We start from the raw sequence: 56859 nt of genomic DNA on the forward strand, positions 1-56859 counted from the left end.
TATCAGAAACCTACGACGACCCTAAACCATGTAAAAGACATGGCGGCTTTAGGAGGGAACCGCCATGAGCTATAAACTGTATCGACAAATTCTTACATTCTTTGACTTATCAAAAAAAGCCCGACCACCGCCGGGGACATTTCTACCCTTGAATATGAACTGTCAAATCATCTGAATACTTTTTACTATACTTATGCGCCTGTCCGGGCTTTTCGGACAGGCGCATTTTGCTTTTTCAAAAATTTTTTGAAAAAGTTTGCTCCCCAGTTGGCAAAATCTTTCGCGCGTCCGTCGAGGGTTTGCGAAAGGGGAGAAATAAACCTGCCCCCACCGGGTACGAAAGGGGGTGAGAATATGGAACCTAATCGCATTGAATGGCAGAAACGCTGCACATTCAACGGCTTTTGCAAAGCGGTATTGAGGAATGAAGCTATCGACGCTATCCGAGAAAGAAAGTATCGGAAAAAGCATGAAGTCACTTTTTCAGACCTGTCGCCACAGGAAGAAAATCAGCTTTACACTTGCGACAAGTATTTTGTAAATGATGAAGCTGAAAAATCTTTCTTTGTCGCTGGGAAAGAAATTACGGCGAAACAGCTTGCCGACGCGCTTCACTCTTTGCCGGAAGAAAAGCGTCAAGCTGTACTGTTGTATTACTTCTTTGATATGAAAGACGCAGAAATCGCGGAGCTGATGAAGATACCGCGCAGCACAGTACAATTTCGACGGACAAGCTCTTTTGAGCTGTTAAAAAGATTTTTGGAGGAAAGCCGATGAATGAACCGATTAGCAACAATCCCGACGAACGCGGCTTATTGCCTTACCCGGTTATTTTAGCCGCAACAAAGGGCGACCCCGAAGCAATGAAAATCGTTGTGCAGCACTACGCAAGCTACATAGCCTACCTGTCTACCCGTAAAGTGCGTGATGAATACGGCAATGTTTATTACGGCATAGACGAGGATATGCGCGACCGGCTGCAAGCGAAGCTCATGCGGGCTGTTCTGGACTATAAGATAGACTGACATAGTATGTGGACGTTCCCCTTTCCGTTCCACATATTCAGACTATCGCAGCACCTTGACAAAGAAAGCGGCGCAAGATAACGGCGACGCAGCATAGGGCAAATCAGATACATTCGATATATGGGGAGCCGTTGGGCTGATACGCGATGACCGAAAGGCGGGAGAAACACCGAGCGAGAACTATCAGCGTTCCATAGCAGACCTTGGCACGTCTGCCGCCACAATCCATATATCGGTATAATGATACTCCCCTACCGCCATAATCCGAGCGTTAGAAGCGTCGCAGGTAATGGGTAGGGCTGCATGAGAACCATGCAGGGGTGCAATTCCCGTGGAGCTTGCCGAAGCCGTCTGATTAAAGCCCACTTTTTGTAAATCTGACTTTTTAGCCATTTATGAAAGGGGGTATTTTCCTATGGCAAAAAAGGAAACTGCAAGCCCCGCTATCCCTGTATTCCCTATGTTAAAGACCGTTGAGCAAATGAGCAAAGTTAGCGGTATCGGGGAAAATAAACTGCGCGAGCTTATGGATAGCGGCGAGCTTGAATATATACAGAATGGAAACCGCCGATTGATAGCTGACGCTGCTATCTGGGACTGGTATCACAGAGCAAAGAAAACAGCGAAGCCCCCGGCACGACAGGGAGGTTAAGCTATGGCGGTATCATCAAGACAAGTTAAGAACAAACGCGACAGTAACGGCGTACTGACCGGGCGACCGGGTACAGTCTACGACGTGAATATAAAATACACCGCCCCGGACGGGAAAAAGAAGTCCTATGCGAAAAAGGGCTTTGCCACCAAAAAGGAAGCGACGCAGCACGAAGCGGAAATGAAAACGAAGCTCCAAAATCCGGGGCAAATTGCGTCAATCACTTCACAGCGGAAACAGACCGTCGCAAGCTACCTTAACGATTGGGTGGAAAGCTACGCAAGAGTGAACTTGCGCCCCTCTACCTATGACGGGTACAAAAAGACGATTGCAAACTATATCAATCCCTATATCGGCGGCGTTGCTCTCAATCAGCTTACCCCCGCTATGGTAGACAAGATGTTTCAGCAGATTATCGACAAAGGATTGAAACCGTCCACCGCTGCCGGGGCAAAACGTGTTTTAAGCGTGGCGTTGAGCCATGCCCGCAAATACCGCTATATCGAAACCAACGCGGCAAAGGACACGCTGACGAAGTTTGGAAAGAGCGACAAGACCCCCGACCCTTACACGCCGGAACAGGTAAAAGCCCTTATGCAGCGCGTCGAGGGTACAGTGTGGGAAATGCCCGTCATTTTAGGCGGGCTTTATGGTATGCGGCGTTCTGAAATCTTGGGCTTGCGTTGGCGCAATGTTGACTTGGAAAACAACACTTTTGATGTTTCCGAGCAGCTTCCCTTTAAGGTGCCGCCAAAAACAAAGGTTATCGAGGAAATGGCACCGCCGAAGTCCAACGGGCGCACGCTGCCGATTACAGAGCTTGCCCGCCCGTTCTTCCTAAAACAGTTTGCCATGCAGGAAGCACAGCGCGAACAGGCAGAAAAAGACGGGAAACCTTATTATGACAATGACCTTGTTGTAGCAAAGCCGGACGGTTCCCCTATCTCCGCGTCGTGGGTATCTTCACAGTTTGGAAAACTGCTTGAAGATTTGGATATGCCGCATATTCGCTTTCACGATTTACGCCACCCGTATGTCAAGCACACGACAAAAATTTTTAGCTTGCGCTTGATGGATTTTCAAGCGCAGGCTTATCCTGATGCTCGGCGAAAAACTCGCGGAGCTTGTCAGCTTCATCGGGGAGGACAAAGCCAAAGCCCTGTCCGTCCACTCTGCAATAGAAAGCGATTTTCATGACTGCCACCTCAATCGAAAATGTCTTGGATTTTATATGCGATCTCAATGCGCTTATCGGGGTACACCAGCACCCTGTCGATCAGCAGCTCGGCCAGCTCGGTGGTCAGCGTGTCCGCATCGAAAATCACCTTGGACGCTTCCTTGCGGCTGTCTTGCCGTGCCTGTTCGTCCTGCTTCTGTTTCGCCTGTGCCAATACTGCGGCATAGGCGTTTTTCGTTTTCAGCAGCAGCTCGTCACACGCGGCCTTTTCTGCCTTGTAGGTATTCAGGTCGATCTCGCCCATGAGATAGCGTTCATACAACGTGCGCTTGCCGTCTTGCAGCGTCTCAATCTGCTGCTCATATTCGGCGCGTTCCGGTACGGAAGCATCTACCCGGAGCGTACCGTCAGGGGCAAGCGGCGCGGTGGCTTCCATCTGCTTTTTCAGCGTCAGGAATACCGCCTGTTCCAGCTCCGCGGCGTTCAGGCGCATCTTGTGGCAGCGGCTTTCTACGTCCGCCTCGGAATGGCGGCAGTGATAATATGAGGTTTTCTGCATGGTGCGGGACAGCGCATGACCGCAGCAGCCACAGAAGGCTTTGCCTTTCAGCGGGTAGTCCCGCTTTTTCTTGTTTGGCTGGGAAAAGCGGAGCTGGCTGGCCTGCACGGTATCAAACACGGCTTTCTCTATGATGGCCGGGTGATGGTCGGGGATGATGTACCACGATTCTCTGTCCTTCAGGCGGCTTCTGGTGCCGCCTACTTCGAGAACCGCCCGCTTGCCGATCACATACACGCCGGTGTAGCGTTCGTCCTCCAAAATGCGGAGAATGGTGGATGCACTCCAAATCCCGTGGCAGCGGGAAATATCGTGGGTATGATTGCCGTGCGCCGCTTTGTACTGACCGGGGGTAGGGATGCTTCTGCGGAACAGCTCCCGTGTGATGGCGGTGGCGTTGATGCCCTCGGCGGCAAGCTGGAAGATGAGCTGCACAACGGCAGCGGCCTCCGGGTCAGGCTCCATTCTGCCATCGGCGCTTTTGCGATAGCCGTAGGGACAGATTTTGCTCTGATACTCGCCGCGCTGCATCTTGGCGTACTTGGCGCTCTTGGTCTTGATGGACATATCGCGACTGTAATATTCGCTGATGAGATACTTGAATGCTACGTCCATGCCGCCGGTGTCACCCTTGAATTTGCTGCTGTCAAAATCGTCGCTGATGGAAATGAAGCGGGTATGGAACAGCGGGAACACGCGCTCGATAAAGTAGCCGGTTTCAATGCTGTTTCGCCCGAAACGGGAAAAATCCTTGACAATGATGCAGTCGATTTGATTGGCCCGCACCAGCTCAATGAGCTTCTGTACCTGCGGACGCTCAAAATTTGTGCCGCTGTACCCGTTGTCGATGAACTCCATGATCTCCGCGTTCAGAGCTTCGGGCATGGAAGCCGCGTACTCGTGGAGAACAAGGCTCTGATTTTCAATGCTCAGACTGTCGTACTTGTAATCCTCAATGGAGAGGCGGATGTAGAGGGCAATTACATATTTCTGCATTGTTCCAGCACCTCCGCGTAGGTTTCAAACTCGCTCTGGAAGCGATAGCGCACCGTGATCTGCTTGTCGTGGGATACCTCGATGCGGTCGATCAGCCGCTCGATAAGTGCGCCGGTCAGCGCACGGTCGGTCTTGATTTGTGCGGCGTCCTGTTCCAACGCCCGGTGCTGCTCAAGCTGCGTATCCATCGTTCGCAGGCCGTCCTCCAACTGCTCCATTTCCACGGCGAGGTCGGCAATGCGGCTTTCGTACTTTTCCTTGTAGTCGAAGTATTCATCCTTGGTAAGAACACCTTGGACGAGGTTTTCATATAAGCTCCGCACGATACCGCGAAGCCGCTGGATTTCCTGCTTGCGGCTGGTGATCTTCTCCCGCAGCTCAGCGCGGTCAGCGGCCTGCCGGGGCAGCTCCGCAAGAGAGAGGGTGTATTGCCCCAGCGCCGTATCAAGCGCGTCCTGAAGCATATCTGCCAGCATATCCAGCAACGCATCCTCGCGGATGGTCACGCCGGGGCAGGCATCCTTTCTGATTCGGCTCTGGCTCAGACAATGGTAGAAGTACACATCGTCGGACTTCTTGCGAATGTTTCTCTGCCGGTGCAGGCTGCCGCCGCAATGGGCGCAGAATACCTTGCCTTTGAGAAGATTCGGCGTGAAGGCTTTGACCTCCCGCGCCTTGGCGCGGCTGGCGGTCTGATTGAGAATTTCCTGCACCGCCGCGAACTGTTCCCGGCTGATGATGGCCTCGTGGGTGTCCCGTACCACCGTCCATTCCTCGGCATCGGCCTTGACCTGCCGGTGATCCACGGTTTTGGTCTGCCCCTGAACGAGATCTCCGGTGTAGACCTCGGAGCGGAGAATGACGCCGACCGTTCGGGTCTGCCACTTGCCGCTGCCGAGCAAATTTTCGTGGGTGATCTTGCCCTGCATCTTCTTGTAGTGGCTGGGGGTAAGAATGCCTGCTTCATTCAGCCGCACGGCAATGGTATTCAGGCCAGCGCCCTCAGAAGCCCACCGGAACATCCGCTGTACCACAACGGCGGCAACGGGGTCGATGATAAGCTGGTGGCAATCGTCCTCCGCTTTCAGGTAGCCGTAGGGAGTACGCGCACCGATGAACTTGCCGTCCTTCATGGCCTGCCGCTGCTGCGCCCTGATCTTGCGCCCGATGTCCAAAGCGTAGGCTTCGTTTATCATGTTCCGCAGCGGAATGATGATACCGGAATGAGCGTCCTCCGGGGCGGCGGTGTCGAAGTTTTCATTGACCGCAATAAAGCGGATGTTGCGGATGCGGAAATACTGCTCGATGTAATAGCCGGTGTCAATGGTGTTTCGGCCCAAACGGGAGAGGTCTTTCACAATGACGCAGTTGACGTGACCGGCCTCAATATCCGAGAGCATCTGCTGAAAGCCCGGACGGTGGAAGTTTGTCCCGGTCGCGCCGTTGTCGATATAGGTATCGTATACGCTGATCTCCGGGTACTGCTCCAGATAGCGGGCAATAATCATCTGCTGGGTTTCAATGGATACGCTGTGCGTGTGGGTATCCTCCACAGAAAGGCGGACGTAGATCGCGGCGCGGCAAGCGGCGTCGGCCTCCTGCACGGCTACCGCAGCCGTTTCTTTCCTGCTTTTTCTCGCCATGCTCAGCCCACCTTTCTCTGTTCGTAATCTTTCTGCTGCGCTGCCAGCGCCAAAAGCTGCAACGCCTTTTTGTATTCGTCCTCATGGGTAAAGGTAATATCCAGCTCCTTTTTGCCACGGACGCGGATGCTCTGTACCATGTGAATGAGCGCCCTGCGGTCTAAGGTTTCCAGCGTGGAGAACTGCGTAAACTGCGAAATCCAGCGGTTGCGCTCACTCCGGTTTTCCAAAACCTCCGTGAGTTTTTCCTTGAGAACGCGGATGCTCTCGCGGATGTCCTCGGCCTGCTTGGTGTACTTTGCCTTATAGGAAGCGTATTCTTCCTTGGTAAGCATACCTCCCACAAGGCTCTCATAAAGCCGTGCCTTGAACTCCAGCACCTGCTCCAACCGGCGCTCGTTGTCGGTAATGTGGTCGCTGTATTCCTTGGCAAGCGCCTGATTGATGCTGGACTGGTCAATGCCGGTCAGCAGCGCCTCCAGAGAAGCAATATTGCCGATATAGGCTTTCAGGCTGTCCCGCACACAGTCGATCAGGCTGCTTTCTTTCAGCATGACCGGATGGGCGCAGCCCTTTTTCTTGCCGGTAGGACAATAATAGTAGTGGTACTCCTTGCCGTTCGCACGGTTGGTCTTGCGGGTCATGCGGCTTCCGCAGCACCCGCAGATCAGAATACCGGAGAACAGGTACACCGTGTCCTCGTTGGGAGAAGTGCGGGTATCCAGCCCCTTGATGCGCTGCACCAGATCAAAATCCTGACGGGCGATCAATGCTTCGTGGGCATCCGGGACACGCACCCACTCGGAGGCGGGGCGCTGCTCCATCTGCTTGATCTTGTAATGCGGCGTACCCTGTTTGCCCTGCACCAGCGTTCCGGTGTAGGTTTCGTCCTGCAAGATGCGGATGATGGTGGTGGCCGACCACTTGCAGTCAGCCTTGTCCGCATAGCCCTTTTTCGCGTAGGGCAGACCGTTGTTCTTCTTGTAAGCCAGCGGGGAGAGGATACCCAGCCGGTTCAGCTCTGATGCAATCTTGGAGGCGCTTGCGCCCTCCAGCCGCATACGGAAGATGTCGCAGACAACGCGGGCGGCGTAGGGGTCAGGGACGAGCAAATTCTTGTTGTCCTCGGCTTTCATGTAGCCGTACACCGGGAACGCACCGACGAAATCGCCGTTGCGCCGCTTCACGTCCAGAGAGGTGCGGGTCTTGATGGAAATGTCCCGGCAGTAGGCTTCGTTCATAATGTTCTTGACCGATACGGTCAGATCATCGCTGCTGTCGTGGGCGGTGTCGATGCTGTCGGTGATAGCGATGAAGCGCACCCCGTAGGCCGGGAATACCCGGCGCAGATACCGGCCAGTTTCGATGTACTCGCGCCCTAAGCGGGAGAGGTCTTTTACGATGACGCAGTTGATATTGCCATCGGTGACATCCTGCATCATTTCCTTGAACGCAGGGCGGTCAAAGATGATGCCGCTGTATCCATCGTCGATCTTTTCGGAAACGACCTCAATATCCGGGTTGCGCTCTACAAAGTTTTCAATGAGCTTGCGCTGATTGGAAACGCTGTCGCTTTCGCTGGAATGATCGTCGGTGTAGGACAGGCGGATATAAGCGGTTGCTTTGTATTTAGGCATGAAAAAGCACTCCTTTCTCCCGGACTGCTCCCGCATGAAAAGAGTGGTTATCTGGCTATTAGGTTTTCATCCTTTTCCACACCGATCATAGCACTCTCTGCGGAAAAAAGCGAGGATGTCGCTCAGCGCAAAATGCCTTGCAGACATTCCTCCAACGTAACACCGTTCCCGGCAAAGCAGGCGTTTACCACGAAATCGCCGCAGCGGAAGCGGTAGGGATTTTTGATCTGGCGGATAAAGGCGGCAATGCGTTCTTCCTTGGGAAGATTTTTGTCAACAGATACTTCCCGGATGTCCACCAGCTCATCCGTGTGGATTCGGGATTCGTTTGGCGTTGGCTGCATCATGGCGATCTCCTTTCTCGGTTTGGTGGGTTTCCTCAAGGTCACATGAATGCGCTGATGGGAAAGCCCGTCAGCGCATGGTATCTGACTTTGAGAGGCGGCTGCGCGGGCAGAATTGGAGCCACATAACATAATGGCGAATACCGGCGCAGCCGCTCTGCTTGTCCATTTGAGAAAATCTATCCTATTTGCCACGCGCCCCGGATAGTGGGCATGATGCAGGCCGCCCTTGGCAGGGCTGTCATAACTCCACGATACCGCTGCCTCAAAGGGCTGGCGCATACCGCAGGGTTCCCCCTCAAGTCTGTGGGAGGGCGTGAGCAAGTTTCATTATCCGCCGCGCTGTCATCGCGCCCGATTTGCCGAATCGGGTCTAAGGCTGCGTAGATCGCTCGGATGGCTTTTCCGGAATCGCCTCCTTGAAGCCATCGTCGTGGCGGCGCACCTTATGCCGCTATCACGCGGGTTTTGTGCCTGCATCATGGTCTATTCAGTTTTCAACGTTCAACGAAAGGCTTCGTGGAGAATGTCCCTTCACCTATCGCCGATTTTGGGCCACTTTTGCAAGGTGTTTTTGAAAAACCTCAGAAATATTTTTTGATTTTTCTGATTGCTGCTGTAATGTTGAGAGAAATAGCCTGATGCGACACGCCTTCGACTTTTCCAATCTCGTCAATCGTCATTCCATCCACGAAATACATCCACATCCTGCGGAACTGAGTGTCCGTCAGGTGCTTCCTGATTTGCGTAACCTTTTGGGTGCTACGGCGGATTTCCGCCACCCGGTCATGCGCCTGCTCCATGCAGACATCCGCAGCGGGAATAGATGCTGCTTCCTCGGAAAGCTCGTCCAGTGCAAGGGTATGATTAGCGTAGACATGATCCTCTTTCTCGGAAGCATGATAGTCTGCATCCGACAGGGACTTCCATTTCAGAAATTCTTCCTCGCTGGCAAAGTCCTCGCGGGTCAGGCGGATGATGGCTTCGTTGGCATCCATGTAAACGATAGCGTTGGGGTCTTTCTTGTTCAGCGCATAGCTGCTCTTTCTGTTAAACATAATATGTCCTCCGTTTCGGTGTTGGGTGGGTGGTGAACCAGACCAACACTGGCGGAGAACGACAGCCGACAGGAAAACGTAAAAAGGCGCTCGAACAGGCATGATGACCTGAACGAGCGCCTTGCGTGCGAGTGAAAACATGAGTAACGAATACTGTACCGGGAGGGGCTAAATCACGGATGAACCAAACCGCATAAAAAGAGAGCTGCAACTCGCTTTCGTGAGTGCAGCTCGTCTGGGGGATAGCCGCGTGCTTTTTGAAGTGGACGGCTAATCGGTGCTTATGCTTTTTTACATGACCGCGAGCGGCCTTAGCAGTATCTCCTGTTCATCCGTGACATCATAAAATTACCTCCAACTCGCTGAATGTGATTTGCGGCTCATTCAATGTGAGCTTCATGTGTATTTAAGTGAATTGAGGCTCACTCTACAATGTAGTAGAGGTGATTTACAATGAACTTCCTTGACCTGTTCGCCCAAAAGCTTCGCGAAAAGCGGGAGCAGAAAAAGATCACGCAGCGCGAATTAGCGGAACGGCTTAATATGTGTACCCGAACTGTCATTGAGATTGAAAAGTGCAAGAGCAATCCGAAATTTGAAACGGTTGCGCTGATCTCAGAAGAAATGGACATCAGTCTGGATGGAATCGTGTTCCACGATAGAGCGCCGCAGACCGTTGCCAAGTGCGTTCTTGATTACTTTGCAGGAAAGAGTGAAGAAGAGTCGCAACGGTACATAGACCTGTGCATGAGCGCAGATAAGCTGAAGTGATGTACAGGGGAAAACAAAAGGGCCGATGATTGTCTTTCATGTGGAGCAGCCAGTGGGCTTATATTTTCCCCACTGGCTGCTCTTGTCCGCACAGTTGGAACGACGGGCATTAGTATCCTATTTTTCCTGTTTGTGTGCATCCCGGATCTTTTCAAAGGTGTCCTGACTGATGGCGTGTTCAATCCGGCAAGCATCTCGCTCTGCAATTTCAGGGTCAACGCCAGCTGCGATAAATTGCTCTGTAAAGAACTGATGCCGCTCATAAATTTTTTCGGCAACATTCCGGCCTGCTTCGGTCAAATGCAAAACGTAATCACTATCTACCGTTAAAAAGCCCCCTTCACGCAAAGCCGACACCGCATAGCTTACGCTGGCTTTTGAAACTCCAACACGCCGTGCAACATCAATAGAGCGGACAGCACCGTGATTCTTTTGAAGAACCAGCACAGCCTCCAGATAATCCTCTCCGGACGCATGAATCTTCACTATTGTCTCCTTTATGCAAGGCTCCAGCTGGAGGACTTTTTACGGATATTTACAAAATCCTGATAAATCCCGGCTTTTGCTATAAGCTCGTCATGGGTTCCTTGTTCACTGATCCGTCCATCGGCAATCACCAAAATCTGATCAGCCTGACAGATGGTATTTAGGCGGTGAGCGATTACAAGCAGGGTCTTTCCCTTCACCAATTCGGAAATAGCCTCCTGAATATAGCTTTCATTGTCCGTATCTACACTTGCGGTAGCTTCATCCAAAATGACAATAGGCGCGTCTTTCAGAATACAGCGGGCAATCGAAATACGCTGTTTTTCGCCGCCGGAAAGTGTTGCACCGCCCTCACCAACCACCGTTTGGAATCCGTCGGGCAAAGCCATAATGAAATCATAGCAGCGGGCTTTTCTGGCAGCCTCATAGACTTCTTCTTCCGTGGCATCCGGCTTTCCCATGATGATATTGTTGTAAATGGTGTCCTGAAACAGATACACGCGCTGGAATACCATGCTGATCTGATCCATCAATTCCGACAGAGGTACATTGCGAATATCCACGCCCCTTATCGTCACATTGCCGGATTTTACATCCCAAAGTCGCGCCAGCAAGTTTGCAATGGTGGACTTACCGCTACCGGACGGTCCAACCAGCGCTGTCATAGAATTTTTCTTCATGGCAAAACTGATATGATGCAGAACCTCTTTATCCTGATAAGCAAATGTAACATCGTTGAACAGGACTTCCGGCTGTCCCGGCTGTGCCTGAGCCGGAATATGCTGCTTGCCGTTGTCGGAAAGTTCCGGTTCATCCAATACCGCTTCAATACGATCAAGGGCAGCGTTCATAACGGTTAGTCTGGATGCTTCTCCATAGAGAGCCTTCAACGGGCCAAAAAGATCAAATACAAATAGCAGAACACCCAACACATAAGCCAAAGAAAGCGCACCGCTCTGTTCCAACACAATAGACAGGCCAAAAATTGCTGCAATACCAATACCGTAAAGGATATTCAGCCCCATTGTCCACGGGGTCATTTTTCGTTCAAAGTCAAGCGATGTATTTCTGGAACGCTTGAAATTGCCGGACAGTTCTTCGGATTTTTCTCCAAGCAGGTTATAGCTCTTAATAACACCAATGCCCTCCACAAAAGACAGCACCGCATCGGTCAGCCGTTCACTCTGCTCCTGACGGCCTGCTGCTTCTCGTAGGGAAACTTTGTTCATTCCCTTAGATACCAGCCATGCCAAAATAGTAACTATCGCAGCGATCAAGCCAAGCTGCCAATTCAGATAAAACATGAACGCCAGCAAAACCAGCGAGGACAGCAGATAGCTCATCATGTTTCCCAGCGTACTCATAGCGACTTCTTCAATGAACACCATGTCGGTACTGAGGACAGAACTGATCTTGCCAATATTGCCGGAAGTGAAATATCCCATCGGAAGTTTCCGCAGATGGCCGCCCAATTCGATACGCTTGTCAGCAAACATCAAATATCCCGCTGCACTTTGCAGGCTGTCACTAAGATAATGGACGAGCATCTGAACCAGCACAATAGCGGCAAGGCCAAGTCCCACATAAAGGCAAGTCTGCCCGGTAATGGTCTTGTTTGCAAATCCACTCAAAACCACAAATGCCAGAAAAATCGGCATTTTGGACAGAATGGATTCCAGAAACGCACAAACAAATGCGCCCTGAATACGGCTCTTATAACGGCCGGAAAGTTTCAATATTCTTGAAAACAAAGCAAACATTTATTTCCCCTCCTTTGCAGTGTGTACTTTCCACTCGGCGCTGTCTTGTGCCGCTTTCCACAACTTTTGATATTCAGGGCAGGACTGGATCAGCTCTTGATGTCTGCCCGTTGCAACCAGTTTTCCGTGATCCATAACACAAATCTGATCTGCGTTCATAATGGCTGGTAATTTGTGTGCAATAACCACAAGGGTCTTACCTTTTACAAGCTCTGCAATAGCGGTCTCCATCTTTTCTTCGTTTTCAGGATCGGCATAGGCAGTTGCCTCGTCAAGCACCACAATAGGAGCATCCTTTAAGATTGCCCTTGCCAGAGAAATACGCTGGCGCTGACCGCCGGAGAGCATTTTTCCTGCATCACCAGCCATCGAATGAATACCCTGCGGAAGTTTCTCAAGGAACTCCATACACTGAGCTTTCTTTGCGGCCTCCACCACTTCTTCATCCGTTGCGTTCAGCCGACCAAGCCGAATGTTTTCGAGCAGAGAGGTATTGAACAGGTATTGATCCTGTGCCACATAGGAGATACGGCTGTTGAGTGCTTCAAGACTCATATCGCATAGTTTCTGCCCACCGATGGAAATACTGCCTTTCTGTGAGTCATAATAGTGAATCAGCAGTTTCGCTAATGTACTCTTGCCGGAGCCAGATTCACCAACAAGGGCTGTTTTCTGTCCAGCTTTTGCCGTAAAGGAAATGTCATGGAGAACTTCATCCTCAATTACAACAGGCTTTCCATCCGGGCCGGGCTGTGTGGTCTGATAAGCGAAAGAAACATGGTCATAAGTAATGGTGTCATCTTTCCCGTGGAACGCACCTTCTGTCTGCTGGAGCTCCGGCGCATCCAACACCTGCTCCAATGCAGAAATTTTATAGTTAAGCTGGGGCATGGTAGGCAGGAAACCGAGAGATTTCAGCAGCGGCATACCAATACTTAAAGAAAGACACAGTACCAAGATCAAATTAGGCAGAGTAGACCAGCCAGAGAGAACGAACCATGCGCCAACAGGCAAAGTCAGAATAATGGTGCATGGAAGCAGACTGCTGTAAATTGCCATCCACGGCCACGCCGCCTTGTACCACGCCAGAGTATAGTCCCGATAATCTGATACATCTTTGCGGAACCGCTCGTAGGAATCTGCGTCCTTATTGAATACCTTGACAACTTCCATACCGTTAATGTACTCAATAATGGTATTGTTCATCTTTTGTCCGGCCATGTAGTAAGGCCCCATTTTCTTCATGCCAACGGAATACATCGTCATCATGGCAATCAGACTGATCGGAATGGATGCCAGCGACAGAAGCGCCAGTTTCCAATCCACAAAGAACATTGCCACATAAACCGCAATAGGGATCATCAGGTTTGCAATTCCCTCCGGCATGGAGTGAGCCAGCAAAACTTCCAGACTGTCTACATCATCCACGAACAGCTTTTTGACTGTGCCGGTGCCTTTATCCTGAATGACACCAAGGGGCAGCTTTTCAAACCGTTTTTGAAGTGCCGTCCGCAGACGGAGCAGCGTGTCGTAAGCGGCTTTGTGAGAAAGATTCAGCCCCCAGCCATAGAAAAGGGCTTGCAGCACCAGACACACCAAGACAAGAACCACGCGCAAAATGATAAAGGATGCTTCAATAGATTCACCCATGACCAGCGGCGCGATCACCTGATAAGCCAGCACAAAAGGCAGGACGCCCATAAGAACGCTGACCAGTACGACAACCGTGGCCACATACATATTTTTCTTATATGGCCCTGCGTACTCAAAGATTTTTTTGAACATAAGCCCTCCTTATATTGAGCCGTACTGTCTGTGCTTCAAAAACAAGAGGCCGCCAAAGTAAAGCGGCCTCTTATCATTATCTTTCTGTCCAGTCAAGGCGGCCCTGACATTCATAATTTCTAAAATTCACTGGCGAATTCGGAAAAAATCCAAAACCTTTTTACTGCCGGATTCGTCCAATGGATAGCTTTCTTTTATTTGCCCTTTTTCCATATGGACTACATACGAACATCCCGCCATCACCAACTCCGGATCATGCGTAATAACAAGAAGCGTTTTGCCCTGATCCGCGAGTGACTTCAAACTCCGCGCAACTTCCCGCATATGTTTGAGATCAAGCCCGCTGGTTGGTTCGTCAAACACAATGATCTCCCGGTTACTCACAATGGCAGACGCGATTGCTACCCGCTGTTTTTGCCCGCCGGAAAGAGAAAGCGGGTGCCTGTCTTTATATTCCAGCAGATCAAACTGTTTAAGGATTTTTATCCACAACAGTTTCATCCTCGTTGTCAATGCTCAGAAGCACTTCATCCGTCACGCTTTCGGTAAATAGCTGATGGCTGGTATCCTGCATTACCATGTAGCAATGTTTGAGCCGGGCTTTCCAATCAAGGGTTTTCCCGTCAACCTGCAAAAGGCCACACTTCTTTTCCAGTCCGCAAATACAACGGGCCAGAGTAGATTTTCCAGCGCCATTCAGACCGATAATGGCAATCGTTTCTCCAACAGGCAGTTCTGCACTCGGAATATGGAGGCTTTCCGGTTCCCGCTTTTTATACGCAAAGCAGAAATTTTGAAATTCCATCTGTTTAGCTGTATGCGCCTGATACTGATTCGCAGGCTTCAACTTCGAGAGAGAAAACGGCCGCAGTCCCATTTCTTTTCGAGTGCCATCCGATAAGCTGTCAAATTCAGCAGGCGTGTATTCCCGTTCAATCTCCCCATCTTTTACATACAGCACACGATCTGCAAGATCGTGAAGGTAGTAAAGGCGGTGTTCTGCGATCAGAATTGTTTTGCCCTGCTTTTTCCAGAGGCTCAGGACCTGCCGCAGGTCATCAATAGCAGCCATATCCAAATTAGAAGATGGTTCGTCCAGGACCATAATTCCCGGCAGCAATACACTTGATGAAGCACAGGCTATTTTTTGCTTTTCGCCCCCGGACAGAGCAAACACGCTTCGCCCCATCAAATCTTCAATATGATAATCGGAAACTGTCCGGTCAATCCTTTTCAGGATATCCTCCTGAGGATAGCCTAAATTTTCACAGGCAAAGGCTAATTCACTATCCGTATCCACGTTGAAAAACTGACTTTTGGGATTCTGGAATACAGATCCCACCATAGCAGCCAAGTCATAAAGCGGCGTATCTGATACGCTTTTTCCGTCCAGAAGGACATCGCCCTCTAAATTGCCCTCGTAATAATGAGGCACCAGCCCGTTTACCAAACGGGTAATCGTTGTTTTCCCACAGCCGGATTCTCCCGTGAGTAAAACAAATTCCCCTGTGTTTATGGTGAGATTGACATTTCTAATCCCTCCGCCGCTGGATTCTTCACCATAAGAAAAAGAAACATTTTGAAAATCTATCATGGCAAAATCCCTCCTGCGGAAATTATCGGGGAAGCAATCGCCCAAAACACTACAAAGCAACAAAACAAGATCAGCACCACATCGGCAAAATTGAATTTAAGCTGGCAAATGTTTGTGCGTTTGACAGGAGCGCCGAGGCCACGGGTAATTGCCGCAGCGGAAAGTTCCTCACCGATTTTCACGGAGCAGGTAATCATCGGGATCAGCTTATACTCCAATATTTTTGAAGATTTTTTCCCTCCAAGTTTAATCCCACGCATTTTCATAGCGTCACTGATTGCTTCTGACTCCTGAAAGACAGTTGGAAAGAAGCGGAACATGACCGTTAAGGGGATCGTCACTTCTTTAGGCATATGGATTCTTTCCATGCCGGAAATCAATTCACTGACCGTTGTTGTTTTCACTGCATAGGCAGCAATCGCAACACTGGGAAGGATTCGGCAGAAGAATCCTGTTGTAAACAGAACGAGGAAATTCAATATTCCCGTAAGGTGCGGCAAAACATAAATTTGAACAGCATAAAAAGCAGAAAACACAGCAATATAGCCCACAGCTTTTGCACATTGTTTCGAGGTAAGCAGCAATATAGCCGGAACCGTACAAAGAACAAGGCGGATCAGCCCCATAGCTTCTCCGCCTGTTCCACCCATGACAAAAATGCTTATGATGAAGATGAGCAACAGTTTTGTACGCGGATCGAGCCGTAACCCTTGTTCTGCTTTTTTGCTGAGCAGAATTTCCCGCGCCATTATGCAATACCGGCACGCTGGAAGTGCTTTTTGCAAATAGCTTTCCCAATCACACCTCCGACAAGGCCAAACACAAAGCAGGCAACCAGCAGAATAGGCGCAATCCACATAGGCATATATGTATTAAGGGTAGCTGCATATTCAGCGCCGTATCCTTCAGTCAACATTACCATATAGCTTTCACGGTTCAGGAAAATGGGAGCAAAGTTGCCAAACACCCAGATGCTGAACACGCCGCAGGAAAGAACTGTACTCTTTGCACTTTTGTAGTCCGCCTTTTTCAGGATCACGTCGGCCAACAGGCCGCCAACGAGACCAGTTACCATAGTAAGATAGCCGTTGCCGAAGAACACCATGATTAGGCCAATCAGGAAACCCATGATTGCAGTCATCCCGAATTTTTTAGCCTTTGTAACATACAGCATATAGGGGATGCCGCCAATCAAAGGGCACAGCACCGCCATCAGCGGAATAAAAATGGGGATAAAGCCAAGCATCGCCACCAGCATAACAATCACGACATAGATGACGGTGTAGATGCCGATAGTAATTAAATCTTTTCCCTCAAGCCGGGAACTTTTTTTCTGGGAACTCATACCAGTATCCTCCTCTGAGAAAATGAAAATGTTGTGTGGTTAGAGTGTTCTAACCACACAACGCATTTTAGCAATTTCATGCCCAATATCCAACCCAAAAACAATTTCATTCTACCCAAAATCGGTATTTATTTTGGGTATGCAAAGCACCTATTTGATTCGGCTGGCCTCTCGATAATCTTTTGGCATAACTCCATACTTTTTCTTAAATGCAGCAGAAAAGTTGCTGGGCTTTGTATAACCTACAAGAACCGCTATCTGCCCAATGTTCATATTGCTCTCCAATAACAATCCTGCGGCTCGCTCTAACCGCTGCTCAATAACATACGCATGAACCGAAATGCCGTACATCATGGAGAATCCCCTTGATAATTTAGAGACGCTGATTTGAACCTGCCTTGCCAGTCCTTCACAGCTTGGCGCAAAGGCAAGCTCGCTGTCAATGATTCTCTTTGCCTCGATGATGCAATCACGTTCACTTTTTGATATGCAGCAGTATTCCGGCGAGAGGATTCGCAGCTCCAACACTTCGCTCAAATATACTGACAGCAATTCATGGATTTTGCTTTCCAGAAACAGATACCCAAGCCCACCCCGATAATGTGTAAAGTCTTGTAACTCTGCGAAAATATGCTCCATATAGGGCGTTATGCTCACCTTTGAAATTCCGGTCAGCAGTTTCTTTTCATAGACGGTAATCTCGCCATCCTCGAAGTAGTCCTGTAATAAACGTTTGAAATATGGAACGGGAATTTTGATGTTCTTAAAATAGAAGTCGCTGTTTTGCGCATAACAGAGAGACTCCATTTTCCCGTGTCCACGGTAAATGCAGGATTCTCCCTTTGCAAGACAAGCGCCCGCTCTGCTGCCTGCAATATTCCACGACACGCCGTCGTTCAGGCAGAACAGCATTTGAATATAGTCCTCGCTGTTAATCCCGCGCACATTCATGTCAGAAAAATAATTCATCTTCCAGTCTGAAACAACGGCACCCTGTTTTGTCACCACCTGCGCAATTTGTCCGGTTCCCATATCAGAAGGAATCGGGATCGTTACGGTCTGCGGTGAATTGGAGAGCAGATCCCGATAGAGGTTGTTCATGTATTCGCTTGTCATTGGATGCCCTCCTTTTTTCGGTTAGCAGTGACTAATGCACTAATATAGTTTACACGATTTACGCCTGAAAGTCAATTTTCAGCACGAATGCAAGCTGCTACAGAAAAAATCAGGGACGTTCCCGCAGGGGCAGAGTGCCATGTCGCGCAGTTCGGGTACGACGAGGCGCAGACGCAGACACGGTCAACCGGCCGCGTGCGAGGCGAAGCGTTACGCTATATGCGGCATCGAAAACCACGGCTTCAGAGGGGTTACGAACGGGGGCAAGAAAGCGGCAAGCAATGCAAAGCGGTACCCACTTTGCGAAAACAGACGGATTCCGTTCACACGGAACCCGCCTGTTTCATGCTTGTTGGGGCGCTGCCCCAATCCCCGCAGAACACAGAGTTTGTGTTCTGAAACGATGGATAAATCCATCGGCTGCGCGATTCTGCAAATCGCTTATGGGCAGGCAGCTCAACGCTGCTCCGCCTCTTGTTCCCGTCGTTCATTCGCTTCCTCCTGCTCCTTGTCCAGCTCCAGAATGCGGTCGATATTGGCCTTAGCCGTCAGCAGCTCTTTCATATCCTCGCGGGCTTTTCGGTAGTCGGCGTAGGCGGCTTTCTTCTCCACCAGCAGTTCGGCGTACTCGGTATTCAGCGCCTTGATGGTGGGGAGCTTCTTGAGGCCAAGCCCATCAAAATAGTTCTTTGCGGCCTTGTGCAGCGTGATCTCGCTTTCATGCTCAGCAAGGAATTTCTTAGAGTAACCGGCTTTGCGATAAGCGGCATAGGTATCGCGGCTCTTGGCGTAGTTCACAATATGCTTCCGCAGCACAGCAATCTCGGCCATGCGCGTTTCCGCAGACTTGATCTTTGCGGAAAGGTCGTTGAAACGGGCGGATGCTGCCGCCGCTTTCTCTGCAAGAGCGGTATAATCCAGAAGCTCATTCTCTTGCAGATACGCCACCGTCTGCGCCATCTGCTTGAGGTTAAACAGAGTTGCCCAGCGCGCATATCCAGCACCCTTGCCAGCGCGTAATTTTGCCTGAATGTCAACCAGCAGATTCCCGCTTTTCTTTTCTGGAACGGTGATTTCTGTTCGGCGCTTTCGCGGTGTGTGCGTCTTTTCACCGGCAATCACCGCGCGGAGATCTGCGGGAGTATAGCCGTCACCGAGGGTATCCATGCGAATGGACTTTTTCTGTTCGCCGCCTAACAGGGACGGGACTTTCTTGCCCTTGACCTCATACCCGGCCTGCCGCAGCAGCTCCAGCAGCGCTTCAAAGCTATCGGGCTTTTGTGTCAGCGCATCGTCAATGGCTGTGCAGATTCGCTCCCGGTGGGAGGGCTTCTTTTTGTCGCCCAGCCACTTGTTGTAGCTCTTGCCGTGGCGCTTCGGATTCTCCACGATGGAGCAGCCGTTCTCGATGCAGATGGTATCGTTGAGCCGCCGCACGGCGCGGCTGCTACCCCAAAAGTTTCGGAATTTTCGGGTCTGGCTGAGCGCGGTGGAGTTCCAAATCACATGATTGTGAATATGGGCTTTGTCAATATGGGTGCAGACAATGTAGGCGTGATTGCCTTTGGTGAAGCGCTTGGCCAGCTCACAGCCCAAACGGTTCGCGTCCTCCGGTGTGATCTCGCCGGGGACAAAGGATTGCCGCAGATGGTAGGCAATCACATTATCCTCGCCGCGCACTCTGCCGGTCTTTTGAATGTACTGATTCTTGGTGAAAAGAAACTCGGCGTCGGCGATCCTGCTGTCGCATTGCCAGCTCGTAATCAGCCTGCCGCCGTCCGTCTTTTGCGGATTTTCGGTGTAGTCGATGATGTCGCTGATGGCCTGTCCCACCGTGCGGCCTTTGCCGGTGTGCAGGGGCATCAGGCGCGTGGTTGCCATGGGTGTTCACCTCCTTGAAAAGCAAAACGGCCTGCCGAAGCAGACCGTTTTATTCTTCATTTATCGGATTGATAGCGGATAATCGGAACCTGTTTTACCTTTCCTCCAATGGTTCGTCGTTCCAGAGCAAAGATCATATCAGGGGTGCGTTCGAAAAAGCCTTCGTCCTTTTTCCAGCTCATGCCGCATTTGCAATGCTGCAAGCCTATGAACTGCTGCTTCATCTTTCTGCCGCAGTTCGGGCAGACCTTATTACTGTTTCCCATATTATTCAGCCCGCGCTAATCTATATAGACTGCGGATGGATTCCACGACCGTATGCCACGACAGGTCGGCAGCATAGGAGAACTTTTTCTGATAAGCCCGCCACAGCTTTTCCATATTTGAGTCGGCCTCGACTTCATCAAAGGCCGCAGGCGCGTCGGCAAGATACTTCTCTGTACCGCGTTTCTTGGCCGTTGCAATGAGCGCCGCCCGGAGATCAGCAGGAACGATACTCTGTCCGTGGAGCTGGCTCAGAATGTGCAGATCATAGAAATCTCTCATGCGGGTGTTGGTGGTAACACGGGACACAACGGTTTCCAGCTTCTCGGCCAGAACGGTTTCCAGATTGTACGCCCAAATCTCAATGGAGCGATCCTCCAGCATCAGTTTGAAGCTGTACCGCACTTCGCGGGGCGTGATGGCGTCGCCGGTGGAAATGTCGATCTTGAGCGGCGTTATCACACCGTCAAACTCCGTTTCCATACTGACGCGGATGCCCGGATACTCGGCCTCGTCCATGATCTCGGAAATGCGCTTCACCCGGAACCCCACGCCATCGTCCACCGGTACAGAGATGATGGAGGCAATCATGTTCTCCACGTCCTCGATGCCGACCGTCGCACCCTTTACGGTCGCGTCAATGTCCATCGTGGAGCGGGCGTCAAGGCCGACCATTGCAGCCACCAGCATCCCGCCTTTAAGGATGAACTTGTCCCGATATTCCGAAAGAGAAATGCGCTCCAGAAAGCGCTCCATCATGTAATTGCGCATTAGGATTTGCGCATCTGCGGATTTGTCCTTGGAGAGATTGCGTATCAGGTCTTTGAGCTGCCGTGCAGTCTTAATCATAAGAGTACCTCCAAATACTGCCGAAGCAGTTTTTCAACACGGAACATCTGCGCATAGCGCATCAGCTTCCGCAAGTCCTTGCCTTTTCGTTTTGCGTATTGCTTGAGTGCATCCTGAAAGGTCTGCATCTCGATTCCACTGCGGCTGCGGATCAGATCGCAGATGGTACGCTCCATATCATAGACGGGAACAGGATTCCCGAACGGCGTGTTCATCGTGACGATCCCCACGTCATGCAATTCCTTCTTGATGGTGTAGACCTTGATGCCGTCCGCTTGCAGGCTGGCAGGATTGTAGCCGGTCTTGACCGTGATGGAATAGGGATTCGGCTCCCGGTCCGTCAGGTCATGGAAAAACAATGCACTTTCATGGGAGAATACGGCCTGCGCACAGCGAAGGTGCAGCAGATACATGGCGTCCGTCCATGCGTCGGGCGAAACATAAACGCCATGCGCTGCCTGCTCCACACCGCGCTGCTTGGCGTAGGCGTAAAACGTGGACTTAGCAATACCGTTTTCCAAAACCTGCGCGGTTTTGACGATCCCATTGTTTTGCTGAAAAAGCAGGTCAAGCCGGTCGTAGGCGGTCATGTTATCACTTCCTTCTTGCTAATATTATATCCGAGATTAGCAAGAAAGTAAACAGGGATTTTAGAAAAGCAAGCCGAGGCGTTCGCCCCGGCTTGCACTTTAACTATGAATGAAGTTTTTCATGGCAGAGTTCACGTCTTGCAGCTTGCCAAGTCCCTGCACAGCCAGCATTGGAAGTCCCATCGGGCTGATCAGAAACGCCAGCACAAGGAGGATGATGCCGTTCTTTACGGAGTAGGTAATCAGCACGGCGAAAGCCAGCAGGGAGAGCAGTCCGCTTGCCAGCTTGAACACGAAGCCGGAACAGGACAGCAGCCCCGCGCACAGCCAAACGAACAGGGACAGGATAAGCGACAGCGGCGCAAAGAGAATTTTCAGGATGAACATTTTGCGGCCTCCTTTTCACAAAGTGCGGTCAGCGCGTCACGCTCTTTGGCGAGCTTTGCTTCTTCCTTTTCGGTCAGATCACGATCTCCACCCGTAATCTCCATCATGCGGAAATTCTCATAGGCATCCAGCAGAGAATCCAACAAATCTTCGGGCGTAGGGCAAAAGTACACGGTGTTCCAGTCCTGCCGATAGCAGTCAAAGCCCATAACGGTGTAGCCCTTGCTGGTGAGGACAACTTCAAAATCATCATCGCGGGCGAGGTAGTCAGAAAATACCTTCAGCACAATTTCGTTTGTCAGCATGCGTTCCGCAGCTCCTTTCCAAGCGGTCAAATCTCTTTCTGATATTAGATTACTTTGCTCATTAGTGTTTTGCAAGGATGCGGCAAAGTCATACGAATAGTTTTCGCCTTTTGCCCGACATCTAACCATATCACATAATCCTTCTTTAGTACAGCTACCTGAACTAATTTGCTCCAGATGGGAAATATAATGTTGGTACAGTTACAGGGACGGGAGGTGTGATACTTGCAGTTGAATGAAGCCGTCAGCAGGCGTTTGGTCGAGCTGATGCAGGAGCGCGGCATGACGCAGTATCAGCTTTATATGAAAAGCGGCGTACCGAAGTCCACCATCGGCAATCTTGTGAACTGCGCATACCCATCCATGAAGCTGCGGATCATCCACGAGCTTTGTCAGGGATTGGAGATCGACCTGAGCAGCTTTTTTGCCTCGCCGTTATTCGATGAAAATAATCTGGAACCGTAGAAGCTCCGATGCTGTTTTGCGTCGGGGCTTTTGCTTTTGTACGGACAGGGGCGGCGGAATAACCGCCGCCCCTGCGACTTATTTCAGCGCCGCCAGCGAGGAAACGATTTTCTCCGCCGCCGTCCATATCCGTTCCTGATTTTGCTGAATGTCCTCCAGATCTGTTTCGTAGATGCGGCCTGTTTCGTGGGCGCGGCGGGTGAGCTGGTTGAGGTTGTTGCTGGAATACCGAAGCAGGGACACCAGCTCCCGCAGCTCCGGAAGGTCGAGCTTCACCACATATCCGTCAATCGCCATCTTGCGGAGATATGCCGCCATGTTGGTGGTGCCGAACTGTGCCATCTTTGTTTCAATCATTTCCCGCTCCTGCGGTGTAACGCGGAATTTAAGCTGAATGTCCCGTTTGCGCTTTGCCATCGCTCAACGCTCCGGAGATTTGGACTTCGCCGAAATTTTCGGCGAAGTTGTTTCAGGCAGCTTTTTCAGCATATCCCGGACAGAGGTTTTCTGCTGCTCCTGCGCGTAGGCTTTGCGGGTCTGGCTGAGAAACAGATCGACCAAACCGGGATGGCTGCTGACGGCCAGATAGCAGTTGCGGTCAGTACCCCATGCGTCGGGATTGGCGGGGATGGACATGGCGTTTGCCCAAGCCCTGTTGTCGGGAGAATAGCGTCTGTCCCAGTCCGCTTGACAGACGGTGATGGCAAGGATATGAAATGCGCGGTCATAGCCAAACTGCTGCACTACCTGATCGACCGCTGCTGTATCCAGCCGGTTATCCCGGTAGTGGTCGCGGATGGCGGCTTCGATAGCTTCCTTGCAGGCTGCGTTCGTCTGATTGGAGGCGCGGTAGGCAGCAAGCTCGTCATGCTCTCTGGCATAGGATGCCGGGTGCTTGTAAACGGGGAGATTTTTCATTATCGTGCCTCCATTTCTTTTTTGTAGGGCTTTTCCGGTGCGCCATGAACAGGCGACGCTTTCAGCCTGTCCAGAACGGAAGGCCGAGCCGATTTTGCAATCGCCTGCTCAGGCTGCGGCTGTCCCTTGCCGTCCAGATTCAGCTCCATATCCAACTCAATGAGCCGCGCAGTTTTTGCGGCCAGCTCCTGCTCCTGCGGGAACGGCTTACCGACCTCGGCCTTTGCCGCCGCCTGCTGGTTATAGAGGTTTTCAAGCTGCTCCTGAACGCTGCGCAGACGCTCCGGCATTTTATCCAGCGCGTTCTCGATGCGGACAAGGTTGCCTCTGGCATCCGAACCGAGTTCAACACGATGGGTCATCTGGCCTTTCAGCGTCAGCGTGTACGTTTTCCACATGGAATCAAAAGCAACGGACATGGTAAAGCCGCGATAGCTCCCGATCTGTACCGGGTCTTTGCCCTTGACCTCCTTGCAGGTGTCCAGCAGCGCGGCACCGGCGTTTTCCTTATCGGTGAGCCGGTCGCCGCGAATCTCCATGCCGACAAAGCCCTCTGCCGGGAGCGGATGCGCTGCGAGGGTCTGCATATCCGCCTCCAGCCCACGAACAAAGCCCTTGTGTTCTTCTATCTTTTCCGGAAAGTATTTCAGCAGACTGTCCTCCAATCGGAATTGCTTGCTGTTGTGGTCTGCCTTCATAATTTTTAGCTTGGACACCTCAATGTCCAAATCCATACGCTCCTTGATGCGGGGATCACCGGCACACAGCGCCTTGATCTCCGCAAAAGACAGCGCCGTAGCGTCCACGTCCTCACAGGAGCGAACCGGGGATTTTGAGGTCATGATCTGAGAGATGAATTTCTGCTTGTTCTCAACGGTCTGCCAGAGGTAGGCGTCAAACGTCCCTTCGGTCACATAGCGGCAGACATGAACGAGCTTGTTCTGATTGCCCTGACGCTCGATGCGGCCTTTTCTCTGCGTGAGATCGCGGGGACGCCACGGGCAATCCAAATCGTGAAGTGCGACCAAACGATCCTGCACGTTGGTGCCCGCGCCCATCTTGGCCGTGCTGCCCATCAGGACGCGCACCTGACCGCTGCGTACCTTTGCGAACAGTTCCCGCTTTTTGACCTCCGTATTGGCATCGTGGATGAACGCGATCTGCTCCGGGGGCATCCCGGCGTCAATGAGTTTTTGACGCACATCCTCATAGACCGTGAACGGCGTTTCCGCGCTTTCCTCCAATGAAATCGCACTCTCCAGCGCATGAATTTCCGGGCTGTCCAGCGTACCGGGGGAAGCCTTTGCCGCCCGCTGCGAGGGCGTGGCCTTTGGCGTAGAAATGTCGCAAAACACAAGTTGCGTCAGTTTTTCCTCCTCGCCGTCGCGCCAGTATTGGAGAATGTTCGCCACGCACTGATTGACCTTGGTGGTTTCCTCGTCGGGGAGCATGGGATTGATGATACGCTGGTCAAGCCCCAGCTTGCGTCCGTCCGAGGTGATTTTGAGCATATTGTCCACATCCGGGCTGACCGCACCGCTGTGTACCTTGGACGCTCGTTCCGAGAGGGCTTTCACCATGTCCTGCTGGATCTGCGTGGGTTTGGTGGCGATGGTGTGATACGCAACCTCCGGCGTGGGCAAGTGGAGCTGATCCGCCGTTTTGATGTCGGCGACCTCTTTGAACAGATTCATCAATTCGGGCAAGTTGAAAAACTTTGCAAAGCGCGTCCTTGCCCGGTAGCCTGTCCCCTCCGGGGCAAGCTCCAGCGCGGTGGTGGTTTCTCCAAAGCGGCTTGCCCAGCAATCGAAGTGTCCCATACCCATCTCTTGCAGCCGGTCATGCTGCAAATAGCGCTGGATGGTGTAAAGCTCTGTCATGGAGTTGGAAACCGGGGTACCGGTGGCAAACACCACGCCGCGCCCGCCAGTCAGCTCATCCATGTAGCGGCACTTGGAGAACATATCCGAGGATTTCTGCGCATCGGTGGTGGAAAGCCCTGCCACATTGCGCATCTTCGTATAGAGGAAAAGATTTTTATAATTGTCCGACTCGTCCACAAACATCCTGTCTACGCCAAGTTGTTCAAAGTAAATCACATCATCCTTGCGGTCGCTGGCTTGCAGCTTTTTCAGCCGCGCCTCCAGCCCCTTTTTCGTGCGCTCCAAGCTCTTGATGGTGAAGCTGTTGCCGCCTGCGAGCTTGGTATCCTGAATACCATCGGTGATTTCCTCAATCTGCTGGTGAAGGAGCCGTTCCTGCCGCTCCGGACTGATGGGGATACGCTCAAACTGGCTGTGGCCGATGATAACGGCGTCATAGTCGCCGGTGGCGATACGGGCGCAGAATTTCTTGCGGTTGTGGGTTTCAAAGTCCTTCTTGGTAGTGACAAGGATGTTGGCCGAAGGATAGAGCCGCAGAAACTCGGACGCCCACTGTTCCGTCAGATGGTTCGGCACGACAAAAATGGACTTCTGGCACAGTCCCAATCTCTTAGATTCCATCGCAGAGGCTACCATTTCAAAGGTTTTTCCCGCGCCGACCTCGTGTGCCAGCAGCGTATTCCCGCCGTACAGCACATGGGCGATGGCGTTTTTCTGATGCTCTCGGAGGGTGATTTCTGGGTTCATACCGGAGAAAACGATGTGGCTGCCGTCATACTCGCGGGGACGAGTGCTGTTCATTTCCTCGTTGTACTGCCGTACCAGCGTTTCGCGCCGCTCCGGGTCTTTCCAAATCCAGTCCTTGAACGCATCCCGGATAAGCTGCTGCTTCTGCGCGGCAAGGGTGGTTTCCTTGGCGTTGAGGACACGGCGCTCCCGCCCGTCTGCGTCCTCAATGGTATCGTAGATGCGAATGTCGCGGAGGTTCAGTGCATCCTCCAGCAGCCGGTAGGCGCTGGCACGGTCTGTGCCGTAGGTGGTGAATGCCGCCACGTCGTTGTAGCGCACCATGCTCTTGCGGGAAACCTGCCATTCTGCGGTGTACGGGACATAGCTGATCTCGATCTGCCCACGCAGATAGCGGGGCGTTTCAAAGGTTTCGTACATGAATTGCTCGATGTATTTCTTGTCAAGCCACGTCGCGCCCAGCCGCACCTCAATCTCACTGGCTTCAAGGTCTTTCGGCTGGGCAGCAATCAGGGCGTCCACATTCCCAGCGAAGAATGGGTCGCGCGCTGCCACGCGCTGCGCGGTACGGAGCTTCTGCCGGACGTTGCCGGAGAGATATTCGTCCGCCGTCTGCCAGCCCTTCGCCCAATGCTCGCCGCCGTCCTCCAAGTCAAACGGGCCACTGTTTGGTTCCTTGTAAATGACGCCCTTCAAATCCTCAACGATCTGCGGGATTTTCTCGCTGCCGCCCATGAGGGTGGCCATAAAGCTGAGATCGACGCAGGCTTTTTCTCCGATGCAGACAGCAAGGGCTTCACTGGCGGTATCCACAGAATCTACGCTGCGCTGCTGCTTGATGGTGCGCTTATGGAACATATCCGCCTTGCGCTCCAGCTTTCCGTCGTCATCCAGCACTTCCAGCGAACACAGGAGGTAGTAAGAGGAATCGTCAGAGAACGCAAGACGGTTCGCACGCTCATTGATTAGGCCGTGTTTTGCGGAGAACGCATCATAGAGGCGGTTTAGCTCGGCCTGCGCTTCCTGAATCCGGCTTTCTGCGCTGTACTCGTCCATTTGCAGGGCAATCAGCTCATTCACGCAATCCCGCAGCGCGACCATGCCCTTGACACGCTCGGCGGCGGTGGCGTTCAGCTCCGGTTTGACCATGCGGCTGTTTTCCCGGTAGTACACCTCGCCGTCCACCACGGTGTAGGAGTAGTTTTTCACATTGGGGTCTGCGGGGATGGACGTGTCGATCTGTTCGCCCTCGCCCAGCTCTGGCAGTTCCGCCTCCTGATAGGTGCCGCGAATGTTTTTCACGGCATCATGGAGCTGATCTGCAAGTGCCAGCCCCTCAATGGGGACAACGGTAAAATCCTGCTTGCCGTATTGGGTGCTTTCGGAGGTCTGTCTGCCGAGGATCATCTCCGGGTGGTCAACAAAATAGCGGTTGATGGCAAAGCCATCCTCGTTCTGACCGAGGTGTACCCAATCCGGTTCGATCTCAATGGGACGGTCACGCTTTTGGAGAAAGAGAATGTCCGAAACCACATCCGTACCGGCGTTGGCGCGGAACGCATTGTTGGGCAGACGAATGGCACCCAGCAGCTCCGCCCGCTGCGCGATGTACCTGCGGACTTCGGGTGATTGCTTGTCCATCGTGTAGCGGGAGGTCACAAACGCGATCACGCCGCCCGGTCGCACCTGATCCAGCGTTTTTGCAAAAAAGTAGTCGTGAATGGAAAAACCGAGCTTGTTATAAGCCCGGTCATCTACCTGATATTGTCCGAACGGGACGTTGCCCACGGCGAGGTCGTAAAAGTCTTTTCTGTCCGTTGTTTCAAAGCCCGCGATGGTAATGTCCGCCTTGGGATAAAGCTGCTTAGCAATACGTCCGGTGATGCTGTCCAGCTCCACGCCGTAGAGCTTGCTGCCCTGCATCTGCTCCGGCAGCAGACCAAAAAGTTGCCAACGCCCATAGACGGCTCCAGAATGTTACCGCTCTGGAAGCCCATATTGCCGACCGCTTCATAGATTGCCTTGATGACGGTGGGGCTGGTGTAGTGGGCGTTCAGCGTGGACGCTCTGGCCGCAGCGTATTCCTCCGGGGAGAGTGTGGCGTACAGCTCTGCAAACTCGTCCGACCAGTTTGGCTTATTCTCGTCGAAGGCATCCGCAAGACCGCCCCAGCCCACATAGCGGGAGAGGATTTCCTGCTGCTCCGGGCTGGCCTGTAAGCCCTCAAACTCCAGCTCTTGCAGGAGGCGGATCGCCGCCATATTTGCCCGAAACTTTGCTTTTGCGCCGCCGACGCCGAGGGTATCATCGGTGATGTGGAAATTCTGCGCGTCGCGGTGGCTTGCCGCCTTGAAGTCAGCGTAAGCGGCCTGCTCCGCAGCGGCAACGCTGGGAAAGCCCTGCCACTCGCCGTCAACGGGGATGGATACCGCAGGACGGTGTGCGGGAGGCTCGTCGATCTCGGCCTGAGAGATGGCATCATCAAAATCAGGCACGAACTCGCCCATTTCCGAAAGTGCCGCGCGCCCTTCCTGCTCCAGAATCAGAGCTTCTTCCTCGCTCATGGCGGGTGGTTCAGGCTTGGCGGGTTCCGCAGAGGGCGGGTCATGCTCCGGTTCCGGGATGTGCAGCGTTTGGATTTCTATGTCGTAGGGCAAGTGCGTTTTCTCGGCAGGATAGAACGCGGCGGGTTTGGTGACAGGCTGCGGCTGCTCCCGTTCCTGCTCTTCAACAAACGAGCGTATAAACGCAATGTGTTCAGCGCGGAAGATGGGAAAGCCCTGCCTGTTTTGAAAAGTTACATCGCGCAGAGATACTTCATCCGTGCCGAAATTTACGCTGTCAATGACAAACTTCCGTCCGTCAATCTCCAGCTCCATGCCAATGGGGATATACTCCTTGGCATCGGCCTCGTTGATAACATCATAGCCGTCGGTTTCATTTGGCTGCGCAAACACGAAGCTGTGTCCATGCTCCAGCAGCCGCTTTGCGGCGCTTGCCCATTGTCCAAAATCATAGCCGGTCACAGCGGTTTCGCCCATACCGGGAATATCGCGTTGCAGCAGGCGGCGATTCAAAGCGCTGGCGGCTCGTTCTGCATCCGCGCCATAAAAAGCAGCCGTTCTCCGACGCGGACACCGATGAGCTTTTCGGGATGCTCTGCACGAAGTGCCTGATATGCCGAAATATTCGGCGCAAGCTCACGACCCTGATCTGCAATTCGTGTGAGGACAGCAGAAACCGGTTCGGTTCTGTGTTCCGGCTCGTGATTGCTCTCGCTGGAGGATGAAACGACGCTGAGATGCGCGACAGTTTCATCTGCGGAATCAACGTTATAGAACTTACCATCAATTTCCACGCGCTGCCCCATAAGGTTTTGAACCGCTTGCGGCGTCTCCGGGGTTGGCTGTTCTGTGTGCTGCGCCGCAATGACGCGCTGCGGCTCCGGTTCAGAAACCTCGAAATATCTGGTGTCGAGGTAGCGTTCAAAGGAATTGCGGTCGATGCTGACAGGTTCCTGTCCGGGTGCGTTCGGTAATGTGTGCCAGACGTGATCTTCATCTACACGCGCGATAGCGCCGACTGCTGCTATGTGGTCTAACTCTATGGATGAAATGCGATCTCCAATATGATAAGTATAGCCAAGCGGTGTTGTAAACGCCGGAGGGGATAGCTCAATTCCCATATCCCGTTTGATGCCAGTCAAGTAAGCAATGGCGTTATTCTGTTCTGCAAAGCGGAGCGTTTGTTCCCCATCTCCGCAGAACCGTTCCAACACCTCATCCCAAATGCCGGTAATTCCGCCCTCGCCGGGATGCAGACGAATGGAGTATCGGTCAGGTGAAAATAACCGCAGTCGCTCATTCTCATCGTAAAATTTATTCTCGCGGATGAGCTGTGCCAACCGCCGCTGTACCTGCGCCCATGTGAGCGTCACCGGCTCGGCGTTTCCTACATGGATATACATGGGAGTTTTGCTATCTTCCCAGCCATATTTTGCAGCCAGCCATGCGGCGGTGCTGCGTTCTCGCCCATGCGCCTGCATATATAGTGCGACTTCCTGCTTGCCCTTTAGGTTGTTGTGCCAATCCAGAAGCGCGTTGTCAATGTCCTCCTGTGTGATCTGATAGGGAGAGGGTGCGACCGTCGCTGCCAGCGTGGGATACAGTTCCTCCAAAAGCTCCTGATGCAGCCGGTTATGGAACGCGGGCATATCAAAGTACAGGCGGACAAGCTGGAGATCATCAGATGCCGTGACAATACGACGGATAGCGTCCGCACCCTCCAGATAAGCGTTCTGGCGGTCTGAATTGCGGCAGGCATTGACAAAAGCCGTATCTTTGGAAAGCGCGTTGCCAACGGTCAGCTTGTACCCGTCAAACAGCTCCCGTACCGTGGGCTGCGTCACATCGGCGGCAGGATCATGGAACACGTTTGAACCGTCAGCGCCAAACTCCGTTTCCTGTACGTCGATGGAGGCTTCTGCTTCATGGTCAATAGAGCGCAGCGTGTAAATGTGGCGCTCACCCCTAAAGTCTGACGCTTCGGCAATCGTCACGTCGTACTTATCGCGCAATTTCTCCACATACATCTCTAAATTGTTCGACGGAAGGCCACACATTTCCACACGGCCAGCGCCGGGGATATTGCGGGTGGTCAGGTTCATATCCAGCAGCTCCGCCACCTGTTTTGCGTCCTCGCCATACATTTCAAAGAAATCCCCCACCTGAAACAGCACGATGTTGTCCGGGTGGGATTCCTTGATGGCGTTATAGCTGTCGTAGGCGGTGTTTCGCACCACATCCTGTGCCTGCGCCTTATCATAAAGCGCCTGTTCGTCTGGTGTAAAATAGCGGTTCATCCGAATCAGCTCAGAGATACGCGAAGCGACCTTGTTCCAATTCATCTGAACATCTGCACAGCCTGCTTTTTTCAGCGTGATGCCTTTGCTGCCGTGATCTTCGTAGCTGCCGCTTTCTCTGGATACGGCATGGGTATGCCCGCCGATGCCGTACTCCTTTTTCAGAAAATCGGCATTCTCCTTGGGGGTGTGCGAAGTCTGAAAAAACGCATAAATGCGGGTCTTTCCACCCTCAAAGCTGCTTCCGTTTGCAAGAGAAGCCGCAATTTCATCTTCGGTGATAAACCTGCCGACCTTCGGAACAACCGCCATATCGGAACGGAATTCCTTTCGTGGAAGGGACAGATCTTCCAAACGTGTGAGAAGTGCCTGCGACTTGTGGTAATGGAAGCGCAGCAGCGCACGGTTTTCGCGGTAGGCGTCCATGAATACCTTGTATTCCGACAGGAGCCTATCCCGGAACGCCGGATTCAGCAGATCGTCCGTCAGACGCTCCGTTTCCTCTGGAAAGCTGGTGCTATGGATATTACCCAAGCAGGACAGATACCCCAGCGACTTTGCTTCATCCGAGAAATCGTGATAAAGGTTCCAGACATCCACAGCAATACCCAGCCGCTCATAGCGCGGGGCTTCCGTGACCTCAAGATTGGTGGCAAATGCGCCGCCGTCCAGAAGCTCCTCAATACGCTCCGCCGCATCTGCCCAGCCTATCACTTGGGCAGAACGAAGATAGCGAGAGGTATCTCCGGTTGCAATATGGATACCATCGTCCCCGTACCATGCGGAAAGCCTGCCGTTATCCGTAATCAGGCCGTTGCCGCCGTAGTAAAGAGCTTTCAGAAATGCCGCGCGATCCTCTAAAGGTTTTTGCTTGGAGAATTCCGCAGCAATTTTCATCCGCGCTGCATCCGCATTACCGCCCGCGCGCAGGATGTGGTCAGTATCATCCTGAGAAATGAACATAGAAAAAGCGGAGGGTGTTACACTCTCCGCTTCTGCGATGAATTGAATTTGTTCTGCCTCTGGGGGGAAGAAGGACATCTGCGCCCCAGCAGGGGCATCGAACATATTTAGCTGAACACCAGTTCCGTGAGGATCGTTTCCTCGGCCTGCGCTTTCAGCGTGTTCATCAGCCCTACCCACTTCATCGGGTCGCTGGCTTTCAACGCTTCCGTCACGCCTGCCGACTTCATCAGCTCCGGCATCATCTGTTCCAGTCGGTTGTTCGCTGCCTCGTCGATCTCCCGCAGATGGGGGTACAGCTTCTCGGACAGCAGCAGGCTGTTCCACAGCACCGGACAATGCTCCTTCAGGTAATCCTTCCGCATCCTGCCGTACTTGCCCAGCGGGGCTTGCGGCTGCTCTGTCAGGCTCAGGTCGGGAATCAGATAATCCCCGCTGCGGGTGTAGGTCAGTTCGCTCATGGCTTTCGCTCCTTTCCGCGATTTTCTCGCGCTCATAATTCTTGATGGTGACTTCGATCTGCCGCAGCACCAGCTCGCTGGACTGGCTGATGGCCGTTCCAAGAGCGGCGACGGTCTGCGGGGTGTTGAAATCAAAGACGTTCAGAAAATCCTCATGCTCGAAGTAATCTCCCAGCTGCATCCCGCAGCGGGACAGCAGCGTATAGGTGGTGCTGACAACGGCGGCGTTCCGAAAAGCGGCTCCGATGTTGAACTCATCATAACCTTCCAAAAAGGAACCGTCAACGATGCCGACAATATCGCGCCGATTGTCGTGCCAGTATTCATCTACAAGCTGCGCCGCCACACGCTCCAACTGATCGGCAAGTCCGTTTTCACCGGAAACATCGAAGCGCTGTTCCAGCGCCGCAGATACCACCTCACGATGCTCTTGCCGATATTCCCAAAGATAAGGGCGGCGAGAGTTCTCGCCGCCGCTGGTGTCGGAAACATCGAATACATATCGGAGTTTGGGTTGGTCGCTGCTGGTATCCACAAGGGCGATGCCCTTGCTGCCTCGCCGCACATAGCGGCGCATCTGCTTATTCCAAAGGTCGTATTCCGCGCAGGCCGTGGCTTCCGGGCGCTGGGCGAAAATCATGAGCTGTTCATTGTAGGGGTACTTATACAGCCTTGCGGCGGTGGTCAGAAATGCCGTCCACTTCTGGTAGCTTCCCGTGATCTGCTCCGCCGTGCGGTCTGCCATCTGCGCATAGAGCTGTACTTTACTCGGCATCCATATCCTCCTTTTCAAAATCGGGGAACAGGTCAAGCGCGTCATATTCCGCGTCGCTCATCCTGCGCAGCTTTGCGATGGCGCTGTCCGTCAGCTCCCGCAGCTCCGTTTCATCCGTAGCGAGGTAGCCGCGCATTTCCTCCAGCGCCGCGATCAAGCCCGTGCGGGTGCCGGTGTTGTAGAGGCTCATAAGCTGGCGTTCTTCAAAGGTGATGTTCATATCAAAGCTCCTTTTCCGCGCTCTTTTTGGGCGCTGTTTTGTGTGGACGTTCTTGGGCCGGTTGGCTTTTGAGCTGCTCCAGCACAGATTTCTTCTTTTCCCGGTGTGCCGCCTCTGCCAAATCCATCAAGGAGATGGACATACCGGCCTTGACCTGTGCTTCAAGGTCGGCGACGGTGGGCTGTTTGGGGCCGTTGTTGATAATGCCGTCGATCATGCCGTAATCATCTTCCATCGACATCTCGGCGGCTTTCAGATAATTCTCCGGTTTCTGAAAGGCGGGCAACTCCTGAAATCCCATGCTGTCACAGTAGTGATAGGATACCTTGCCGTCCTGTTTCAGCGCAACGATGTCGCTGACGGAGAGGCTGTGTCCCACAAAATCGCCGGGGCGCTCATCGTTGAAAATGTAGTAGAAGTTTTCAAGGATTCTGCCGGTATCATCGTCCGGGTACACCTCACGGGTATAGACAGCTTCATAGTTGGCAGGGTCAGGCGGCGCGGCCAGACTGCCGAGATTGGCAAAACGCAGCTCGACCGGCGCATCCCGGCGCAGTTGGTAGATCGCCATAGCATCGGTGGGACTGTTCAAAAAGCGCTGCTCCACATCGCGGGGCGGGATATGGCCTTTGACCGCATCCCAATCCGGTCTTGTGATCCCGAACATTCCGTCGTGCTTGATGATGTCCTCGGCCTCAAAGACCATTTCCTCGGTGTTGCCGGGATGGAGCATATAAACCGTGATGTCATGTTCCAGCAGTTCCACCGCCCGATCCTTGGAAAGCGGGAGCATATCGCTATCCAGATACCCATAGCTGCGCATATCATCCACCGTCAGCGTGGGGTCAGGCATCGGGACGGCCTGTTCCAGCTCCGGGAGCATATTATCTGCCGCATCGGTGGGAACAGCGACTGCGCCGGTGATCTGTTCGCTGTCCAAGGGCGGCGTAATCTGCGCCTCCTGTAAATCCTCCAGAATTTTCATATCTGCAAATGTCACCTTGGTTGGTGTCATGCCCTGAATGGCAAATACCTCCGTTCGGACAGCCCCGGCAACAGATGCAACCGGCGAATCTTCAATGGCGCTGCTGTCAATAACACCGCCATCCAGCAGCTTTTTGCTTTCCTTGTCGTAGAGCGAATAGTCCCAACCGCCGTCTGTATGCTGCACATGGAGATATACCGAGCCATCCACAAGATAAAGCGCTTCGTCTGTTTGTGTGGCGCTCACTTCTTCACGATTGATGCCGCGCTCCTTGCAAATCTCCGCAAAGTGCCGGTCAATGTCCGTAATCAGCTCGGAGGCAGTCTTGTTGATGGTTTCCAGACTGGCGCGAAGCTCTTTCAACTCCTTGCCCTTTGACCATGTGGCGATATAGCCGAAGCTGTTTTCTCCCGTTTCAATACCGTAATACTGGCAGACCGCATAGGAGATGCTTTCGGCCTCGACCTCCTCGGTGTTGCGGCTCTTTTCGCCGGGGACAAGGATCGTCTCACCATCGTCCGCAAGCTCCGTCATGTGTTCGTAGTCGTGGAGCTTGGCGTGGGCAATCTCATGGACGGCGGCGCATACCGTCTGCACCTCACTCATACCGGCGCGGATGGTGATGCTCTGCGCCTTAATGCTGAAAAAGCCGTCCGTATCCCGCGCAACGGGCTTTATCTCCATCGGAACGGGAGAAGCACGGCGCAGCGCCTCCATGAAAACCTCATACTGCTGCACAGTGCCGCTCAGATCGGAGGCAAGCTGGGGCAAGGGCTTTCCCGCAGTCTGTGACACATCAAAGACGGACACCACCTTGAACATAGGGATACGGATTTCCTTTTCCTCAATGATGGCCTTGCCGTCCGCATCCAGCACCGGCGCATTGGTTTCGGGGTCGGTCTTGATTTCCTCGACCTTTTTCTTATAGGGAGTAGGGGCGATGATGCGGATACCTTTTTCGCCTTTCAGGACGTTCCTGCCGAACTGATCGCGCCACTTGTTGAAGCCCGCCACATGGGTGGCGTCGGGGCGCTGCATATAGATGAGCATGGTATTATTGACCGAGTAGCGGTGAAAGCGGCTCATGGTGGAGAGATACTGCTGGTACTTATCGCTCTCGAACAGCTCCTTGATGCCATTTTCGATGCTGTCAACGATCTCCCGCATCCGGTCTTTGCTGGTTTGTTTTTCAGCCATGATGATCTCCTTTCAGAAAAAATAGCGCCCCTGCGCAGAAGAAAACACATCCTGCACAGGGGCGATTCTCCGCAGATAGACGTTGTTTTTGAGCTTGCGGATAGAATGACGCAGCCCCTTGTGATTCCGCATGGAAAAAGCCTTGCGGCACGGGGCTTTTACGCCCTCTATTTGCGGAGGTTCCAGTATTGTTCACGCTTTCGTTTGGCGTCCTGCTTTCGGCGTTCCTGCTTTGCGCAGGCGGGGCAATATTTGGCACGATTGGAGGAAGAATAGACCGGCTTACCGCAGACGGCGCAGCGCTTTCCCGGCCTTTCCCGCATCACGTCGGCCAGCAGCTCATGGTCGGCGGGAAGTACCGCGTTTCGGAACCAGTTGCACAGCAGCGAGTAGGAAATATCCTGTACGCAGACGCAAGGCTCTCCATCATCCAGCGCGAGGCAGTTGCCGTGATCGTAATTACAGCAGAGCTTCCGAATGAGTTTTTTGGAGCGGCGGAGCTGCTTGTGATCCATACGCGGCGCATCAGCCATTGTCGAACACCATCTTATAGCCCGTGCGTTGCCCATCGTCCTCCAAAAGAACGACGGCATCGTAGGTTTTTCCGGTCTTTTCCGAGTAGCAGCCTTTCAGCGGGGCGCGGCCATTTTTCAAAAGCGCAGCGGCAAGAGATTTCGTCAGCGCCTTTTTCTTTGCGGCGAAGAATCGGCTGTTTTTCCAGAGGACAAATGCGCAAGAACGATTCTCACAGAAAAAGCCCTTCTGCGATTCCGTTACCTCGGCCCCGCAGCGGGGACACTTGCCGACCACCTCGCGCCCGGAGGGGAACAGGACTTCCGCACCGGGGATGGGCTTGTAGGTCTGCACCAGCTCATTCAGCATGGCGGCGATCCCATCCATGAAGCTGTCCGGGGCGATTTCGCCGCGCTCGATCTCTTTCAGGCGGTGCTCCCATTCGGCGGTGAGCTGCGGCGACTGGAGCTGTTCAGGCAGAACGGTGATAAGCGCCGTGCCGGTGGAGGTGGGTAGCAGATTTGTGATCTTCTTGGACTTCCTGCGCTCCACAAAACCGGAGGACACCAGCTTTTCAATGATACCGGAACGGGTCGCCGGGGTTCCAATGCCCTTGCGCTCGGCATCATCTGGCATATCCTCCTTGCCCGCGTTCTCCATCGCAGCCAGCAGCGTATCCTCGGTGAAATGCTTGGGCGGCGTGGTTTTTCCGGTCTTGACCGATGCGGCAGATACGGAAAGCGTCTGATTCTCCGTTGCCACCGGCAGCGCGGGCACTGCCTCCGTCTGCTCCTGCTCATAGCGCTTCCAGCCGGGAGCAAGGACGGTTTTGCCCTTGGCGGTGAAGCTCTGACCGGCACAGTCCACCGTAATGACCGTTTCTGCATAGCGGTGGGGTTCATCCACCGCACGAAGCAAGCCTTTCGCCGCCAGCTTCAGCACCTCGCGTTCGCCCAGCGGCAGAGAGGCCATATCTACCTTTTCCGCGCTGATGGTGGGGACGATAGCGTGGTGATCGGTGACTTTTTTGCTGCTGCACACCTGCTTGGCGCAGATGGTCGGCGGCTTCTCCACGCCGCAGGCAGCGGCAGCGGCGGCGACAAGGCCGGGGACGCTGCCCTCCATATCGTCGGTCAGATAGTGGCTGTCGGTGCGCGGGTAGGTACAGAGCTTCTTTTCATAGAGGGCTTGGAGATAGTCGAGGGTCTGCTGAGAGGTGTAGCCGAGAACGCGGTTGGCGTCGCGCTGGAGGGAGGTCAAATCGTAGAGCGCGGGCGCTTTCTCAGACTTTTCCTTGCGCTCCACACTTTTGACGGTTACTGTCTTGCCCTTGCAGGCGTTGGCGATGGCATCGGCATCCTTTCTGTCCTTCATTCGGTCTGTCGTGGCGGGAAAGCCGCAATCGAGCTGGACGGTGTAGAACGGTTCTGCCACAAATGCGGAGATCTCCGCCTCGCGCTGTACCAGCAACGCCAGCGTGGGCGACATGACGCGCCCAATGTTCAATGTGCGGCCATACATCAGGGAGAAATACCGCGTGGCGTTGATACCAACCAGCCAATCAGCCTTGGCGCGGCACAGGGCAGATTGATGCAGGCCGTCATAGTCGCGCCCAGACCTAAGCTGCTGGAAGCCGCTGCGGATGGCATCATCCTCCATTGAAGAAATCCAAAGCCGCAGAATCGGCTTGGAGCATCCCGCAAGGCAGTAAACCGTGCGGAAGATCAGCTCACCCTCGCGCCCAGCGTCGCAGGCGTTGACCACCTCTGCCACATCCTCCCGGCGCACCAGCTCCCGCAGAATGTCAAACTGCTTCTGCTTTTCAGAGCGGACGATGAAGCGGAACGAGGTAGGAATGATGGGCAGCGCCGCCAGCGTCCATTTGGCATCAACGGCATTGTAAACGGCGGCGTCGGCCAGCTCTGCCAGATGCCCGAAACACCACGACACGATGTACCCGCCGCCCTCCAGATACCCGTCATGCCGTGATTTAGCACCCAGCACGGCGGCGATGCTCTGCGCCACGGAAGGTTTTTCGGCGATCACAAGGCGCATGGTGCAGCCTCCATTCTCTTTACGTCACGGTAGCAGGGGCGAACGCAGCTCTGTCCGAAGCGCTTGCAGCCGTAGCAGAAGTGTTCCTTGGCAGCGTCGGGAGGGCTGTCCTCCCGCGCTGCTTTCGGCTTCTGCATCATCAGTCGTTCCAGCGGATTATTGGTGAAATATCTCATGCGTTCGTATCCTCCGTAGTATCCTGTTCCGGTTCGTCCTCATACGGCTCAAACTCGTATTCGTCCTCGCCGTAGTCATAATCGTCCAGATCGGCGCTGCCCTTGGTCTGCGGCTTGGCCTTTTTCTGCTTGAAAATGTAGAACGCGGCACCGCCGCCCAGCGCGACGATCAGCAGGACGACGAGGATGCCGCCCACGCCGCTCTTTTTCTCCGGTTCCTCGGCGGCGGGTTCTGTCGGCTCAGCGGGGACTTCGGGCTTTGCCTCCTTGCCCACGCACTCGGTCATGTTGACCGCGCAGACGGGGCAGGATGTATTGACCGCACCGGCCACGCATTTGGTGGTGCAGGAGCAGACGGCGGGCGTTTCTTCCTCGCCGGTCAGCGCCATCAGGTCGGCCTCATCTACCTGATTCAAGAAGTGGACGGTTTCTTCGCCCTCATCGTCACGGTCAATAATCAGGTAAAATGTATTGCCGTTCTTGCTTTCCAGCGTAATGAACTGTTTTCCTGCCTTGGTGCTGGTGCCAATATCGTCGATCAGCGTCAGATTGCCGTCCGGTGTCAGCGCATCGCTGCCGCCCGTCATGCTGCCGACAAGGAACTGCCAGAGGTCGGTCAGCTCTTTTTCATCAAACGGAAGCGTAATGCCGCCGATGCTCACGGTGCTGTCGGCGGCGTCGGTGACGGTCAGATAGCTGCCGTACACATAGCCCACACGGGCGGGCAGCAGGATTTTTACCCAATCGCCGTCCCTGCCAATCACATCGACCACCGTGCCGTTGGGGAGCTGCGTAAACGCGGTGTTGTCCAGCCCCGCGCCGGTGCGGACATTCAGGCTGCCGCCGTTGGTCGTGACCGTGCCGATCTGTTTTGTTTCCTGCGTGTCTGCGGCGCTGCTTTCGGCGGCAGGCAGCGTATCATCGGGATAGTCGCCGCCGCTGGCAAAAGCGGAAATGGGGAAAATCCCGATGCACAGGAGCATCAGCAGCAGGCTGATAAAAATGCGCGGTGTGTTTTTAGTCATGGTTCAACGCCTCCTTTTCCGAAGTGGCCGGTGCAGGCGCGGCCTGCATACGGCGGAACAACTCGGCAAACTGCTCCATCGTCATGCCGTTCTCACGCACCATGCCGATGATATCGGTGTCCTCCAGCTCACGAATCTGCTTTTCCAGCTCGCGGTTGCGGCCTTGCAGATCAGAGATTTTGCCTTTGTTCTTCTCCAGCTCTCCACGGAGCTTCATAATTTTCGGGTTCATATCGTTCACTCTCCTTTACGGCAAGCGCCCATAACGGTAGAAATGGGACTGCCAATAGCTTGAATTTAAGTTTGCATAAGAGATCGGATCTCCGCAGTGGATCATCATATTGTTGCCAACATAGATACCCACATGGCTGACACCGGGGGTATCATACGTTCCGGTGAAAAACACCAGATCGCCCGGCTTGACGTTAGCAGAGGATACAGGCGTACAGATATTGCAAAGTCCCTGCGCGCCCAGTCTGCCCACATCCCAACCGGAATGATTGATGACCCAACTGACGAAGCCCGAACAGTCAAACGAGGTGGAGGGACTGCTGCCGCCCCAAACGTAGGGGTAGCCGAGATACTTTTCCGCTTCCTTGATGATGGCGGCAAATACCTCATCGTCCAGCGCCTCCGGGGGAATGTCGTAGTCGGTATAGCTGCCCTCCACATACTTGCCGATGTAGCCTGAACCGGGGAACAGGTCGGGACGGTTGCCGAGGGTGGCCATATAGGTGGCGTACATTCCGAGCTGTTCTTCGCTCATAATGTAAACGGGAACATGGGAGAGATTGAAGTTTTCCAGCGTGACCGTGCAGATGTAGTAGTCATACGGCACCTGATAGGTGTCCGTGTGGGTGTTGCCGTCCGCGTCCGTCCATGTGTCGGTTTCCGTGCGGTAGCGGGTTTCCGCCACCACATCCTCGGTCAAGATGTACTGGCGGTCAAAGAGCATTTGAAGCGTACCCTGCACCTCATCCAGCGTCCATTCCCCTTGATGCAGCGCCGTAATCATGGAAATGAGTACATAGGGGTCATGCTCGATGGTGTCCAGATCAAAGTGGTACTCATCGTAGTCATGGGTGCTTTCGTAGGTGTCGAGGTAGCGCTGAAGCTCTGCTTCCATTTCGCAATACTGCGCCTCCGCACCCAGCATATCGGCGTCCTGCGACGGATAGGTACTGGCCGCGATCCCGGAGCCGACGCCATCCATTATCACCGAGCAGGAGGACAGGCCGTTGAGCAGAAATGCCAGCATCAGCAGAATCGCGGCGGCAATGGCAAAGCCGCGCCGGTGTTCCCACACATATTTGCCCGCTTTCTCAGCCTTTTCAGCGGCTTTTTTCGCGGCCTTGGCGGTATTCTCTGCCGACTTTGCCGTAGTCTGCGCCGCCTGATTGTGCTTGGCAGCGGCATACTGCTTCTTAATTGCCTGCTTCTGCTGCCATTTGGAAACGGGATTGCTGGTGGGGTTGTCGATCTCCGCTTTCTTCTGGAGCGCGTCAAGATTGGCTCGTTCCAGCTTTTTCTCTGCACGGATGGCAGCACGATAAGGCTTGAGCTGATGGGCGCGGTGGGCAGACTGCACCAGCCGCCCGCCGCTCTCCACGGCTTGCTCTGCCTTGTGCGCGGCCTCTACGCCTACATTGTCATCCTCGCTCTGCCGCACCTCCCGGTGAACCTGAGAGAGAATGAGGTTGGCGGGGGCATCCCGCACGGCATGGGTCAGCTTTGAGGGCGGCTTTTTCTTATCCACTTCCTCAAACCGGAGCTGCGTTTTGACCTTGCCGGTGGCAGGATCAAAGCCGCGTTCCTTTTTGACCACGGTTTTCTTGGGGATTTTCGCCTGCGCCTTATCCGCCTTGGCCTCCGCTTTTTTCACCCGTTTGATGGGCTTTTCCAGCTTCGGCTCGGCAAGATCGGCGTCGGAAAACTGCAAACGCGGTTCTCTTTTCATGCTGACGCCACCTCTTGCGGTTTGGTGGTCATGACGCGGTACAGCTCGGTGTCCTTCGGGAAGTGGTCAATGAAGGGCAGGATCGTGTTGCCGTAGAACAGCAGCCCCTCGCCCTCGCCGGAGTGGGTCACATAAGAAAGCTGATGCGGCGAAATGTTGAGCTGCTTTGCGAGAATCTGCCGGTCGCCAGCGGCCTGATTGAGCATATAGATGAAATCGCTGTTCTCAAAAATGTTCTCAACCTCGCGGCTGGATAACAGGTCTTTGACATTTTGCGTGATCCCGGTGGGGATGCCGCCCCATTTGCGATAGCGTTTCCAGATTTCGACACTGTACGAAGCCGTCTGTTCCTCCTTCAAGAGAAGATGGAACTCGTCAAGATAGTAGCGGGTCGTTTTATGGGCGGCGCGGTTGATGGTCACACGGTTCCAGACCTGATCCTGCACCACCAACATCCCGATTTTCTTGAGCTGCTTGCCCAGCTCCTTGATGTCGTAGCAGACGATGCGGCTGTTCACATCCACGTTCGTGTGATGGTTGAACACATTCAGAGAGCCGGTGACGTAGATTTCCAAAGCAGTGGCGATGTACTGCGCTTCCTTTTCATCCTGCGCACGGAGGGCGTTATACAAGTCCTCCAGCAGCGGCATATTCTCCGGCTTCGGGTCATTGAGGTAGTCCCGGTAGACGATGCGCACGCAGCGGTCGATGATGGTCTTTTCCACAGGGGCAAGCCCATCCTTGCCGCCGACGATCAGCTCGCACAGCGACAGAATGAAGTCGGATTTCAGGCTCAGCGGGTTATCATCGTCGCTGTAATCCAGATTCAAGTCCATCGGATTGATATAGCAGGGCGAACCGTCGTAGCCCTTGCCGGTGGGCGACAGCTTAATGACCTGACCGTGCAAACGCTCCACCAGCGGTGTATATTCGCCCTCCGGGTCACAGATGATGATGTCATCCTTGGGGCAGATGAGAAACGCATTGGTGATCTCACGTTTTGCCGAAAACGACTTGCCGCTGCCGGGAGTGCCTAAAATCAGGCCGTTGGGATTTTTCAGCAGCTTCCGGTCTACCATGATAAGGTTGTTGGACAGGGCGTTGATGCCGTAATACAGCGCCTCCGAACCGTTCTGGAACAGCTCCTGCGTGGTAAAGGGGACGAAGACTGCCACGCTGGAAGTGGTCAAGCCCCGCTGAATCTCGATCTGATTCAGCCCCAGCGGGAGACTGCTCATCAGTCCTTCCTCCTGCTGAAAGTCCAGCCGGGTCAGCGCACAGTTATACTTTTGCGCGATGCTGGAGGTCTGGAAGATGTTGTTGTCGAGCTGCCGGGGTGTGTCCGCCGTGTTGAGAATGAGGAAGGTCAGCAGGAACATTCGCTCATTGCGGGACTGCAAATCCTGCAACAGCTTTTTGGCCTCCGCGCCGTAGGTGGCGAGGTCGGACGGGATAATGTCCATATCGTACCCGGCGCGGACAGCTTTTTTCTGTTCCTCAATTTTGGATTTGTCCAGATCGGTGATCTTGCGCTTGACGGTCTTGATGGCGTTGACCTGATCCACAGACTGCACATGGAGATTGACGAGGACGCTGCTCTCCATATCCAGAAAGTCCGCCAGCATCCGGTCATTCAGCTCTGGTGCCAAAATCTGCACGAAGCTGACCGCACCCAGCTTTTTGCCCATACGAAACTGCCTGCCGGTCTTGAACTCAAAGGAGCTGGGCGCGATAAAGTCCTTAGTGGACAGCCCGGAGGGAGCCAGCCAGTCCCACGAAAAGCGGAACGGCTCCTGCTCGTCCATCCGCAGAATGTCGTGCATGACGTGCAGGCGCTCAAAGCCGTTCAGCGGCGCAGCCACAACGCCCAGCCGCTTGAAGTTGTTCAGAAGATCGGTTTCAATGCGCTCCAAACGGGGCTTGGCAGCGCGGAGGTTGTCGGCCTCAACGCCGAACGTGAGATATTTGGTCTTAATGAGGCCGTTGTTGCCGCGGGCAAGCTGATTTTGCAGCATACCGGCGTACTCGGCGCGGATGCCGTCAAACTCGTCCCCGCAGGGCGGAATGGAAATGCTCCGTGCAAAGGTTTCCTGCGAAGCCGAGAGGTTCACAAAGGAAAGCTGGAATTGCACGGAGCTGTCAAAGTAGTTCAGGAAATCGCACCACGCCTCAAAGATGGCGGTCTTGTCCTCATTCTGCGAGAGCTGGTAGTTGATGTCCTGATACTGGATCGTTTTGGTGTAGCGCGTGTCGGTCACACGGCAGATGCCGTCCGGCCACATACGCTGATACGGGATGCTGTCCTGCGCCGATTTTTCTTTCTTATCCGTTCGGTTCGCTCTTGCGATGGCGGCTTCGATCTGTTTTCGTTCGGCGCGGGTCAGCTTTTTCTTTTCGGACAATTTGATACACCTCCCGGTCTAACTGGTTTTGCCGCTCCAGAACGGCATAAAAATTGTTGGTCTTATACGGGCGCTGCTTTGGCCTCTGGAAGCACACGCGGTAGATGTTGCGGATGACGACCTCCAACGGCTGACCGTTCTTTTCATACATGGCGAACAGCATGGCCGGGATCATCACCACCATCATCACCATGGCGGCGGGGCTGGTGCCGATGCTGCCCTTGAGCAAGAAGAAAAGCGGTACGCCGATGAGCGCGCCGCTTCCGAAGCAGATGAGCTGTCGTTTCGTGAGGTTGAATAATACCTTGGTCTTAACTTTGGTTAAGTCCTTTGGGACGTTGACATAGGCCATAGAAATCCCCCTTTACAAGAGCTTTTCATATCGAAGTTTCATCTGCGCCGGGTACAAAGCGGAGGCGGGCTTGCGGCTGCCTGTCCAGCATTTGCCGCCTGCCATGCCTGCACAGCTCCAGCCAGCGGCGCGGAGGCTGCTGCCATTCTCGCTATCCAGCGTATAGGTGATGATCTTGCGGTATCCCATTGCCTTTGCCGCCCGCGCAGATGCGGCATAGAGAATACTGCAAGCGTTTCTCTCGCCGGTGGTACAAAGACGATTGACTTCCAATGTCCAGCCATCATCCAGATACCGGCTCACAGGACGGCCTACGATTGCAACACCGACAAGCTCTCCATCCTTGGCACAGCCGATGGAAAACTTATGTCCAGCAGTTGCCTTATGGTGCCGGTGATGCGCATTGACAAATGCGTTCGCTGTTGCAAGCGCGACGGGCGTGAGTGTCAGCATGGTATCACCCCCGTTAATGTGCATTGAACACGGACTTGGCAAGGCTGCTCGTTTTGAACAGGCAGAAGCACAGCAGCACCGTGTAGCCCATGCAAGTCCAGATGGCGTAGATGATGTCATCCACAAGCGCGATGTTCTGCACCAAAACCGCGTAAATGGCAACGCAGACGATAATCAAAAACGCTTGGAAGCCCAGTGCCAGCATGGAGCGGATGTAATTCTGCCCCATGCCGCCCCACTCCTTGCCCATCATGGTCGCCATTGGGATGGGGGCAACAGAGGTGACGAGATATATTTCAATCATTCTTCCGAATGTGATAATGAAAATGCAGATGGTCAGCGCCCACATGGTAATGCCCACGAACAGCGATTGGAACCACAGGCCGAAGAGCGGCCCCAGCTCCATTTCCATCAGCCGATCCTCAATGCCCACCATGACGCTTGAAATGTTGATGCTGGTGTCGCCGATAATCAGCCCGGAGGCGCTGGCAACGACGCTTTGGGCGGCATCGAACACGCCCATCACAATCGTCCATGTGTTTGTTACAATCAGGACAGCGGCAGCGGACTTGAACGCCCACTTGAAGAATATCCATGTGTCCATGTCGTTGAGGTTATTTTTGTCGGTAATGAGCTGGATCAGTTCCAGCGTCATCACAAAGGCGAGAATTGCGCCTGCGATGGGGACGATCACGGTTTCCGACAGGTTTTGTATCATGCTGAAAATGCTGCCGTTCCATGCCTGCGGCGATAAGCCCACCTGACCGGAGATCTCGGCAACCTTTTGATTGGTCGCATCGAACATCCCGGACAGATTGCTCACGATACCGCCGATGAGCATTTCTTTCAGCCATTCCGTGATCTTATCCCATAAGAAATCCATAGGGTTGCCCTCCTTTCGGGAGGATGCCGCCCGAAAGCGGCACCCTCCGTGGATTTACGGGAAGCAAACGAGCTGCCGATTAGCCGAACAGACCGGACAGCAGCGGCACGAGGGTAATGCCAATCAAAGCCACCCCGCCACCGGCCATCAGCTGCTTCATGCCCTGAGATTTAGCACCAGATAGCCATAGGTAAGCATTTGATATGATCTCCAGCTTTTCCCCGGCTCCACACCGTGCGTGCAGCTTTCACCGCACACGGCGTTCCATCGAATTTGGTCATACAGGGCTTGCGACACTTTGTGTGTGCTTCTTTTGCCAAATTCGACTTGTGGCCTTTCCTCCACCGTTTACTTTTTCACGGCTTCATAGGTACTACGCCACTACTTTCACTGAAACAAAGAATGGTTATTGCCTTCTCACGAAGGTATTCCCATCCACCATCTCGCAGCCTTGCAACAGGCTAAATGTTTTCAGCTTCCTGCGTTCCGATATTTCTATCATGGGCCGCATTTAGGTTCTTCCTCTAAGCCTGTATTCAATTCTTTACGAATCGTGCCGCCTGTAACGGCACATGGACTTTCATAACAACCATTTTTACTTGTCCACGAATACCTCCGTATAAGGAGTACCACCGTTTCGATGGTATCAACGTTTAGACTTGTACATTCAGAAGTTCGTCAGTATTTCCATACATACTAACCATGTGCGGCTGACACCCGGCATATAGGATGCGCTATCCACCTCTGGACAGCTTTCGATTTCAGCCTTGCAGCCAAAACTACGGCATCTCTCTGCCGACTTCACCGAGCTTCTGACAATCGGCGGTTGCGCACCTATGCCAGTCGGAGTATTAGTGTGGACGCTTCGGGGCGTTACCCCCTCATTTCATCCATCGAAATATCAGTTCTCCAAGGTTTTGGACTTCATTCGTCCTTCGACCTGTGCCTGACCTTTTCAGTCAGGAACGCATCGCACGGTTGTCGTTGCCGTAGCCCTCCAGCAGATTGATCGCACCCCAAATGCCGAGGCCAGCGCCCAGCGCCACAACGAGGGTCTGAAGAACACCAACAGCAGAATTAAAGAAAGCCATAAATAGTACCTCCGAAAAATATGTTTTAGATTTTGGAGGGTACATTTCTTCCACGAAGTTTCATCGAGTCGTTGTCAAATTAGACTGCCGCTGTCAGGCGACAGGTTCACCGGAAAGGTCTGCCTGATACACCTCAACTGCATCATCCGGCTTGAGCTTGAGGCGATGGGACAGAAAACGCTCTATGTCAAAGGCGTATTTCTTGTCATAATCCGCTGTGTAGCGGTAGAGGGGATGCTTGGTGAGATCATATTTGTTGGACAGAAACGGGCGGACGCCGCGAAGCTGCAAGATGCACTTGCCGCCATCCAGCACGGCAAGCTCATCCACGCTCATCAGCTCCTTGCCCAATTTCTGATAGTTCAGCGAATGGGAAACCTCGCGGCCACGGCTCTCGCCGGTGTTATAGCTGTCGATGGTTTCCTTACCCAGCGCCGCCGCCAGCTCTTTCAGCGTACCGGGTTCCTTACCACCCAAAAAGATGGAACAGTCCATGTTGCCGATGATCGTATCCGCGCTGTCCTTATACAGGGCTTTAAGCTGGCTCTGTGCCTGTAAGACAAGGCAGCAGGAGATTTCTCTGGAACGGATCGTCGCAACCAGCTTTTCAAGTCGCGGTATCTGGCCAATATTTGCGGCCTCGTCGATCAGGCAGCGGACGTGAACCGGCAAGCGCCCGCCGTACACATCATCTGCCTTTTCGCAAAGCAGATTGAAAAGCTGGGTATAGCACATGGAAATGAGAAAGTTAAAGGTATCATCCGTATCGGACATGATGATGAACAGGGCGGTTTTCCGGTCGCCCAGCGTGTCCAGTTGCAGCTCGTCATAGGCCGTCAGTTCCCGTAGCTCCTGAATGTCAAAGGGCGCAAGCCGTGCGCCGCAGGAAATCAAGATGCTCTTAGCTGTCTTGCCGGCACTTAGCTTGAATTTGGCATATTGGCGGGCGGCGAAGTGGTCTGGCTTGCGCTTTTTCAGTTCCTCGAACATCAAATCCACCGGATTTTTGAAGTCCTCATCGTCCTCACGCACCTCCATCGCATTGATAAACTCAATGAGCGTAGAGAAACTCTGTTCCTCCACCGGCGCTTCATAGTGGATGTACCCGATAAGGGCGGTGTAGAGCAGCGTTTCCGCTTTCACCCAGAAATCGTCACCGGCTTTACCCTCGCCCTTGGTGTTGGCGATCAGCGTCGTGACCAGCTTCAAAATGTCCTTTTCCGAGTGGATGTAGGCGAACGGGTTGTAGTGCATGGACTTCTTGAAGTTCAGGGAATTGAGAATCTTGATCTGATACCCGTTCTTTTGCAGCGCATGGCCGCAGGAAACCACGATGTCCCCTTTGGGATCGGTGACGACGAAGCTGGTGGGATAGGTTTTTGAGGTGCATTGTAGCAGATTGGGCTTCAACCAAAAGCGGGTCTTGCCCGAACCGCTGCCGCCGACGATCAGGACATTTTTGTTCCGCGCCGTTTTCGGGTCTTTGGGGCGACTATTCATCGTCAGACGCTCCGTCTGCGTGAGAATGATGTTGTTCTCAAACGCGGGATCGACGTAGGGCTTGATGTCCTCGGCGGTTCCCCAACGGGCGCTGCCGTACTCCAGATTTTTGCGGAATTTCTTGGCATTTTTGCCCTTGATATAGACCGCCAGCCGAATAGCGATGGCGGCGGCAACGCCCACGCACAGGTCAATGGGATGAAAGCTGGGGACAAGGGAGTGAAACGCCGTGTTCAGACCGGTCATAATGTTCAGCAGCTTCGCGGAAGCGTCCGAACCGGGAGCCAGCCGCACCGCCTCGCTGACCTTGGTGGCCAGCAGCGCGATGAACACATACGGGATGTTGGGAAGGATGAGCTTTTTGACGTTGACTTGCTTCATCGTTCCAGCTCCTTCCGCTTTGTCCTGTCCACCACAGCCGCCTGAATGAGCGACTTGAAGTGTTGCAGCTTTTCCAGTACCGAGGGGCGTTCCGCCTTTCTGACCTGCTTGGTGGTATATTCCTTGAACGCGGCGGTCATTGCGTCGGCGTCCGGCGCTTTGAAGAACACCATGTATCGCTTTTCGCCCTTGACCTTGAATGGAGCGAAGTCAATGCCATACTTCCGGGCAATCCGGTTGAATGAGCCGATATTCTGATCGGTGACTTCAATGCTCTGCAACCCCTTATCCTTGGCGGCAAGCTGCTTGACGGTCATTTTTCCGTGGGGATTGGCCTTGCTGTACTGATGCTTCTGGCGGTCGTTTTTCAGTTGCTCCAGCAGCTTGGCAATGGCTTTGCGAAATTCCTGTTCGCCCAGCTTTCCGCAGGAGATCATCAGGGATACGATTCTCTGTTCAACTTCTTCCTGCATGACTTATCACGCTCCTTTCCTCCGATTTGCAGGGAGAACGCCGGGACACTAAGGCGGTACCACCAGCCGGTGCAGAAGATGCTCATTCATTTCTGCGCCCCTGTCCCTTGACGGTCAGGATGCCGTCCAGCGTGGTGGCGGTGATCCGCAGGCGCTCGGCCACGGCGATGTCATTTTTCACGCTTTCATCCACGGTGCTGCCGCAAACCACCAGCACACGAGCGCGGCGCAGATATTCCCGTGCCATGTCGATGCCGTCCTTATGCTCCTGCGGAATCTCATCGCGCAGGAACAGCGGCAGAAACAGCGCGGGGCAGACGGGCGAAAATCCCGCGTCATAGACCGCCCTGCAATACTTGGCGGCGTTTTCGGTGTTCTCAAACTCATTCTCGCTCCACGGAGCGGTGATGTAGGCAAGGGGGCGTTTCATCGGTATCAAATCCTTTCTCCCGGAATCGGGCATGAAAAATGACGGCCTTTAGGGGCCGCCGTGAAAATCGTGATTGACCAGCATGGCATAGTGGTTGTCGATGGTGGAAACGGAATTGAACAGCGCCGCCATAAGATAGGCTTTCGTGTTCCAGACGCGGGTGGTGTTCTCGCGGATACCGTCCATGACCTTTTCGATGTGCATGGAGGTAATCTTTTCAAAGCGCTGTTGCACGAAGCCGGTGGGATACTCCGCATCCCGCCCGATCTTGACCGTGGGGCTGCGGTTCATGGCGACCTCCAGCATGATCTCCACCAGCTCATCAAGCTGCATCCGGTCATACTGCTGACAGAGAATGTCGTATTCGATTTGCTCTCTGATCTCCGCTTTTTTCTCAAATCCGTCCGTCATTCCGTCCACCGCAGGCAGAAAGAATGAATGAGTTCTTGATAGATCAGTATTTGATTTTTGAGTATTAGATTTCTTAGTATTTAATTGCGCGGGATTATCCGTATCCGGTGCCTCCGTATCCGGGTTATCCAGATACGGGTTTTCCGTATCTGGTAAAATCGTATCCGGTGGAGAGGGCTTTCGGGGCTTCTCGAAGATGGTGTACTCCGTGTCGGAAATGCGCCCGTCCTTGCCGCGAAGCTGACGGCGGATGATGTAGCCCGCCTGCTCCAGCTCCTTGAGTGTTTTCCCGATGGCGTCCACGCCCTCCTTGCAGATCGTAGCCAGCCCCCGCGTGGTGTAATTCCACTCGTCGGGGAGGGAGAGCATCATGGAGAGCAGCCCCTTGGCTTTCAGGGAAAGATTGCTGTCTTTCAGGTGATGGTTGCACATCACCGTGTAATCCCGCGTCCGTTCAACGCGAAATACAGCCATATTGCTTCAATCCTTTCCGCAGGGCAGTCAACCTGTTTGGCCGTCCTCCTCGGCAAACCGCGTATCCAGCCGCTTTACGCTCCAGTTCTGCTTGAACTGTCCCAGCGGGCCGGTGCCGAACTGTGCCAGCGCACGGCGATCCAGCTCCAGCAGCTTTTCCCACAGCTCCGGGTGATGCTTTCGCAGCTTCCGCAGCTCGTCGATACGCTGGAACGGGCAGCACCAGCAGGACGCACGGTGGTAAATCTCATACAGCCCGCCGAAGTCATAGCCACGGTCGTAACAGGCTTGGAGCGCCTGCGCCTCTGTGATGCCCCATTCCACGAGGGGATACCGCTCATCCTTGCAGCGCCACGCTTCATCGGCGGCGATACCGACATAGTGGATCGCGCCCAGCTCGCCTTTGAGCCGGTTGACCTTCTTGGTGATGAGGTGCGTTTTGAGCTGCCCGGTACACCAGCGGACGCGGATTCCCGGCCAGCCGTTGCCGTAGGGCGGGATGCCCAGCTTTGCACGGTTTTCCAGACTGCGGGGCTTCTGCTTGGGTTCGTCGAACATCAGGTATTCAAAGCCCTTGGGATGCCGCAGCGTGGTGATATGGATGCCGCGCTCCCGGAAAAGATGCTCGTCCAGTTTGGCAAGGTGTTCATACATTTCCGGGAACTCCATGCCGGTGTCCGCTGACAGCACCATATTGATGGGCATATCCCGTTCGATCATCAAAAGCAGCATGGCGGTACTGTCCTTGCCACCGGACAGGCTGACGGCGTGAAACTGCTTGCCGTTTGCGTTCTGAATGGTTTCCCGCATGGGGAAGCCGCTCCGTTTTCACTCCTTTCCCACATCACAGCTCATAGATGGGCTGCTCGTGTTCGTAGTAGGGATCACACAGGGCGGCAAGCTCGGCCACCAAGTCCTCCAAATCCAGAGAAATCTCGCTGTCTGCCCAATCGCTGCCCTTGTAGACGCGATACTCGGTGACGTATTCGCCTTCTCCGGCGTTCACGCTGAATTTGGCAACGACGGCAAAGCCCATATCCTCCAGCAGCCACAGCTCCATCGACCGGGCGGCAAACACCGCGCCGATATAGCTGTCGCCCACGTCCTCATAGAGAAGCGTCGCTCGCTGCTTGAACAGCTCCGCGCTTCGATAGTCCAAGCTCAGCGCATTTTTGCCGTCTGCGCGGTAGGCATAGACCGTTTCAGCCTTGTTCCAAACGGCTTGCAGCAGGGCGTGATAGTCGATGTTTTCCAGGAACTCGTCGATCTCCGTTTCCGTGTAGCCGACCTCCGTACCCTTGCGGAACAGCGTGGTCAGCGCTTTTTCCAGCTCAGTTACTCTGCTCATAGTAATTCCTCCAATCACTTTAGTGACGCCGCTTTTTCCGGTCAGGGAGGATATGCCCCTCAATGACGGCGGCGTGTTTGCGGATTTTGATTTCTCCGCGTTTCTCGGATGCCTGCGCCTTGGCATATCCCACGTCGGAGAGGAACAGCCGCAGCCGTTCGCCCTTTTCGCCCACAGGGGATTTCCACGACAGGACATCAAAAATAATCATGTGGCGGGTTTCGTCCATAAAGCGCTCCAGCGCAAGGATGCTGTGACCGCCGACAAAATCATCAGCGTTCATATTCGGCACCTCGCGCTCTGATCTGAAAGGCGGCAAGCCCATAGCGGGCGATCAGAGTGGCGTTGACGATCAGGCGCAGCGCCTCCGGGTCGATCACCTCCGGTTCCGCCAAGTCCGCCATCGTGACCGCCTCCGTCTTGTCGCAGAGATCGCGCGCCGCCATGAACAGCGCGTAGTTGTGCGGCGAGGTATTTTTCAGCACCGCATAACCGAACTCGATCCCGTCCTTACAGAAGCAATTTGCCGTGCGGCGGTAAATATCGTCGTTGGAGGTCAGCAGGTACATGGCCGCATAGTAGGCGTTGGTGTCTCTGCGGCGGCGATAGCCCTGCACGGCGCACTGATACTGCATCCTGCGCTCATGCTGCTCGTTGCTCCAAAGGCTTCCGGGATAGTGCTTGATCAGCAGGTTCAGGCGCGAGGACAGGCGGCGGTCGCGGGGGAATGTTTCCATGACGGCCTCGCGGTAGCCGACCACACCGGCCTCGATACGCTCGGCCAGCCACGGGCAGCGCAGGGCGGTACAGCCCAGCTTTTTCACATACTCGGTACAGAGCTGGCAGCTCACATCCTTGGGGGAATATTTGAATGTGTTGATATACATGGCGTCCTCCTTTTGGCATGAAAATAGCGGACAAACAAACTGCTTGTCCGCTCATCGGCTCTGGTCGCGCTGGCGCTTTTTCTGCCATGCGTCCAGTAATTTGAAGATGGTGTTCTCAATCTGAAATGGGGTATAGGAACGCGGGAAGTATTTGCGGAGCTTTTCACCGGAAAGGGTGATGTCGTTCTTCTCCGGTTTCTTCTGCTCCATCATAATGGAGAGCATGGTGTCCTCGTTCAGCTCGCCGCTCTGACTGAGCTTTTTCATCCGCTGTGCCTGCGAGAGCGAGGGGTGGCCTGTTCGCTGTCGATGGTTTCCAAAAGCAAGCCCTGCTCTTTGGGAGTCAGCGCCGCGATCTGATAAGCGGGACTGAGGGCGATTTTCTTCTCGTCCACCATCTGCTGAAGCTCCGGGACTAACTGCGTCAGGGCGATGTAGTTGCGGATGGTATCTCCGCTCACACCGGCATCCTGACCAACTTCATCATCGCTGCGGAACTTCGCCGAAATTTTCGGCGAAGTCAGATCCGTTCGTGCGCCCTGCCGCTTGATGGCCTCCATCTTCATCTTGTAGGCTTTGGCGCGTTCGGAGGGGAGAATGTTCTCACGCTGAAGGTTGCTGTCCACCATGATGATGGTGGCAGCGTCCCGGTCAATGTCGCGGACAATGACGGGCATGGTGGCCAGCCCAGCCAGCTCGCAGGCGTGTTTGCGGCGGTGGCCTGCAATCAGCTCATAACCGCCGTCCTCCCGTGGCCGTGCCAGCGCGGGGACGAGGACGCCGTACTCCTTGACGCTTTCGGCGGTTTCCTGCATGGACGCATCCTCTCGCACCTGAAAGGGGTGATCCGGGAACGGATGCAGCTCAGAGAGCGAAATCTGAACAACTACTTCCTGCTGCGGTTTCGGCTTTTTGGATGGCGCGGGCTTTTTGCCCGGTTCCTTCTGCACGGTTTTTTCAGGCATTATGTTCCTCCTGTCGGCATCTGATTTTGGGTACAAAAAAAGGACATTTCTTCTTTTCAGAGGAAATGTCCTGATTTCTTGGACGGGCTGACAGCCCGCCCAAACGGTATTTTATTTTTGTCGTTACTATAACACCCCCTACGATATAACTACTTCGCGGCTCGATTTTTCGGTTTGGAAAAGGATGAAAAACCTTGCCAGATAACCGAAAACCCTTGATATACGGGGCTTTTCCGGTTTGTCGTAATTATACCGTAAGGGCATACGGCGGCTACGAATATGCACCAACTGACGGGCGACTTCTACACCGTAGGCGAAGTGTTAGGACATACGCTTGCGGGTATCGGCGTATCGCTTGGATTGTCTATGAACTTTGAAGCCGTTACTGCCCGCTATGTTGACGTGCGGCTTGAACGGAAAAAAGAAGTCCTGGACGCTTATCATGGGGCTGTCAAACAGGCAGACCCGGCAAAGGCAAAGGAAGCCGAGCCGAAGAAAGCAAAGAGTGCGGCGAAGAAAAAGAGCAGCGAAATTGAGCTTTAACCGCCTTATCTTTTTACTGCTTCTTATAGCCTTTTATAGCCCCGCGTGGGATTTGGGCACCATTTGGGCACCATTAGCCGAAAACGCACCACCAAAACAGGCGATAAAAGAAACGCCGAGAACACGCAAAAACATAGTGTTTATGCGGGTTTCCGGCGTTTTCTAATCCCTCAACCGACTTAAATCTATCTTGTGCGAGAGAAAAAAATTCTACTATTTTTTATACATAATTATTTGTCCTACCTATTAGAAATTTGTCATAATTATATACGATATTGACAATGAAATAGATGAAAGATATAAAGATCTCATTGTGAATGAGTTGACATTTATCCGCGAGAATACATCAAAGATAATCAAAAATGCAGCAGTTATGTCTTAAGTTCTAAGAAGAAAATCAAAAAATCCCATAAATGAATGAAATAACAGAAAAAATTCCTATTCCTACGAAGCATAGGGTGCATTTTTGTTCAAATATGAGTATGATAGAAAGCGTACAGGAGAACAATCATATTTGGAGCGGACGATGGAAAAGGAAAAAATAGGAAAGTATATTAGAAAGAAGCGCATAGAAAAAGGTATGACACAACAGCAGCTGGCGGAGAAAATTCAGGTGACAGAGAAAGCTGTTTCACGGTGGGAAACTGGGCGGGGAGTACCAGATATTTCGTTGCTGGAACCATTGGCGGAAGAACTTCATGTGTCGGTAACGGAATTATTAAATGGAGAAGAACGGGTGCAGGAAGAGGCTGTACATGATACAAAAGCACATATGGCGGATATAGATATTACAAATGTGATTGAGTATGTGCAGGAAAATAGGAAAGAAAAGTACAATACAGGATTTAAAATCGGAATCGGGTGTTTGGTGGTTTCACTTGTGTTGTTTTTATTGTATTTACGGGAGGCATATCGTTTTCAGGGAAACTATTTTGGGACAATGATAAGAATGACTGTGATTTCGGGGATATTTTTGCTTGGAGAAATGGTGTTGGAACGCTGCTATCTGGAAAAGCTGGAGGAGAGAAGAAAGCGGAAAAAGGCAGTACTGGCGGTGCTCTTTATCTATTATGCAGTTATGCTTATGAATCTGACGTTTCTGGAAAGAACACAGACGGTTACTGACTATAATATTGTGCCGTTTCGGACAATAGGAACAGTGCTTTTAAGCGGAAATGTTTATGCAATCGTGATTAATATTTTTGGAAATTTTTTTATTTTTATGCCACTTCAATTTTTCCTGATTGAATTGTTTGAAATCCGAAAAATAAAACAGAATTTTTTGGTGTGCTTTACGATTACATTTGTAATAGAAATAGTGCAGTATATTTTTAAAGTTGGTATGTTGGATGTCGATGATATCCTGTTATGTGTGGCTGGGATGATGAGTTTCTATTATTTTTATGGGAAGTATCGTGGAAAAAACAAAAAACGGGGGATGTAGATGAAAGCAGAACAAAAATGGAAGAGTGGACAGGGAAAATTACAGAAAAAAGTTAAGAAGAGTGTTGGACTCGGTATATGTGTTTTTTTGACGCTGCTACTTGTCTCACAGCTTCATTATGAAAAGCGGATACAAAAATTTGTGTTGAGGAACGAGGAAGAACTTACAGAGTTTACAAAAAACTACCTGGCAGTGGAACAAAGGGAAAGACGACATATGTTTGAAGAGTGGAAAGAGGAAAATGGTTACAGCGTACAGTTGACAGGGTTATTTCCGGAAAACGTAGTGGCATTTTATATGGGAGGTTTTGGGCTGGCTCCATCATCTGTGTATTATGGATTTTACTATTCACCCGAAGATATTCCGGTTGGAACCGGGGAAGGTCAGCTTGTAAAAGCAGAGGGAGACAATGCGGGCTGGAGCTGGCAGGGATACGGAGACAATGGAGGAGAGATTCGAAAAATAAAACCGCATTGGTATTATTATAAATGCTGGTTTTGATGTAGAAAAGCAATCGTTCTTCACGAATGCATCATAATCCCCCACTCGCTTCTGGAACGCCACTGCTCATTCATCCAGTCGACTGCCTGCTGTCTACCTTCTTCTGTGAATGGAAAAGTGGCGGAAATTTTCTGATCGTCGGGAGTGGTTGAAAAATTATAAGGTCCAGGCCAGACGGTGGCGCGGAAAATATCGTTTTCAGCGTCATCTTTTTCTTTTTTTACAAGGTAGCGCATGCCCTTGTAACTTCCGGTAAATTTTTCTTTTTTATAAAAATTCATATTTAAAATATCTTCTGCTGTGATCATATAAAACCTCGGAATATAATTTTTTAGAAAGTAAAGTTATTATAGTCTATTTTGTGAAATTGTGAAAGGAAAAACACAAGGTTTCATTGCAAAAAATCCGGGAATATCATAGAATGGTTGAGAAGAAAACAGTATAGACAGGATGTATATACAGAAAGCAGGGGAACTATGAAATTTTCAGAAATGCCATACAAACGCATTGATATGGAAGAAGTAGAAAAAGAGTATAAGAGCATTATCGAGCGCACGAAGAATGCAAAAAGCGGAGAGGAGCAGTTTGAGATCCACCGGGAGTACTATAAATTTACCGCGGATGTGCAGACAAGCATGGAACTTGCAATGATCCGCCATGATATTGATACGACCGATGAATTTTATGAGAAAGAAAGCGATTTTTATGATGAGGTCGGACCGATCATCAGCCAGTATGAGAATGAATACGGAAAAGTACTTTATGATTCTCCTTACAGAGACTATCTGGAGAGTAAGATCGGAAAAGTAACATTTAAAAATATCGAGATCGCAAACAAGGCTTTTGACGAGAAGATCATTCCGTTAATGCAGGAAGAAAATGCATTGAGCAGCCGT

Annotated in this window: 54 protein-coding genes and 3 pseudogenes (1 of these 57 only partly in view); 11 read left to right on the forward strand and 46 right to left on the reverse strand. The window is 52.9% G+C overall.

All coding sequences use genetic code 11. From position 1 onward, the window contains the following. The first annotated feature begins 354 nt into the window (after positions 1–354). The 4 genes from ROSEINA2194_RS02755 (at position 355) to ROSEINA2194_RS02775 (ending at position 2874) form a co-directional block, all read left to right on the forward strand. Positions 355–777: an RNA polymerase sigma factor gene (locus ROSEINA2194_RS02755; protein ID WP_005928648.1), complete on the forward strand. Its 423-nt coding sequence runs from the start codon at positions 355–357 to the stop codon at positions 775–777. After that, a complete protein-coding gene (locus tag ROSEINA2194_RS02760) occupies positions 774–1025 on the forward strand; it encodes a helix-turn-helix domain-containing protein (protein WP_005928652.1) in 252 nt (83 codons plus the stop codon). Before ROSEINA2194_RS02755 ends, ROSEINA2194_RS02760 begins: the two co-directional genes overlap by 4 nt. A 415-nt stretch (positions 1026–1440) precedes the next feature. Then, positions 1441–1677 carry a MerR family transcriptional regulator gene (locus ROSEINA2194_RS02770; RefSeq protein WP_005928655.1) on the forward strand — a complete coding sequence of 79 codons (237 nt, stop codon included), beginning with the start codon at positions 1441–1443 and terminating at the stop codon, positions 1675–1677. Positions 1678–1680: 3 nt separating this feature from the next. Then, positions 1681–2874 (forward strand): Arm DNA-binding domain-containing protein, encoded by a 1194-nt coding sequence (locus ROSEINA2194_RS02775; RefSeq protein ID WP_007883129.1) that lies wholly within the window; start codon positions 1681–1683, stop codon positions 2872–2874. A gap of 8 nt (positions 2875–2882) precedes the next feature. On the opposite strand, the gene ROSEINA2194_RS02780 is transcribed toward ROSEINA2194_RS02775, so the two are convergent. The 5 genes from ROSEINA2194_RS02780 to ROSEINA2194_RS02800 form a co-directional block, all read right to left on the reverse strand. Beyond that, on the reverse strand, positions 2883–4409 hold the full coding sequence (locus tag ROSEINA2194_RS02780) for a recombinase family protein (RefSeq protein WP_044927031.1): 1527 nt from the start codon (positions 4407–4409) through the stop codon (positions 2883–2885). Then, positions 4394–6052, reverse strand: a complete 1659-nt coding sequence (locus ROSEINA2194_RS02785) for a recombinase family protein (protein WP_007883135.1) — start codon at positions 6050–6052, stop codon at positions 4394–4396. The genes ROSEINA2194_RS02780 and ROSEINA2194_RS02785 overlap by 16 nt, the downstream gene beginning before the upstream one ends. 2 nt (positions 6053–6054) lie before the next feature. Further along, positions 6055–7689 carry a recombinase family protein gene (locus tag ROSEINA2194_RS02790; protein WP_044927032.1) on the reverse strand — a complete coding sequence of 545 codons (1635 nt, stop codon included), beginning with the start codon at positions 7687–7689 and terminating at the stop codon, positions 6055–6057. A gap of 122 nt (positions 7690–7811) precedes the next feature. Continuing rightward, positions 7812–8036, reverse strand: a complete 225-nt coding sequence (locus ROSEINA2194_RS02795; RefSeq protein WP_233105305.1) for a DUF6870 family protein — start codon at positions 8034–8036, stop codon at positions 7812–7814. A gap of 581 nt (positions 8037–8617) precedes the next feature. Next, entirely contained in the window at positions 8618–9091 is a 474-nt protein-coding gene (locus tag ROSEINA2194_RS02800) for a sigma-70 family RNA polymerase sigma factor (RefSeq protein WP_021633226.1), read from the reverse strand. A 453-nt stretch (positions 9092–9544) separates the two neighbouring features. On the opposite strand from ROSEINA2194_RS02800, the gene ROSEINA2194_RS02810 reads away from it, so the two are divergent. Further along, positions 9545–9862, forward strand: coding sequence for a helix-turn-helix domain-containing protein (locus tag ROSEINA2194_RS02810; RefSeq protein ID WP_007883145.1), 318 nt, complete (start codon positions 9545–9547; stop codon positions 9860–9862). Between the two features lie 117 nt (positions 9863–9979). Here the strand turns inward: ROSEINA2194_RS02810 and ROSEINA2194_RS02815 are convergent, their stop codons facing one another. The 13 genes and pseudogenes from ROSEINA2194_RS02815 to ROSEINA2194_RS02880 all read right to left on the reverse strand — a co-directional run bounded on the left by ROSEINA2194_RS02815 (position 9980) and on the right by ROSEINA2194_RS02880 (position 22224). Further along, positions 9980–10348, reverse strand: coding sequence for a metal-dependent transcriptional regulator (locus tag ROSEINA2194_RS02815; RefSeq protein WP_007883147.1), 369 nt, complete (start codon positions 10346–10348; stop codon positions 9980–9982). 11 nt (positions 10349–10359) lie between these two features. Further along, the gene (locus ROSEINA2194_RS02820) at positions 10360–12108 is read right to left on the reverse strand and encodes an ABC transporter ATP-binding protein (RefSeq protein ID WP_007883149.1); all 1749 of its coding nucleotides are present in this window, start codon (positions 12106–12108) and stop codon (positions 10360–10362) included. Beyond that, complete coding sequence (locus ROSEINA2194_RS02825; RefSeq protein ID WP_007883150.1) at positions 12109–13893, reverse strand: ABC transporter ATP-binding protein; 1785 nt, start codon at positions 13891–13893, stop codon at positions 12109–12111. It abuts the gene before it with no gap. Between the two features lie 126 nt (positions 13894–14019). Then, positions 14020–15487: pseudogene (locus ROSEINA2194_RS02830) on the reverse strand (ABC transporter ATP-binding protein). Beyond that, positions 15484–16236: an energy-coupling factor transporter transmembrane component T gene (locus ROSEINA2194_RS02835; RefSeq protein WP_007883153.1), complete on the reverse strand. Its 753-nt coding sequence runs from the start codon at positions 16234–16236 to the stop codon at positions 15484–15486. The pseudogene ROSEINA2194_RS02830 and the gene ROSEINA2194_RS02835 overlap by 4 nt, the downstream one beginning before the upstream one ends. Continuing rightward, on the reverse strand, positions 16236–16832 hold the full coding sequence (locus tag ROSEINA2194_RS02840) for an MptD family putative ECF transporter S component (protein WP_005601664.1): 597 nt from the start codon (positions 16830–16832) through the stop codon (positions 16236–16238). Before ROSEINA2194_RS02840 ends, ROSEINA2194_RS02835 begins: the two co-directional genes overlap by 1 nt. 150 nt (positions 16833–16982) lie before the next feature. Next, the gene (locus ROSEINA2194_RS02845; protein ID WP_007883156.1) at positions 16983–17948 is read right to left on the reverse strand and encodes a helix-turn-helix domain-containing protein; all 966 of its coding nucleotides are present in this window, start codon (positions 17946–17948) and stop codon (positions 16983–16985) included. 456 nt (positions 17949–18404) lie between these two features. Next, the gene (locus ROSEINA2194_RS02855) at positions 18405–19829 is read right to left on the reverse strand and encodes a relaxase/mobilization nuclease domain-containing protein (RefSeq protein ID WP_044927035.1); all 1425 of its coding nucleotides are present in this window, start codon (positions 19827–19829) and stop codon (positions 18405–18407) included. 56 nt (positions 19830–19885) lie between these two features. Continuing rightward, a complete protein-coding gene (locus tag ROSEINA2194_RS02860; protein ID WP_007883161.1) occupies positions 19886–20095 on the reverse strand; it encodes a hypothetical protein in 210 nt (69 codons plus the stop codon). 1 nt (position 20096) lies between these two features. Then, positions 20097–20942, reverse strand: a complete 846-nt coding sequence (locus ROSEINA2194_RS02865; RefSeq protein WP_007883162.1) for a nucleotidyl transferase AbiEii/AbiGii toxin family protein — start codon at positions 20940–20942, stop codon at positions 20097–20099. Next, positions 20939–21532 (reverse strand): type IV toxin-antitoxin system AbiEi family antitoxin domain-containing protein, encoded by a 594-nt coding sequence (locus ROSEINA2194_RS02870; RefSeq protein ID WP_007883163.1) that lies wholly within the window; start codon positions 21530–21532, stop codon positions 20939–20941. Before ROSEINA2194_RS02870 ends, ROSEINA2194_RS02865 begins: the two co-directional genes overlap by 4 nt. Before the next feature lie 99 nt (positions 21533–21631). Then, complete coding sequence (locus tag ROSEINA2194_RS02875; RefSeq protein ID WP_007883164.1) at positions 21632–21919, reverse strand: CD1845 family protein; 288 nt, start codon at positions 21917–21919, stop codon at positions 21632–21634. Next, positions 21907–22224 (reverse strand): hypothetical protein, encoded by a 318-nt coding sequence (locus ROSEINA2194_RS02880; protein ID WP_044927037.1) that lies wholly within the window; start codon positions 22222–22224, stop codon positions 21907–21909. Before ROSEINA2194_RS02880 ends, ROSEINA2194_RS02875 begins: the two co-directional genes overlap by 13 nt. A 255-nt stretch (positions 22225–22479) precedes the next feature. Here ROSEINA2194_RS02880 and ROSEINA2194_RS02885 point away from each other — a divergent pair, with 255 nt between their 5' ends. After that, entirely contained in the window at positions 22480–22689 is a 210-nt protein-coding gene (locus ROSEINA2194_RS02885) for a helix-turn-helix domain-containing protein (RefSeq protein ID WP_252832540.1), read from the forward strand. 78 nt (positions 22690–22767) lie between these two features. On the opposite strand, the gene ROSEINA2194_RS02890 is transcribed toward ROSEINA2194_RS02885, so the two are convergent. The 27 genes and pseudogenes from ROSEINA2194_RS02890 to ROSEINA2194_RS03015 all read right to left on the reverse strand — a co-directional run bounded on the left by ROSEINA2194_RS02890 (position 22768) and on the right by ROSEINA2194_RS03015 (position 53475). Then, positions 22768–23106, reverse strand: a complete 339-nt coding sequence (locus tag ROSEINA2194_RS02890) for a plasmid mobilization protein (protein ID WP_007883168.1) — start codon at positions 23104–23106, stop codon at positions 22768–22770. A 3-nt stretch (positions 23107–23109) separates the two neighbouring features. After that, positions 23110–23607, reverse strand: a complete 498-nt coding sequence (locus tag ROSEINA2194_RS02895; protein ID WP_007883169.1) for a DUF3849 domain-containing protein — start codon at positions 23605–23607, stop codon at positions 23110–23112. Then, a pseudogene (locus ROSEINA2194_RS02900) lies at positions 23607–29119 on the reverse strand (helicase-like domain-containing protein); the annotation flags it as partial. The gene ROSEINA2194_RS02895 and the pseudogene ROSEINA2194_RS02900, both read right to left, overlap by 1 nt. A 191-nt stretch (positions 29120–29310) precedes the next feature. Then, positions 29311–32166 (reverse strand): MutS N-terminal domain-containing protein, encoded by a 2856-nt coding sequence (locus tag ROSEINA2194_RS22730; RefSeq protein WP_081453862.1) that lies wholly within the window; start codon positions 32164–32166, stop codon positions 29311–29313. A gap of 2 nt (positions 32167–32168) precedes the next feature. After that, positions 32169–32522: a TnpV protein gene (locus ROSEINA2194_RS20065; protein ID WP_081453863.1), complete on the reverse strand. Its 354-nt coding sequence runs from the start codon at positions 32520–32522 to the stop codon at positions 32169–32171. 764 nt (positions 32523–33286) lie between these two features. Then, positions 33287–33517 (reverse strand): transposon-transfer assisting family protein, encoded by a 231-nt coding sequence (locus ROSEINA2194_RS02910; RefSeq protein ID WP_007883178.1) that lies wholly within the window; start codon positions 33515–33517, stop codon positions 33287–33289. Between the two features lies 1 nt (position 33518). Beyond that, positions 33519–35699, reverse strand: a complete 2181-nt coding sequence (locus ROSEINA2194_RS02915; RefSeq protein ID WP_044927039.1) for a YodL domain-containing protein — start codon at positions 35697–35699, stop codon at positions 33519–33521. 167 nt (positions 35700–35866) lie between these two features. Beyond that, complete coding sequence (locus ROSEINA2194_RS02920) at positions 35867–36232, reverse strand: cysteine-rich VLP domain-containing protein (protein ID WP_044927041.1); 366 nt, start codon at positions 36230–36232, stop codon at positions 35867–35869. Next, on the reverse strand, positions 36225–38267 hold the full coding sequence (locus tag ROSEINA2194_RS02925; protein WP_007883189.1) for a DNA topoisomerase 3: 2043 nt from the start codon (positions 38265–38267) through the stop codon (positions 36225–36227). The genes ROSEINA2194_RS02920 and ROSEINA2194_RS02925 overlap by 8 nt, the downstream gene beginning before the upstream one ends. Before the next feature lie 172 nt (positions 38268–38439). Next, on the reverse strand, positions 38440–39468 hold the full coding sequence (locus ROSEINA2194_RS02935; protein ID WP_007883193.1) for a CD1107 family mobile element protein: 1029 nt from the start codon (positions 39466–39468) through the stop codon (positions 38440–38442). Next, a complete protein-coding gene (locus ROSEINA2194_RS02940) occupies positions 39461–39700 on the reverse strand; it encodes a DUF4315 family protein (RefSeq protein WP_007883194.1) in 240 nt (79 codons plus the stop codon). Before ROSEINA2194_RS02940 ends, ROSEINA2194_RS02935 begins: the two co-directional genes overlap by 8 nt. A 15-nt stretch (positions 39701–39715) precedes the next feature. Beyond that, on the reverse strand, positions 39716–41425 hold the full coding sequence (locus ROSEINA2194_RS02945; protein WP_007883196.1) for a C40 family peptidase: 1710 nt from the start codon (positions 41423–41425) through the stop codon (positions 39716–39718). After that, entirely contained in the window at positions 41422–43827 is a 2406-nt protein-coding gene (locus ROSEINA2194_RS02950; protein ID WP_007883198.1) for a VirB4-like conjugal transfer ATPase, CD1110 family, read from the reverse strand. The genes ROSEINA2194_RS02945 and ROSEINA2194_RS02950 overlap by 4 nt, the downstream gene beginning before the upstream one ends. Continuing rightward, positions 43748–44179: a PrgI family protein gene (locus tag ROSEINA2194_RS20075; RefSeq protein WP_007883202.1), complete on the reverse strand. Its 432-nt coding sequence runs from the start codon at positions 44177–44179 to the stop codon at positions 43748–43750. Before ROSEINA2194_RS20075 ends, ROSEINA2194_RS02950 begins: the two co-directional genes overlap by 80 nt. A gap of 12 nt (positions 44180–44191) precedes the next feature. Next, a complete protein-coding gene (locus ROSEINA2194_RS02960; protein WP_044927047.1) occupies positions 44192–44632 on the reverse strand; it encodes an XF1762 family protein in 441 nt (146 codons plus the stop codon). A 13-nt stretch (positions 44633–44645) separates the two neighbouring features. Beyond that, the gene (locus tag ROSEINA2194_RS02965) at positions 44646–45515 is read right to left on the reverse strand and encodes a VirB6/TrbL-like conjugal transfer protein, CD1112 family (RefSeq protein ID WP_007883207.1); all 870 of its coding nucleotides are present in this window, start codon (positions 45513–45515) and stop codon (positions 44646–44648) included. Positions 45516–45594: 79 nt separating this feature from the next. Next, a complete protein-coding gene (locus tag ROSEINA2194_RS20830) occupies positions 45595–45729 on the reverse strand; it encodes a Maff2 family mobile element protein (protein ID WP_456300208.1) in 135 nt (44 codons plus the stop codon). A gap of 745 nt (positions 45730–46474) precedes the next feature. Next, positions 46475–46606 carry a Maff2 family mobile element protein gene (locus ROSEINA2194_RS20085; RefSeq protein WP_044927049.1) on the reverse strand — a complete coding sequence of 44 codons (132 nt, stop codon included), beginning with the start codon at positions 46604–46606 and terminating at the stop codon, positions 46475–46477. Between the two features lie 93 nt (positions 46607–46699). Beyond that, positions 46700–48487 carry a VirD4-like conjugal transfer protein, CD1115 family gene (locus ROSEINA2194_RS02975; RefSeq protein WP_007883210.1) on the reverse strand — a complete coding sequence of 596 codons (1788 nt, stop codon included), beginning with the start codon at positions 48485–48487 and terminating at the stop codon, positions 46700–46702. Further along, positions 48484–48960 carry a PcfB family protein gene (locus tag ROSEINA2194_RS02980; RefSeq protein ID WP_007883211.1) on the reverse strand — a complete coding sequence of 159 codons (477 nt, stop codon included), beginning with the start codon at positions 48958–48960 and terminating at the stop codon, positions 48484–48486. The genes ROSEINA2194_RS02975 and ROSEINA2194_RS02980 overlap by 4 nt, the downstream gene beginning before the upstream one ends. A gap of 82 nt (positions 48961–49042) precedes the next feature. Then, positions 49043–49390: a DUF7768 domain-containing protein gene (locus ROSEINA2194_RS02985; RefSeq protein WP_044927052.1), complete on the reverse strand. Its 348-nt coding sequence runs from the start codon at positions 49388–49390 to the stop codon at positions 49043–49045. Positions 49391–49438: 48 nt separating this feature from the next. Continuing rightward, on the reverse strand, positions 49439–50275 hold the full coding sequence (locus ROSEINA2194_RS02990) for a DUF6017 domain-containing protein (protein WP_007883213.1): 837 nt from the start codon (positions 50273–50275) through the stop codon (positions 49439–49441). A gap of 27 nt (positions 50276–50302) precedes the next feature. Beyond that, positions 50303–51085: a phosphoadenosine phosphosulfate reductase domain-containing protein gene (locus ROSEINA2194_RS02995; protein ID WP_007883214.1), complete on the reverse strand. Its 783-nt coding sequence runs from the start codon at positions 51083–51085 to the stop codon at positions 50303–50305. A gap of 34 nt (positions 51086–51119) precedes the next feature. Continuing rightward, positions 51120–51623, reverse strand: coding sequence for a hypothetical protein (locus ROSEINA2194_RS19545; protein ID WP_007883215.1), 504 nt, complete (start codon positions 51621–51623; stop codon positions 51120–51122). Between the two features lie 19 nt (positions 51624–51642). Then, the gene (locus tag ROSEINA2194_RS03005) at positions 51643–51906 is read right to left on the reverse strand and encodes a DUF5720 family protein (RefSeq protein ID WP_007883217.1); all 264 of its coding nucleotides are present in this window, start codon (positions 51904–51906) and stop codon (positions 51643–51645) included. Next, on the reverse strand, positions 51896–52510 hold the full coding sequence (locus ROSEINA2194_RS03010; RefSeq protein ID WP_044927053.1) for a hypothetical protein: 615 nt from the start codon (positions 52508–52510) through the stop codon (positions 51896–51898). The genes ROSEINA2194_RS03005 and ROSEINA2194_RS03010 overlap by 11 nt, the downstream gene beginning before the upstream one ends. A gap of 51 nt (positions 52511–52561) precedes the next feature. Next, positions 52562–53475: pseudogene (locus tag ROSEINA2194_RS03015) on the reverse strand (ParB/RepB/Spo0J family partition protein). A 279-nt stretch (positions 53476–53754) separates the two neighbouring features. Here ROSEINA2194_RS03015 and ROSEINA2194_RS03020 point away from each other — a divergent pair. The 4 genes from ROSEINA2194_RS03020 (at position 53755) to ROSEINA2194_RS19550 (ending at position 55963) form a co-directional block, all read left to right on the forward strand. Continuing rightward, a complete protein-coding gene (locus tag ROSEINA2194_RS03020) occupies positions 53755–54018 on the forward strand; it encodes a hypothetical protein (RefSeq protein WP_007883226.1) in 264 nt (87 codons plus the stop codon). A 265-nt stretch (positions 54019–54283) separates the two neighbouring features. Next, complete coding sequence (locus ROSEINA2194_RS24000) at positions 54284–54400, forward strand: hypothetical protein (protein ID WP_465225303.1); 117 nt, start codon at positions 54284–54286, stop codon at positions 54398–54400. A gap of 132 nt (positions 54401–54532) precedes the next feature. Beyond that, positions 54533–55462: a VanZ family protein gene (locus tag ROSEINA2194_RS03025; RefSeq protein WP_044927054.1), complete on the forward strand. Its 930-nt coding sequence runs from the start codon at positions 54533–54535 to the stop codon at positions 55460–55462. Continuing rightward, entirely contained in the window at positions 55463–55963 is a 501-nt protein-coding gene (locus tag ROSEINA2194_RS19550; protein ID WP_007883230.1) for a hypothetical protein, read from the forward strand. Positions 55964–55983: 20 nt separating this feature from the next. Here ROSEINA2194_RS19550 and ROSEINA2194_RS03035 read toward each other — a convergent pair whose 3' ends face one another. Continuing rightward, positions 55984–56271, reverse strand: a complete 288-nt coding sequence (locus ROSEINA2194_RS03035; RefSeq protein WP_007883236.1) for a hypothetical protein — start codon at positions 56269–56271, stop codon at positions 55984–55986. A 168-nt stretch (positions 56272–56439) separates the two neighbouring features. Between ROSEINA2194_RS03035 and ROSEINA2194_RS03040 the strand changes: the two genes are divergently transcribed. Beyond that, a protein-coding gene (locus tag ROSEINA2194_RS03040; RefSeq protein ID WP_007883238.1) for a M3 family oligoendopeptidase crosses the window boundary here: on the forward strand, positions 56440–56859 show its beginning. Its footprint extends 1260 nt past the window's final position; 420 of the gene's 1680 nt are visible here — the first part of the coding sequence; the start codon lies at positions 56440–56442; its stop codon lies off the right edge, out of view.

Source organism: Roseburia inulinivorans DSM 16841, assembly GCF_000174195.1.
GTDB classification, from domain to species: Bacteria; Bacillota; Clostridia; order Lachnospirales; family Lachnospiraceae; genus Roseburia; species Roseburia inulinivorans.

Excerpts from the sequence above, each read along its gene's own strand:
- ROSEINA2194_RS02755 (WP_005928648.1), top strand. The coding sequence starts at position 355 with ATGGAACCTAATCGCATTGAATGGCAGAAACGCTGCACATTCAACGGC.
- ROSEINA2194_RS02760 (WP_005928652.1), top strand. The coding sequence starts at position 774 with ATGAATGAACCGATTAGCAACAATCCCGACGAACGCGGCTTATTGCCT.
- ROSEINA2194_RS02770 (WP_005928655.1), top strand. The coding sequence starts at position 1,441 with ATGGCAAAAAAGGAAACTGCAAGCCCCGCTATCCCTGTATTCCCTATG.
- ROSEINA2194_RS02775 (WP_007883129.1), top strand. The coding sequence starts at position 1,681 with ATGGCGGTATCATCAAGACAAGTTAAGAACAAACGCGACAGTAACGGC.
- ROSEINA2194_RS02780 (WP_044927031.1), bottom strand. The coding sequence starts at position 4,409 with ATGCAGAAATATGTAATTGCCCTCTACATCCGCCTCTCCATTGAGGAT.
- ROSEINA2194_RS02785 (WP_007883135.1), bottom strand. The coding sequence starts at position 6,052 with ATGGCGAGAAAAAGCAGGAAAGAAACGGCTGCGGTAGCCGTGCAGGAG.
- ROSEINA2194_RS02790 (WP_044927032.1), bottom strand. The coding sequence starts at position 7,689 with ATGCCTAAATACAAAGCAACCGCTTATATCCGCCTGTCCTACACCGAC.
- ROSEINA2194_RS02795 (WP_233105305.1), bottom strand. The coding sequence starts at position 8,036 with ATGATGCAGCCAACGCCAAACGAATCCCGAATCCACACGGATGAGCTG.
- ROSEINA2194_RS02800 (WP_021633226.1), bottom strand. The coding sequence starts at position 9,091 with ATGTTTAACAGAAAGAGCAGCTATGCGCTGAACAAGAAAGACCCCAAC.
- ROSEINA2194_RS02810 (WP_007883145.1), top strand. The coding sequence starts at position 9,545 with ATGAACTTCCTTGACCTGTTCGCCCAAAAGCTTCGCGAAAAGCGGGAG.
- ROSEINA2194_RS02820 (WP_007883149.1), bottom strand. The coding sequence starts at position 12,108 with ATGTTTGCTTTGTTTTCAAGAATATTGAAACTTTCCGGCCGTTATAAG.
- ROSEINA2194_RS02825 (WP_007883150.1), bottom strand. The coding sequence starts at position 13,893 with ATGTTCAAAAAAATCTTTGAGTACGCAGGGCCATATAAGAAAAATATG.
- ROSEINA2194_RS02835 (WP_007883153.1), bottom strand. The coding sequence starts at position 16,236 with ATGGCGCGGGAAATTCTGCTCAGCAAAAAAGCAGAACAAGGGTTACGG.
- ROSEINA2194_RS02840 (WP_005601664.1), bottom strand. The coding sequence starts at position 16,832 with ATGAGTTCCCAGAAAAAAAGTTCCCGGCTTGAGGGAAAAGATTTAATT.
- ROSEINA2194_RS02845 (WP_007883156.1), bottom strand. The coding sequence starts at position 17,948 with ATGACAAGCGAATACATGAACAACCTCTATCGGGATCTGCTCTCCAAT.
- ROSEINA2194_RS02855 (WP_044927035.1), bottom strand. The coding sequence starts at position 19,829 with ATGGCAACCACGCGCCTGATGCCCCTGCACACCGGCAAAGGCCGCACG.
- ROSEINA2194_RS02860 (WP_007883161.1), bottom strand. The coding sequence starts at position 20,095 with ATGGGAAACAGTAATAAGGTCTGCCCGAACTGCGGCAGAAAGATGAAG.
- ROSEINA2194_RS02865 (WP_007883162.1), bottom strand. The coding sequence starts at position 20,942 with ATGATTAAGACTGCACGGCAGCTCAAAGACCTGATACGCAATCTCTCC.
- ROSEINA2194_RS02870 (WP_007883163.1), bottom strand. The coding sequence starts at position 21,532 with ATGACCGCCTACGACCGGCTTGACCTGCTTTTTCAGCAAAACAATGGG.
- ROSEINA2194_RS02875 (WP_007883164.1), bottom strand. The coding sequence starts at position 21,919 with ATGTTCATCCTGAAAATTCTCTTTGCGCCGCTGTCGCTTATCCTGTCC.
- ROSEINA2194_RS02880 (WP_044927037.1), bottom strand. The coding sequence starts at position 22,224 with ATGCTGACAAACGAAATTGTGCTGAAGGTATTTTCTGACTACCTCGCC.
- ROSEINA2194_RS02890 (WP_007883168.1), bottom strand. The coding sequence starts at position 23,106 with ATGGCAAAGCGCAAACGGGACATTCAGCTTAAATTCCGCGTTACACCG.
- ROSEINA2194_RS02895 (WP_007883169.1), bottom strand. The coding sequence starts at position 23,607 with ATGAAAAATCTCCCCGTTTACAAGCACCCGGCATCCTATGCCAGAGAG.
- ROSEINA2194_RS22730 (WP_081453862.1), bottom strand. The coding sequence starts at position 32,166 with ATGTTCGATGCCCCTGCTGGGGCGCAGATGTCCTTCTTCCCCCCAGAG.
- ROSEINA2194_RS20065 (WP_081453863.1), bottom strand. The coding sequence starts at position 32,522 with ATGAGCGAACTGACCTACACCCGCAGCGGGGATTATCTGATTCCCGAC.
- ROSEINA2194_RS02910 (WP_007883178.1), bottom strand. The coding sequence starts at position 33,517 with ATGAACATCACCTTTGAAGAACGCCAGCTTATGAGCCTCTACAACACC.
- ROSEINA2194_RS02915 (WP_044927039.1), bottom strand. The coding sequence starts at position 35,699 with ATGGCTGAAAAACAAACCAGCAAAGACCGGATGCGGGAGATCGTTGAC.
- ROSEINA2194_RS02920 (WP_044927041.1), bottom strand. The coding sequence starts at position 36,232 with ATGGCTGATGCGCCGCGTATGGATCACAAGCAGCTCCGCCGCTCCAAA.
- ROSEINA2194_RS02925 (WP_007883189.1), bottom strand. The coding sequence starts at position 38,267 with ATGCGCCTTGTGATCGCCGAAAAACCTTCCGTGGCGCAGAGCATCGCC.
- ROSEINA2194_RS02935 (WP_007883193.1), bottom strand. The coding sequence starts at position 39,468 with ATGACTAAAAACACACCGCGCATTTTTATCAGCCTGCTGCTGATGCTC.
- ROSEINA2194_RS02940 (WP_007883194.1), bottom strand. The coding sequence starts at position 39,700 with ATGAACCCGAAAATTATGAAGCTCCGTGGAGAGCTGGAGAAGAACAAA.
- ROSEINA2194_RS02945 (WP_007883196.1), bottom strand. The coding sequence starts at position 41,425 with ATGAAAAGAGAACCGCGTTTGCAGTTTTCCGACGCCGATCTTGCCGAG.
- ROSEINA2194_RS20075 (WP_007883202.1), bottom strand. The coding sequence starts at position 44,179 with ATGGCCTATGTCAACGTCCCAAAGGACTTAACCAAAGTTAAGACCAAG.
- ROSEINA2194_RS02960 (WP_044927047.1), bottom strand. The coding sequence starts at position 44,632 with ATGCTGACACTCACGCCCGTCGCGCTTGCAACAGCGAACGCATTTGTC.
- ROSEINA2194_RS02965 (WP_007883207.1), bottom strand. The coding sequence starts at position 45,515 with ATGGATTTCTTATGGGATAAGATCACGGAATGGCTGAAAGAAATGCTC.
- ROSEINA2194_RS20085 (WP_044927049.1), bottom strand. The coding sequence starts at position 46,606 with ATGGCTTTCTTTAATTCTGCTGTTGGTGTTCTTCAGACCCTCGTTGTG.
- ROSEINA2194_RS02975 (WP_007883210.1), bottom strand. The coding sequence starts at position 48,487 with ATGAAGCAAGTCAACGTCAAAAAGCTCATCCTTCCCAACATCCCGTAT.
- ROSEINA2194_RS02980 (WP_007883211.1), bottom strand. The coding sequence starts at position 48,960 with ATGCAGGAAGAAGTTGAACAGAGAATCGTATCCCTGATGATCTCCTGC.
- ROSEINA2194_RS02985 (WP_044927052.1), bottom strand. The coding sequence starts at position 49,390 with ATGAAACGCCCCCTTGCCTACATCACCGCTCCGTGGAGCGAGAATGAG.
- ROSEINA2194_RS02990 (WP_007883213.1), bottom strand. The coding sequence starts at position 50,275 with ATGGCTGTATTTCGCGTTGAACGGACGCGGGATTACACGGTGATGTGC.
- ROSEINA2194_RS02995 (WP_007883214.1), bottom strand. The coding sequence starts at position 51,085 with ATGCGGGAAACCATTCAGAACGCAAACGGCAAGCAGTTTCACGCCGTC.
- ROSEINA2194_RS19545 (WP_007883215.1), bottom strand. The coding sequence starts at position 51,623 with ATGAGCAGAGTAACTGAGCTGGAAAAAGCGCTGACCACGCTGTTCCGC.
- ROSEINA2194_RS03005 (WP_007883217.1), bottom strand. The coding sequence starts at position 51,906 with ATGAACGCTGATGATTTTGTCGGCGGTCACAGCATCCTTGCGCTGGAG.
- ROSEINA2194_RS03010 (WP_044927053.1), bottom strand. The coding sequence starts at position 52,510 with ATGTATATCAACACATTCAAATATTCCCCCAAGGATGTGAGCTGCCAG.
- ROSEINA2194_RS03020 (WP_007883226.1), top strand. The coding sequence starts at position 53,755 with ATGCACCAACTGACGGGCGACTTCTACACCGTAGGCGAAGTGTTAGGA.
- ROSEINA2194_RS19550 (WP_007883230.1), top strand. The coding sequence starts at position 55,463 with ATGAAAGCAGAACAAAAATGGAAGAGTGGACAGGGAAAATTACAGAAA.
- ROSEINA2194_RS03035 (WP_007883236.1), bottom strand. The coding sequence starts at position 56,271 with ATGATCACAGCAGAAGATATTTTAAATATGAATTTTTATAAAAAAGAA.